Source organism: Mucilaginibacter phyllosphaerae (genome assembly GCF_004378255.1).
GTDB classification, from domain to species: domain Bacteria; phylum Bacteroidota; class Bacteroidia; order Sphingobacteriales; family Sphingobacteriaceae; genus Mucilaginibacter; species Mucilaginibacter phyllosphaerae.
Window position 1 is genome coordinate 1 of the sequence record NZ_SNQG01000001.1, and the last position, 57,671, is coordinate 57,671.

Here is a 57,671-nt window from a genome sequence, read left to right on the forward strand (position 1 = left end):
GTAAAAAAAAATATTCTCTTACATTATCCCAACTGAACTCGTCTTTAATGCTTAACTCCCGGTTAGTCTAAACCTCCCGCTGTTACGCTGCATAATTTATTCTCTATCTCTTTTAAGAACTGTTGCGGTCGTCTGTCTCAGACTCCCTATATGTTTTCGCATCTCGCAATGCTTAACTCTTCAATCTTCTAAACCAAAAATCGCTCCTGGTTCTGCTAACGTTTTTTTCTAAACCGCTTCCGGCTTTTTCTCCCTCGTTTTGGGATTGCAAAGGTAGAAACCTTTTTTGTTTTTGCAAACTTTATTTCTAAATAATTTAAAGCCTCTTTTCAATCTCAACTACCACTCCCACCTTTCGGCTTTTGCGGGCTGCAAAGGTAGAAATAATAAGCACTCTGTCAAATAAAAAAGTTGATTTATTATCACTTTGAGCACGATTTTGCTTTTTTCACACCACTGCTTTTTTACCGTTGGGATTATAAGTATATGATAATCAAACAATCACTATAAATATTAAATGAACAACAAATTTTATAAAAGCTGCATACAAACAACAGTATGTGCCGGCAATGGCGTTTATAATAACTTAATTTTATATTCGCAGAAAAATTTAAATTCATATCATGGCAAAAGCATCTGAAATTAAAGTAGGAAACATTTTAAGATACAATGGGGAATTAGTTACGGTTACTGAGGTATTGCACCGCACGCCCGGAAAAGGCGGGGCTTTCTATTTAGATAAGTTTCGTAATATTAAAACAGGTAAGATTGTGGAGGCACGTTTGGCAACAGATGAGCAGGTTGAAATTTGCCGTGTGGAAACAAACGATTTTCAGTACTTATATGAAGAGGGCGATTTTATGGTAATTATGGATAATACCACCTTTGATCAGCATAATATACCTAAATCGTTATTTGGCCCTGCCGTAAAGTTTTTAAAAGAGGGCATGAATGTGATCGTATCTTTTGAGAGCGAAGAACCCATAATGGCACAGGCACCTAATTTTGTTGATTTAGAGGTTACCTATACCGAGCCTGCCGTTAAAGGCGATACCTCATCTGGTGCGCTAAAAAATGCGACCACAGAAAATGGCGTAGAAATAAAGGTGCCTTTATTTGTGAACCAGGGCGACAGGATTAAAGTGGATACACGTACCGGCGAATATATAGAGCGTAGTAAATAGTAGTTATACTATATATAGTATGTAAAAGTTCATCGGCAATGCTGGTGAACTTTTTTGCTTTTTGGTGATGATGGCTATGGTATTAGCTTCTCTCTGGCCTTTAAAAGCAAGGCCGCTTACTTTGGGTTTGTTGATGCCGGTAATTGCATCATTATAGATATAGTTATAGTTATAATGGCTTGCATTACGGTAAATAGGTAACAAATATTCTACCCAGGTAAAATTAATGGTGAGGTTTTATCATGCAACACCTCGGCAAGCAAGGTTCTGTCAACCTCCTGGCAATATATGCCTATGTTGTCTTTATCATCACCCTGTCCTTCTCCGTGTCCATGAAAAATTTGCGCCGTCTGTACCGCCCTTACCACCCTGCCTAAATACGGGTTAGGCCATAGGCATCACCATAGTAAAACCTGGCATCGTGCTTTATGTTGCACCAGTCCCCTAAAATCTTCTTTTGTTATCCCTTTCATACTAACTGTTGTTATTATTCTCATCTAAATCTTCGCCTTTGTGCAAATTGCGGTTAACATGGCGTACGTGTATGGCATCGGCAATTTCATCCGTACCATCCTTAGTATATTTAGCAGCTATTTCATTTTCAGTTTCAGGGTCTGTAACTGCAAAGGCATCTTTTAATTGATGGGTTTCTCTTCCGTTACCTGTTGGTTTACCTTTCGGCGGTATGTATCCGCCATTCTTATCTTTTCCCATAATTTTTATATTTATTAAATAGTTAAAACTGTTTGTCGATTCTTTCGGGCCGCAATGGCTTTAATTTTCTTATCTTAAAAAAAAATAATGTTATTGTATTTTACGTGCCCGCTTGCGGTGTAATCAATCCGTCTTTTACCATTTGCTGGTAGATGGATTTAATATACCCCTTTAAAAAGTCATTGATATTTGCCGGATCGTAAGTTTCGGACTGTGCCGCCCAAATTAGTTCTTCCGTACGGGCATCGTAAAGATTGGTTTCCAGATAATAGATCTGCCGGTTATCGTAATAACCTGGTGCAGATAAATAGGGGTTCCAGTTACTGTAATAATTCCAAAAACGGTTATAATAGCTAAAACGCAGTCCGGGGTTCCAATAACCTCCGCCTGGTACAAACCGGCTTTCGGTTTCTTGTTTTAACAGTGCTATAGTTAATATGCCATCTGCACCCGTAGCTTGTATCTTACTTACCACATATTCTCTTTTTTGGCCGGTTTGTGTGCTGAAGTTAGGCGGAAAAACGTCCATGCTTTTCTCTACTGCAAGGCCTTTTTGCTCCAAATGCTGCTCAAGGCCGGTTTCAACCGCTTGCTTTACAGGTATGTTGGATGACATGGCTGTAATAAAAATGTTTTTATAGCAATTGGCAGTTGCATTTGCTTTACGCCATGAATTGGTTACTTTGGTATTTACGCTACAAGCGCAAAAACTTATAATTAGCGCAACCATGAGCCATGATCTTGAAGTTTTCATATCCTTAATTACTTTACTTAGCCGTAACAGCAAAGGCTAACAGCTATCATTTCTATTCTCAAACTCAATTAACACTATCAGCAAAAATATTTTTAACCGTACAGGTGCTGCCATAACACCTGTACGGTTAAATTTAAGACTGCCGGTCGTTGCCCTGCGTCTTCACAATTTTGTTATATATACCTAATAATAAAAACGGTGCTGCCCACTGCCCTACAAAAAGCGCAGTATGCTTTTTATGGAGGCATTTTAATGTAAGTGAAACCCCCATTGATGCAAGCGACGCCCATAAAAACATATCTGACGGGATCTTTGATGTTTGATTTTCTATCGCTTTAGTTACTTTTCCTTCTTGATTGTTCATGATATAATTATTTAATTTGTTGATACATTATGTTAGCCTACACTGTAGTGATTTTATTAATCGTTAACATTTGTTTGCAATTCCTGAGCATCTTGCAGGTGCTCCTTTAGTGTTGGCAATTTTATTGACGCAAATGCACGCAGATCACCATCGGGTACGCCATTTTTACCGGCGGCCTGCTCAAACAGGGCAACGGTTTTTTGATGCGATGTAACCATCATTGCCGCAAACTGTTTATCAAATCCCTGCCCCGACAGCACTTTTAACGCATCATACATTTCCTGATGTTCCGGCAGCATGGCAGTGGGTATAGTCCAATTTTTATTGGCTGCAAGTGTTTGCATTTCTATAGCAGTTTGCCCATGATCATTAACCATATGTTGCCCAAAGACTTTAACACCGGCATTTATACCCTGGTTGATAGCAAGCTGCCCGGCTGCGATCTCGAACATATTGCTACTTGATGCCGTTGTTACAAAATCCTGGTTGCCCAACTGATAATTGTTATGATCATCATCTTTGTCGCAAGCGTTTAATCCCAATAAAAGCATGCTGCCTAAAAGCATGGCGAATACAAAATTTAACTTTTTCATAGTTGTTTATATTTATTAAAATGTTGCTAATCATAGCCCTGGTTTTGCGTTAACCGGCGCCCGCTCAGGTCGATCTGCTGCTGGGGGATAGGAAAGAGCGAGCGTGCAGCATTCCACCTCTTACCATGGATTCGGAATGCTGCCTCCGCCCGCCCCGGCCTTAGCCCATCTTGCCTTACCAGGTCAAAAAAACGGGTCGCAACTACATAAAGCGGGCCTGCCCATGCCAATACCGAACCAACTCCGCGAATAAGAACCTGTGGCTGTGCATTTGGCTGGCCTGATCCAATGCTTTGAACACACGGCGCGCGCCCCTGCAATGCCTGGGTTGGAGTTTGCACAGGCTGCCGCGCAATATCTTCGCCCCCCACCCGGGAAACCGCGCCTGTAACATCCCGCCGCTGCATGCCATAACCAACAACAACTACCTGTTGCAGTTGCGTGGCCGTACCTTGTAAGCTAACATTAAGTGTAATTTGATTATTAACCGGTACCTCCTGCTGTGTGTAACCAATATAAGAGAACACCAAAGTACCGTTTGGAGCAACGTTGATCGTATAGTCGCCATTTACCCCTGTTCGCGCCCGTGTACCGGTACCCTTTACTAAAACACTAACACCAACAAGTTTTTCACCGGTTTTGGCATCTGTTACAACACCAGTTACACGCAAATTTTGACTAAATGCAGTAATTGAATAAAAAAGCAAGCTTAAGCACCCGCCTATAAAGCAAGTAAACCATTTCCTCATAACCAATAAATATTTATTATTAAAAGATGGGCTAATACTAAAAGCGGATGGTCAAATACAGTTGCCTACAGAGACGCAACTATCTATACAATATTCCAAATCAGAAAATTGTTTAATTTAAAATTAAATTTCTGAAAAACACAGAATGATATTTTTAATGTCTAAATTAACTCTAAATTAACAATGGGCTGAAATTAATAGCCAACGATTGTGATACATGATTACGTTTTACACAACTTATAAAGACATTAGCAAACCAGGAGATTAGTTGATTTGAACTGTCATCAGCAGGAAGAAAGTGGAAGTTATAATTTCATTCTTCCTGGTAAAAAAATATTAAAAAATAAAAAAGGGGCAAAAGATCTTGAAAATCTCTTGCCCCTTTAAGGGTAAATGATGGGGCTCGAACCCACGACCCTCGGTACCACAAACCGATGCTCTAACCAACTGAGCTACATCTACCGTGTTGGAGGTTGCAAAAATAGAAATCTAAACGCAATTTGCAAAGCATTTTTTAAAATTACACTCTGCTTACCTGTTTCACAGGGCCTTAAATTAAATTTGTAATTATGGCAGAGCAATTAGTGGAATTGAATGTTACCGGGATGCATTGCAATAATTGCGCAATGAGCATTCATAAATTACTGGAAAAGAAAGGATTGCATGATGTACTGGTTAGTTTTGCTTCCGAAGAGGTAAAATTTAGTACAGCCGACCAATCTATACTGCCGCAGATCATCAAAGATATAGAGGGACTGGGATTTAAAGTTGTTGATGAAGAAAACGTGCAGCCTACTCCTTTTTATAATAAGGTAGAAAACAAATTCATCTTCTGCTCTATTTTTACCGCCCCGCTGCTGCTGCACATGTTTTTGCCATGGAATTGGCTTCATAACTCTGTTTTCCAGCTTATTTTATGCCTGCCGGTGTTTTTGGTTGGATGCCTGCATTTTGGTAAAAGCGCCTACAGCTCATTAAAAAACGGTGTGCCTAATATGGATGTGCTGATATTTATCGGCTCTGCTTCGGCTTTTATTTATAGTCTGGTGGGTACTATCCAAAACCTGGGCGAACACTACCTGTTCTATGAAACCAGCGCAACCATCATCACCTTGGTATTATTAGGTAACGTATTCGAAAAACGATCTGTTAACCAAACAACGTCTGCCGTAAAAGATCTGATGAAGTTTCAGCAGGTAAAAGCCATACGGGTTATAAAAAACGGTACAGAAGTAATAAATGCAAAGGATGTATTATCCGGCGATGTGTTACTAATTAACGAGGGCGACCAGATACCGGTTGATGGCGAAGTGATATCCGGCGATGCCCTGGTTAACGAAGCTATGATTACCGGTGAAAGTATGCCGGTTGCTAAAACAAAGTATGGCAGCGTTATTGGCGGTACTATATTGCAGCAGGGTAACCTGCGCATTATGGCTACCAAGGTAGGCTCCAACAGCACGCTATCGCAAATTATCGATCTGATGAAGAAAGCGCAGGCGGCTAAACCACCTGTACAAAAGCTGGGCGATAAGGTGGCATCGATATTTGTACCTGTAGTGATACTGATAGCCCTGGCAACTTTTGTAATTACCTATTTAATTACCGATGCCGGCCTGCAGCGCTCTATGATGAACGCCATTGCCGTATTGGTGATCTCCTGCCCTTGCGCCATGGGCCTGGCTACGCCTACTGCAGTAATGGTGGGTTTAGGCCGCGCTGCTAAAAATGGTATTTTGATAAAGGGCGGCGATACTATTGAAGCGGTTGCCAATACCAAATATGTTTTGTTTGATAAAACGGGTACACTTACCACAGGCAAATTCAGCATTAAAGCAATTAAGCCCGAAGACGGCTTTACTACAGAACAGATCCGTGGCGTGATAACCGCTATTGAAGAACGCTCTAACCACCCCATAGCCAGATCACTGGTTGCCGAGTTACATGCCTTGCCGCAGCAAAAAGTGATCTTACGTAATGCACAGGAAGAAAAGGGGTTAGGTATGCGCGCAGAAGATGTAGATGGGCACCGATACTTTTTAGGTACCGCAAAGCATAAAACCAACGATAGTTTTAACCTGTCGCTTTATCGTAACCAGGTACGCATGGCACAAATAGCTGTTGACGATACGATTAAGGCCGACGCTGCCGGCCTGATAGCACAACTAAAAAAGGATGGCATCATCCCGGTTTTGGTAAGCGGCGATAAAAAATCGCGCTGTACTGTAGTGGCCGATGCTTTAGGGATAGACGAAATACATGCCGAAATGCTGCCCGACGATAAACTGAAGGTAGTTGATATGTATCGCAAAAAAGGTAAAACCATTATGATTGGCGATGGTATTAATGATGCCCCGGCCCTAACCCAGGCAGACGTTGGTGTATCTATGAATGATGCCAGCCAGATAGCGATTCAATCGGCTAAGGTGATACTGTTAAATACCGACCTGCAATCGGTAGTAAAATTCTTACAGATAAGCAGGCATACTTTACTTACCATTAAGCAAAACCTGTTTTGGGCATTTGCCTATAATATAATTGCTATCCCGGTGGCGGCGCTTGGCTTTTTAAACCCGATGGTGGGCGCCTTGGCTATGGCTTTTTCTGATCTGATTGTGATTGGTAATTCGTTACGGTTGAAGGTAAAAAAAGTTAATAGTTGAGTGTTTATAGATCATAATTTATACCCGTTAAATAAGTTTTTATACTTTTGAGGCTGGAAGAGAACGGTTCTTACTATCAATATGAACCATCAACTACAAGCTAATTCATGATAGAAATATATACAGACGGTGCATCAAGCGGTAACCCGGGGCCGGGCGGTTACGGGGTGATATTACGGTCTGGGCAGCACTATAAGGAATTGTCTCAGGGATTCCGCAAAACCACTAATAACCGCATGGAATTGCTTGCCGTTATTACCGGGCTGGAGGCTATTAAATTACCCAATCAACAAGTTACGATATTTTCCGACTCTAAATACGTGATCGATGCGATTGAGAAGCGTTGGGTAAATGGCTGGGTTGCCAAAGGCTTTGCCGGCAAAAAAAACAAAGATCTTTGGATGCGGTACTTAAATATTGCCAAAATGCACCAGGTTAAATTTGTATGGGTACGCGGCCACAATGGTCATCCCGAAAATGAACGCTGCGACCAGCTGGCTGTTGCCGCCGGTAAACAAAAAGATCTTTTAATAGATTCTGTTTTTGAGGTAGAAGCTGCTAAAGCGAGTGCTTAGGAGTCGATAGACTATAGTCCATGGTCGATAGCAAAATTACTATGAACTATCGACCATGAATTCATTCATCACTGCAAACACACTTCGCCTTCAAAATTCTTTTTAGTGAGCTGTGGCGAAAAGCAGGTCATCATTTCTTCGGCTTTTTTAACCATGTTTTTTGAGCCGATAAATATTGCCGTGCGTTGATGCAGTTCGGTTACTTCCAGTTCCAGTATCCGGTTATAGCCATTACTGGCCATGCCCCCGGCTTGTTCTATTATAAACGCCATTGGGTTACACTCATACACCAAACGCAGCTTACCGTTAGGCGCGGCAGCAGTTAAAGGGTAAATAAATATACCGCCTTTTATCATGTTTCGATGCAAATCAGCTACCATAGAGCCAATGTAACGGGAAGTATAAGGCCTTTGGGTTTTAGTATCCTCTACCTGGCAATATTTAATATATTTTTTTACCCCATCCGGAAAGTGCGAATAATAGCCTTCGTTTATGGAATAAATAACCCCATCATCAGGGATGCGCAGATCCGGGTGCGACAGGCAAAATTCCCCTATAGAAGGATCGAGCGTAAAGCCATTAACACCTTTGCCTGTGGTATAAACCAGCATGGTTGATGAGCCGTATATTACATAACCCGCGGCTACCTGTTCTATACCGCGTTGTAAAACATCATTTAAATCGGCTTTGCCCTGGGCAGAGATGCGGCGATAGATAGAGAAGATGGTACCTATCCCTACATTTACATCAATGTTTGATGAACCATCCAATGGGTCGATAGCTACAACGTACTTAGCGTCTTTAGAGATCTCAGATTCGATGTGGATGCATTCATCATTTTCTTCGGATGCTACCATGCAGCACTCACCGCCACATTTAAGGGCAGAGATGAATTGCTCATTAGCGTAGACATCCAGTTTCTTTTGTCCTTCGCCCTGTATGTTCATGGTACCGGCATCGCCCAGGATATCGGCAAGCCCGGCTTTGTTCACCTCCCGGTTTACAATTTTGGCGGCAATACCTATGTCCCGCAACAGGCGCGACAACTCGCCTTTAGCATAAGGGAAGTCGGCTTGTTTTTCAATAATAAATTGACCTAAAGTTTTAACTGCTTTCATTAGCTTAGTGTATTTTTTACATATTATTTATGCAATTCAATAACGTCTAAGGTATGAATTTTTTCATCAGTTACAGAAAATCTGATTAATGTTTGCACCTTGTGCCAGCCCTGTTTACCAGCCGCACCGGGGTTTAAATGCAAACAATTTATCTTTTTATCATAAATTACTTTGAGGATGTGCGAGTGGCCGCTAATAAATAAGCCAGGTGGCTTAGTGTATATTTCACGCCTCACATCCGGCGCATATCTATCCGGGTATCCACCGATATGCGTCATCCACACATCTACCTTTTCGCACATAAAACGAAGGTGTTCCGGATATACCTCACGGATGTTCTTTCCATCAATATTACCATAAACCCCTCTAAGCGGTTTAAAGGCGGCCAGTTTATCGGCCAGTTCTATATTTCCAAAATCGCCGGCATGCCATATCTCGTCGCAGTTCTCGAAATGTTTAAATACGGCATCATCCAGGTAACCGTGAGTGTCTGATATCAGGCCGATGCGGGTCATATGATTTTAGAATTTGGATTTACGATTTTGGATTAGAATATCGTCAAAAAGTCTTTAAGTGCCGCACGATATGCTGCTGAATAAACTTTTGGCGCATCATATATCACAAAGCTTTTTTGTGCTATTTGTTTCTGGTCTTTGCCGATAATTATGATCTCCCGGTGCGGTACAGAATTAACGAATGATTTAATAGAGAATACCTTATGCAGATATAGCTGATGCTTCGGTAAAAAATCTTTTATAACAGCGGCTGTAACTATAGGCACTATTAACTGGCAGGTACCCACATCATTTAGTCCATTAAAAATACAGCCGAGTAACCTTTCAAAAAAAGCCCCATCCGTATGCCGGGCCAGGTTCTTTTTATTGTTTGATGAGATTAGCGAATCCAGAAAGAATGGCGGATTGGAAACGATCAGGTCATACTTATTACCCTTATGCTTGTCAAAAAAATCTTCAAAAGCATTAAAGTGCATAGTTAACCTGCTATGATACTGCGCGTTACTGAAATTTTGCCCGGCCATTTCAGCAGCATCCCGGTCAATCTCTACAGCGTCTATTCGGGCATTAGCAAAACGCTGTGCCAGCATTAATGCAATAACACCTGTGCCGGTACCAATATCAATAATGCTTTTAGGGTTGTCGGCTTCAATCAGGGCACCAAGCAGTACACCATCGGTATTTACCTTCATGGCGCAACCTGTTTGATCTACATCAAACTGTTTAAATTTAAAGATATCCACCCAAAACGTTATTTAAACAACCCGTATTTAAGGATGCAGTAAATGGCACGTACGCCATCCTTCCACCCTATTTTTTTACCATCTTCATAAGTACGGCCATAGTAAGAAATGCCTACTTCATATATACGTATGCGTGGCGTGCGCGACATTTTAATGGTCACCTCCGGTTCAAAACCAAAACGTTGTTCTTCCAGCTTAATGTTTTGCAACAATTTGGTATTGAATAGCTTATAACAGGTTTCCATATCCGTAAGGTTAAGGTTGCTAACCATGTTTGATAAAAAAGTAAGCCAGCGGTTACCTATTGTATGCCAAAAAAACAAGATACGGTGTGGGTTGCTCCCCATAAATCTCGATCCATAAACAACATCGGCAAAACCGTTGCAAACAGGTTTTAACAGGTCGTTATATTCGGCAGGATCGTATTCCAGGTCGGCATCTTGTATAATGGTGTATTCACCGGTTGCCTGGGCAATACCCGTGTGCAATGCGGCTCCCTTGCCTTTGTTATACTGATGTTTAAAGTATCTGATATCCAGTTCGGTATTTTCGGCTTTATAGCCGGCAACAGCCTGTTCGGTATTATCTTTCGAGCAATCGTCCACAATAATAATTTCCTTTTGGATGTTATCAATCAGCTCAACAGCTTTTATCTTGTTCAGAATGAGGTGAATGGTGCCACCCTCGTTATAAGCAGGGATAATTATTGATAATTTACTTATTTTCATCATGGATTATAAAATGCCGTATTAATGTTATCGCGTATAAAGCAAAATTTTAAAAAGCCAAAAGTAATGATATTAACGGCTATTTTGCTTGCTTTATGCTGCTGGTTTGCACTTTGTTTACCTAAGCCATTGTTTAGCAGCCCTACTTCTTTTGTTATTGATGATGATGCCGGGCAGCTGCTTGGCGCATCCATCGCTGCCGACGGCCAGTGGCGATTTCCTTACAATGCCGGTGTACCCATAAAATTCGCCAGCTGCATCATAGCCTTTGAGGATAAGCGCTTTAATAGCCACTGGGGGTTTGATCCGCTGGCATTTGGGCGGGCCATTAAACAAAATATCAAATCAAAAAGGGTAACCAGCGGAGGCAGTACCTTAACCATGCAGGTGATCCGCCTGAGCACCCGCCATAACCGCACTATCTGGAATAAACTTGGCGAGATCTTTATGGCCATGCGGCTGGAAATCACCTATAGCAAAAAAGAAATTATGGCCCTGTACGCCAGCAATGCCCCTTTTGGCAGTAACGTAATCGGGTTGGATGCTGCATCCTGGCGGTACTTTGGCCGTGGACCCAACAAGCTTTCCTGGGGTGAAATGGCGGCGCTCGCCGTGCTGCCCAATGCGCCGTCACTGGTGCATCCGGGTAAAAACAGGTTGATCCTGCTCAAGAAACGGAATAGCCTGATTGATAAACTTTACAGGCAGGGTATCATCGACAGCACTACAGCCGCACTTGCCAGGCTGGAGCCCGTGCCCGAAAAACCTATGCCCCTACCCCAGATGGCACCCCATTTATTACAACGTTTTAAAGCAGATTTTAACGACCGAAAACAGCCCTTCAATCGCCTTAAAACGACCTTAAAAAGTACATTACAAGCACAAGTTAGCAACCTGTTGGAAAAACACCACCAGGTACTGAAAGCCAACGACATTAACAACATTGCCGCCTTGGTGCTTGATGTGGAAACCGGCGCAACGCTGGCTTATGTAGGCAACATCAGCCACCGCGAAGACCCCGAAATGGAAAGCGATGTGGATGTGGTAGGTGCGCCGCGCAGCCCGGGCAGTACGCTGAAACCGTTACTTTATGCCAGCATGCTGCACGATGGTTTGATACTACCCAACAGCCTGATCCCGGATGTACCTACGCAGATTGCGGGCTACCATCCCGAAAATTTCGACCTTGGGTATGATGGCGCGGTACCGGCATCAAACGCCTTATCCAGATCATTAAATATACCTGCCGTTAAGATGCTGCAGCAGTATAAGTACGAGCGCTTTTACGATAAGCTGAAAAAGACAGGCATCAGCACGCTCAAACAACCGGCCGACCATTACGGCCTGTCGCTGATACTGGGCGGTGGCGAAAATACCCTTTGGGAGCTTACCGGCGCCTATGCCGATATGGCCAGGGTGCTCAATCATTACAATAAAACAAACGGATGGTATGACCCTGCCGATTACCACGACCCGGTGTACACCACATCGCCGAAGGCAAAACCCGCTTTGGAGAAAAACGGACTGTTAGACGCCGGATCTATATTTTACACCCTGCAGGCTATGGAAGAGGTGATGCGCCCCGGCGAAGAAATGCTTTGGCAGCAATTCAGTTCTACCCAGCGCATTGCCTGGAAAACAGGTACCAGCTTTGGCTTTAGGGATGGATGGGCCATCGGCATCACCCCAAAATATGTTGTTGGCGTATGGGTGGGCAATACCGATGGCGAAGGCCGGCCGGGCTTAACGGGCATCCATACGGCGGCACCTGTGCTGTTTGATATCTTTAGGATGCTGCCGGCCGCGCGGGAATGGTTTGACCTGCCCACCGGCGAACTGGTAAAGATAAATGTATGCAAAGAAAGCGGTTACCGGGCAGGCCAGTACTGCGAACATCCCGTTGAACAACTGTTACCCAAAAGCGGACTGAGAGCCCCTGTTTGCCCCTGGCATAAGCTGGTACACCTATCTGCCGACCAAAAATTCCAGGTAACCGGCAATTGTATCTCGCCGGATAACATGGTTAATAAAAGCTGGTTTGTACTGCCCCCGTCTATGGAGTATTATTATAAAACCAAAAACTACCAGTACCATACCCTACCCCCGTTCGGCCCCGGCTGCGAACAGGCCGAAGCCAACCCGATGGAACTGATCTACCCTAAAGACGGCGCAAAGGTTTATGTGCCCCTGGAAGCCAATGGCAAACGCGGACGCTTAATTTGCAATGCCGCGCACCGGCAAAGCGGCATTAAAATATACTGGCACCTGGATGATAAGTATGTAGGCGAAAGCAGCGCCTTCCACCAGATGGCGCTTAACCCTTTGCCAGGCAAACATAAGCTTACCCTGGTAGATGCCAGCGGCAACACTCTGCAAATCAATTTTGAGGTGCTGGATAAGGATAAATAAAAGCTCATCCTGGTTGAATCTGTAGCACCGGATAAAAATTATCTTTTATCCCTCTTTCCGCCGAAGGCGAAGAGAGGGTCGCGCACAGAGTGCCGCGGGGTGAGTAAGATCGCCGCCTGCAGAATCACCCGCTTGGTTAGTTAACTCACCCCGACGACGCTGCGCTGGTCGCCCCTCTCTGCGCAAGCGCAAAGAGGGTGTGGAATTATTTTATCCCTCTTTCCGCCGAAGGCGAAGAGAGGGTGGTCAAACGTAGCAATGACCGGGTGAGTAAGATCGCCGCCTGCAGAATCACCCGCTTGGTTAGTAACTCACCCCGACTGCGCTGCGCTGGTCAACCCTCTCTGCGCAAGCGCAAAGAGGGTGTGGAATTATTTTATCCCTCTTTCCGCCGAAGGCGAAGAGAGGGTGGTCGAGCTTAGTAATGACGGGTGAGTAAGATCGCCGCGGGTAATCGTCCGCTTGGTTAGTAACTCACCCCGACTGCGCTGCGCTGGTCAACCCTCTCTGCGCAAGCGCAAAGAGGGTGTGAAATTATTTTATCCCTCTTTCCGCCGAAGGCGAAGAGAGGGTGGTCGAGCTTAGTAATGACGGGTGAGTAAGATCGCCGCGGGTAATCGTCCGCTTTGTGAGTCTACTCACCCCGACTACGCTGCGCTGGTCGACCCTCTCTGCTCAAGCGCAAAGAGGGTGGGGAATTATCTTTTATCCCTCTTTCCGCCGAAGACGAAGAGAAGGTCGCGCACGGAGTGCCGCGGGGTGAGTAAATAGCCGCCGGGCAAGATCACCCGCTTTATGAGTCTACTCACCCCGACGACGCTGCGCTGGTCGACCCTCTCTGCGCAAGCGCAAAGAGGGTGTGGAATTATTTTATCCCTCTTTCCGCCGAAGGCGAAGAGAGGGTGGTCGAGCGTAGCAATGACCGGGTGAGTAAGATCGCCGCCACCTACAAACCCCTCCCTGCCATTACACAAACCAACACGCCCCTCCCCAGGTAGGGAATTTTAGTGGCATTTTAAATTTACATCAAACTTGTCCCAAATTCCCGTTAACTTAGTGGTATGCTTGAACAATACGACCTGGGCAACCTGATGGTGCTGGACATTGAAACCGTACCGCAATACAGCAGTTACGACGATATGCCCGATAACCTGCAGGAACTTTGGGCGCATAAATCGCAATACCAGCGTAAGGACGAAACACCGAAGGAATTTTATGAGCGCGCAGGCATCTGGGCCGAGTTTGGCAAGATCGTTTGCATTTCAGTTGGCATTTTTTTAAACGGTAAACGCGCGGGTTTGCGCATAAAATCGTTCGCCGGGCACCAGGAAAAAGAATTGCTCGAAGATTTTAGCAAGATGTTGAGCAGCCAGCCTTTAAGCATTATACTTTGCGCCCATAACGGCAAGGAGTTTGACCTGCCCTACATTTGCCGCCGGATGCTGCTGAACAGCGTACCATTCCCGCCGCACTTACAGATCCACGGTAAAAAGCCCTGGGAGATCCCTCACCTGGACACGATGGAGCTATGGAAATTCGGCGATTATAAAAACTACACGTCGTTGAGCCTGCTTACCGCTATCTTCAATATCCCAACCTCCAAAGATGATATCGACGGCAGCCAGGTTGGCCATGTGTACTGGGTAGAGAACGACCTGCCGCGCATCTGCACCTATTGCCAAAAAGATGTGATTGCCACCGCGCAGCTCATCCGCCGTTACCGCGGCGAGGCCTTGATCGAAGAAGAATGTATCACGATAGTATAAATCATCACATAAAAAAAATGAAACACAAAGGTATATCCATGCGCCCGTTTATAGGCGCCAAAGATTTTGAGGTATCGCGCAGTTTTTACCGCGACCTGGGCTTTGAAGAAGCCGTTTTATCGCATAATATGTCGGTTTTCAGGAGCGGAAATTTAAGCTTTTACCTACAGGATGCTTACGTTAAAGACTGGATAGACAACACCATGATTTTTATGGAAGTAGACAGCGTAGAGCGCTTTTGGGCCGAACTGTTAGCCTTAAACCTTACCGATAAGTATCAGGGAGCAAAGCTTACCCCTATCAAAAAATTAGACTGGGGTATGGAGTGTTTTGTGCACGATCCATCCGGAATATTATGGCACTTTGGGGAGTTTTATAAATAGTAAAGAGTTTTCGCTACAAGGGTTTCACATTTTGGACGATGCAATGCTTTGTATGGCGTAGTATCGCTTACGGAATATACTGCTATAACTAAAGCGAATGGTTACTTTACTCAAAGTATTAAATAATTATTAGTTTTTTTACAATTATGTCATGTTGTTTCTGACATATAATTATTATCTTCAACGAAACATTTACCTATCACAATGAACAACCCCTTCCTCAAAAGCAATAAAAATGCTTTTAAATTCTGTATTGCTTTTCTAATTGCTTTTGTATCTGTACTTTACAGCTGCCGAAAGGACCATGTTAACCAAACAGCCAACCCGCAGGCCTTAACTACTATCGATGCCCATATCCCGCAGCTGAAAGAGCTATATGCCAACGGGGTAAAAGCCCATAGTAAAGCCACCCAAAGTACCGGTAAATGGTATAATGACCTGATCAATTCAATTGAGGTTGACTGGGACAGCTACACGCTGCAAAAAAGAAACGACAGCAGTATTGTGGCCGAATTTGAGATGAAGAATGATAGCGGGCTTTACACTTTAAAACAGCTCGACGGAAAATACCGTAACAAAACAACGGTAGTATTTATAGAAAAAAAAGATGGCAGCCGTTTAAGCTTTTTTGCCAAAGTGATAGAAGACCTGAGTATCCCCGGCAGTGGGACGGTGCTGGATGAGCTGCATTACAGGAACATACCGGGCTTATTTAACGGGATGATATTTTACTACACGCTGGACAGGCAGTTTGTGAACGGAGAGCGCTATGTGAACGGTGTGCGAACAGGCAGCGTATCATTTAACGAAGCAACAGGCGGCGTGCGGATAAACAGCATCAAAACCAATAGTGCAGCTGCACCATGCACCATTACCGATTTTTACAGTTACAACTGCCAGCAACTGCCGAGCGGCGAACTGATAGACTGCAGATATAAGTACATTGGTACGATAACCACGTGTGATGATGGTGATGGAGGGGGTTATGGCTATGGTGGCGACGGCAGCGGCGGCGGTGTACCGGCAGACCCGAAACCCTGTATCCCGGCAAAACCAAATACGGTTGACATGACGGAAGTGGTAAAGAACGGTAAACTGGTGATACAAAGCATGCCGGCACCCGGCACCGGAGGCGGCACCACGCCCACACCTACGCCTGTGCCTTGCCCTACGACACCGCCACCGCCTGTATTGGAAGAAATTGTTCCAGGCACAGGGCAAGTCAATGGAGCGAAAGACCCCGACTTTCCATCAAATTGTGCTTCATGGGCATATATGCAGGTTAGTAACGGAAATTATCAGGTGTGTGGAGTAAATGATTTAAGATTTGATTATATTACAGAATTTCAAAATTCTCAAGGAAAATTAGAGATTGATTATTTTAGAGCCATTTACAGCAAAACAATTTATTTTGAGTTTCCTAAAAAAAGAGTAGATGGAACGATTATTACATCATCAGAGGCGGCAAGGCTTACTGCTTTAGCTAAAGATAATGCAGAAGAAATTTTAGAAAGTCAAGTTGAATCATCACCACCGCCTCAATCAAACACCGAAACTCAAATCATGTTAAATAGATATTTAAATATATTAAGAAATCAGATACAATCATATGGAGGACGTATTACAACGAATAACAATTATGGAACTACATCAGTCCGAACTTACACAAAAGGAATAGGGGGCTGTTAAGATGCATGATTTACCTTTATTTTTAAGATTTGTTGAAAGTAATGAAATAATAAAAAAAATCATTACAAATAGAGATTTTTCTAACATTAATTTTAAAAATTTAGATTTTATAAAAGAGTGGGATAATCAGTATGTGTTTAAAAATTTTCTTGTTGGTGAAGTTAAGTTTACTTCAATAAGAATTATAATAACTCCAGATAATATCGCTGTCTCTATGTTAAGTACCGATATTAAATATTTTGATGAACCTCTGACGTATTTTGATCGTGAGGGAATATTTTACGAAAAAGAACCTTATTTAATTAATGGACACGAACTTAGAGAATTCAGAAGAAAGATTGGCTCTTTTACGCTATTTAATATGACAGCAAAACTATCCCTTTTAAAATCAGCCCTATATGGTTGTATTATAAAAATAGGGTTTTACAATTAAATTATATAAAGCTTGCTTATGAAGAATTCTAAAGTTGTGATGGCAACTATTGTGTTATGCTTTATTATAAATATAGTATCAATCAATAAAAACCATAATTTATATAACGTTGGATTTCCTAATGTTTTTTATCAAAAAACAATTACTACCGGTGATTTGGGGTTAGGAGAAACGCACCATTTTTTTATTTTAAGCTTTATTTACAACATATTAATTTATTTAATTACCGTGTTTATTGTTGCAGCAATTATTAACTGTTTAAAGCCGGAACCTGACAATTAAAATTAACATCTCGAATCATTATTTGCGTCTTCGCTTATTGCAGCAAAGTTTAAGCCAGATCAATCTATAATTACTAAGTTAAATAGTGTGGTAGTGAAAACTACGTCCTCACTTGGAACAGGCGCGCCTGGTTTTACATCTGCAGATATAGCGCGTGTGCAAAAAATTAATGATGCTTACTGTAGTGTTGTTAATATGGATTATTTCCCGGTAACAGTAAGCCAACTACCAGTAGTAAACGGACAGCGTTTAACTCCTCCCCAATTTTTACAATATATCCGTTTAAATATTAATAATTTTATCAATGATATTAAGCATTTATACCTTATAATTATAACGGTGTAGATGAACGTTCCAAATGGGCTTCAAACGACCTTAAAGGCGCATTAGTGGCAATTGATTTAGCAGGGGCCTGATAATGCTACAGTTATAACATCATACTCGGCTGCAGACAGATGGACATTTACAACGGTTTATGACCCTTCATACGCAGGCGAACATCCTGTCATCGGTAACCGTAATTTCGGTTACATTACAAATACGAATGGTTCTTATACATTTTATACCCGTGGCGTGGATAGGTTAACAAGTTGGGATGGGGTTGTAGCACAAAGTATGACCGGAACCTTTTAACAAAGCAGATGAATTATAGGCGAGTTTTCAAAATGGTATAACCAACTTTGTGAAAAATAATGGAGGAAATGCTAAGGTTGATAAAGCTGAAATAAATAGACCTAACTGGGATTTGGTTAAACAAGCTTTAGAGGGTAAGAAACCATTAAGTACATTATCTAAGGATTACCCTAATTAATAACTAATTATTTAAGATGAAAAAAAGAGTTATTGTTAATATAATTGTAGTATTTATAATTCCCGCAATTGCTTTAATCCATCAATTTATAACGATTGAAATTTTAAATGATCATTCAAGATTTCCAGAAGGGTGGTTAGAATTTGTAAAAGAGGAGGCTCTTACTACATTTTTAGGAATACCTTTATTTTTGTTGACACTAAATACACTTTACAATATAATTATTTTAAAGATTGGTATATTCAAGCTAAGTTATTTAAAAAAAGCTTTGATTTTTCTTTCAATTCCAGTTATATTAATATGCTTATTAGGTACATTTTCTAATGTTTGGATATATCCGTATTGGAAAAACATATATTATATAGCCTGTTTTGCACCATATACCTTTTTAGTTGCGGGAATAATACATTGGTTTGTAGATAGAAAAGAAATTAAGCTAAACTTAAGACATTGATTTTTCCCACAAACTGAGCTAAGTTTATAATTTCGCCTAAACCAGGCAAGTATGCTGCTTGCCTAAGCTGAATGCTTACACATTTAGGATAAAAGTTAGGCTTCACTAACCTTGACCAGTAGAGGACAGTTTTAAAAACGGCTTGCTTTGTATTTTTTTACAGTTACTTTATAAGCACCGCTATTATTACTTTGAGCATTATCATTAATTTGGAAAATTAATGATCCGTCTTTATCTGCTTCAAAACTAAAGTTATCCCCGCATTCTGTCCATTCATCCTCTTCACTTAATTTGTACATCAACGCAGCATGCCTGTAAGCGGGTACAATATTATAATCCTCAAGAGAAAAACTACCAACGCCCGATTCCTTCCCATTTGGGCCCGAATGCCCTACAACCGGCCCTACACTGATTGAACCTGTAGCGGTAATGTTTATCTTATCACCCTTTATTACAGGTATATCACTATTTAAAAAACTATTAACATATACTACTTCTTCCAAGTCTGGCTTTTCGTTTCTCCCTATCTGTATCTGGCTGCCATAATTACCCTGAATTACAACATTGTCATTACCCTGTACACTCGTTTGATTGCGGTATATTTCTAATTGCTTTGTTAAACTATCATTGTGCTTTATTTGCAATAATAAAGTATCCTGAAGCACGTCCATTTGACGTTTATTGATAGTGATTAATTCTTGGGTTTTCCTGTCGGCATTGTACTCATTAAAAAAGAATAACACAAACGTTGTAATAAATCCTATTAATGCAATTGCAGGTTCTGTTTTATCATCACTTTTTTTATACCATCTGATACTTAAAAATATACAGGCGATACTGGAAATTATAAAGATCAGCCAATCTACGGGGATGCTCATAAACATTGGATAAGGTGAGAGCAATGTAATCAATTGATTACATAAACGTAGTTTTTTTATAGCAATGAGTATTCCCTGGTAAACCCTGCTTTGTATTACTTTACACGAGCACGAATCTCTACCCTCTATACTCCCCTATCGCCTTCTCTACCAGATGCATAAACCGGGCAATATCTTTTTTGGGGACGTATTCCACATCGTATAATATAGGCCCGCCTGTGGCTTTAATAACCAGGTACTTTTTTTTGTATTTTACATAAAGCGCCAGGCCTATGGGTATGGCTAACCAGGCAAATAGCCGGGGTTCGCCTTTGGCCGCAAAGCTGATCAAAATGCCGATAAGCGGGATCAGCAATATCAGGTGGTTCATCCGTTCCTGAAACTCAATAGAATGGATCTGGTTAAGCCGAACGGCCACTACCCTGCCGGGCGAAAACACTTTTAACCGCATCGATGTGAGCACGATTTGGCCGGCATCCATAGATGCGATCATTTTTTCGCCGGGTAACAGCTCTATCATATTGGTATGCTTAATAAATCAGATCAGCCTTTGTGGGCATGGCCAATTAAATAGCCGGTGATTAAGGCTACAACAATAAGCACCCACCAAATTACTTGCCGGGTTTGCAATTGCTTTACCACCTTCTGCAGGTTTTTAAGTTCCGACTCATTGGCCAGCTTTTGATTTTGCAGTTTCATATTCTGCTGTTGCAACTTGGCGAGCGTACCGCCAACTTCAACCGGTTTATTTTGCTCGGTATGGTAACGTTTGGTAAAACCTCCCTGCTTTAAAAACTTTTCGCCTTTGGGTTTCAAGATCAGCTTTTCCGGCAGTTCGTAGTCGCCATGCTTGCCCGATGTTGCGATCAGCCCTTCCCTTGCCAGCGCCTGCACCATGGCAAAGGCGGTTGCTTCGTCCTGGTCAAATAGCTCCATCAGTTGCCTGCGGGTTAAACTATCCGGAATGCCGAAAGCTTCTAAAACAGCATCCAGCATTTCGCATTCATATTCGTTCAGATCGGTCATTATGCAAATTTAAACAACATCAAATATAGCAGAATGTTATGGATAGCTATTTTTGTATAAATATAAATCACTCGCCATTTGCTAATAAGTGCCTCAAATACAATTGCGGGTTATCTAAAAATGATTTGGTGAGCGTAAAATGTTCGGTTTCCTGATAAGTGGTTTCGTGTACGCCATCTTCATCAAACTGATATATGGCTGCACCGGGGTAGCAAATAAGCATGGGCGAGTGGGTGGCGATGAGGAATTGCGCACGCCCGTTCTGAACCAGGTTATGTATAACAGTAAGGAAGGCCAGGATCCTTGATGGTGATAAGGCGGCCTCCGGCTCGTCAAGAATATAGATGCCGGTATCAAACTGATTATTAAACAATGCTAAAAACGATTCGCCGTGAGATTGCTGATGCAGGGAACGGCCGCCATAGGCTTTTAAAATACGCGAATCATCTGTGGCCAGTTCATCGATATAGGAAGCAAAATTAAAAAAACTCTCCGCCCGCATAAAAAAACCGTCGGTTACCTTGCGGAGACCATGCCAGGTTGATATACGGTGCCAGATCTGACTGATAACCGTTAAACCTATGCCCCGTGTTATGATTATGGTTGCGGTTACCTCCCCTGATATTAAATCCGCATTTTTCTGCAATCCCCTCTAACAAGGTTGATTTGCCCGACCCATTCTCGCCCATAAAAAAGGTAACATTACTTTTTAGCGCGAGTTGCAGCCCCCGGTTAAGGCTGGGGATGTGCTGCAGATAACCGCCATCCTGTAATGCCGGTAACGATATGCTGGATAAAGATGGCATGTGTTGGGATTATTGATCTAAACAAATTTAGGATTATGATAAAACAAAAAAAGGCCGTAAAAAAAAGCCGCTAACTTGTTTAGTTAACGGCTTTAAACTTAGTGCGGAAGAAGGGACTCGAACCCCCACGCCTCGCGGCGCCAGATCCTAAGTCTGGTGCGGCTACCAATTACGCCACTTCCGCGTTTGGTTTTTTAAGAGAGTGCAAAGATAGTTTTTAATCCATCATTTAAAAACAGAATTTTACTTTTTTCTTTATCTGCCTCATTACTTTAGTGTTAATTTTTTGATAAGCTGATGGAAATACGCCGGCGAATGCAGTAAGCGGTTGCCGTACCAGGAAAACAACTCGCCATTTACCAATATTATTTCACTATCGGGCAGGGCATTTTTAAATTCATCTATATGCTTTTGCCCAAATGGGTAAGGTTCTGAAGATAGTAACACCACGCCGGGTTTTAACAGCTTTAATTCATCCATGGTAACCTCGGGGTAACGCGCATCACTTATTACATTTTTAAACCCGCAAAGCTGCAGCATGCTATCTATAAAAGTACCTTTACCGGCAGCCATATACGGTTTTCGCCAGATAAAATAGGCCACATTTATGGGCTGCACAAAAGGTTGCAGCGTTTTAAATTGTGTGCCGATACTGCCATACAGCTTTGCAGCTGCCGCCCCCCTGCCGGTTATTTCGCCCACTTTTGTGATCATTGTTAAAGCTGCCGGCAGGTTATGAATGTCGCTTACCCAAACGGGGTAATGTTTCATCAGTTCTTCTATCTGGCTTTGCTGGTTCTCTTCTTTGTTGGCGATGATCAGATCGGGATGCAGATGGTGTATGGCCTGCATATCTAATTGCTTGGTACCGCCAATTTTGGCAATATGTTTAACCTTTTTAGCCGGGTGGATGCAGAATTTGGTAATACCGGCGATATGTGCATCCAGGCCCAGGGTAAACAAAAGTTCGGTTTGCGAGGGCACAACAGATATGATGCGCCGGGGCGGTTGCGGCAAATCAACCGCGTTGTTCATCTGATCGTAAAAAACCGGCATATTTTGTTTGGCCTTGTTGTTGTTGTGCTAAGGTAAATTAAATTTCGGCCATCAAAAATCACTACTTTTACCACAATGAATTATTTTGAATTTTACGATATCCCCGAATCCTTTAAGCCGGATGCTGCATACATCAAAAAACAGTTTTATGCTTTAAGCAAGCAATATCACCCGGATTTTCATGCTACCGCCGATGATGAAAAGCAGCAGGAGATCTTAGAATTATCTACCCTGAATAACAAGGCCTACCAAACCCTAAACGACCCCAACCGGCTGCTGGAATATGTTTTAAAACTGCACGGATTGGTAAGCGAAGGCGCAAAACCACAACTGCCGGCAGATTTTTTAATGGAGATGATGGACCTGAACGAGCGCCTGATGGAAATTGAAAATGCCGGCCAGCTTGGCGAGATAAGCGCGGAAGTGGCTGCCATTGAAGGGGATATGGCCGAAGAACTAAACAACCTGACGAAAGATTACACCACACTGAACGATACCGCTAAAGCAAGCAGGCTTAACGATGTTGCAAATATTTATTACAGGCAAAAATATCTGTTGCGAATTAAAGAGAGTTTAGATACATTTGCAGCCCGCTTATAAGCAAAACGACTTTTGCTTGGCATGCCCAGCTGGCGGAATTGGTAGACGCGCTGGTCTCAAACACCTGTGGGAAACCGTGCCGGTTCGACTCCGGCGCTGGGTACAAAGCCCCGATAGTACTATCGGGGCTTTGCTGTTTTACAAGGACATCATCTTACCAAAACCGCCAAATAATAAGGCCATTAGCGCCGCTAACTGTATTTGTCCCGTTTTTGTCCACCCCCTACAGGGGCTAATTATGTTACCTTTACGCAAAAAATAAGGGCGAAATATTCATAAACGATATACTATCCTATTTAAAAGAAAATATTTTCTTTTAAATTAATAATATTCTTATATTCAATAAAATAATTTCTTTGCACTGCGCAAAAAGCTAAAAACACCCTTTATGTTTATTATTTAATAAGTACTTTTGATACTTGTATATCCAAAGCATAATATCTAATTAAGCGCCTGATATACAAGCCCTGATAATAATTTAATATTGATAACCCTTCTAAAAAATAATGACAATTGCAAATCCCCTTGCATCTGCCCCGAATTACACCCAAACGGGTAATAAAGTTTTATGTTGCAAACAGAAAATAGCAAAAACATCCGGTTTGTATCGGCCTAAATAACTTATTACACACTTTTCGCCAACTAAAAACTCCTAATAAAAAATACGATAGATAATTAATACCCCTGATGATAAAAACTTTACCTTATAACACCCCTGCGATGTTTAAAAGATTTTTTTTAGCTGTACTTTTAATTTTAGGATGTGCTGCATCAAAGGCCCAGCAAACCTACTTAGCCGCCGGTGGCAACGCTGCCGGCACAGGTGGTTCGGCAGCATACGCTGTTGGGCAAAGCGCCTACATGTTTAATAACGGCAGCAACGGCAACGAACAGCAGGGTGTTTTACAGCCATACGCTTTACAGCCTGCCGCCCCCGTATTTGTTTTTGACAAGCTGGGCCTTACCGCCGCTACACAACCTGGGGCAGCCTATTCGCTGCGCTTATTAAGCAGCAGCTATACCGGCCCGCTGTTGCGCTTACGCATCGATACCGTTTTTTATGATGTGTACCCCGATGCTACCGCCAGCCATGCATTCTCTATGTCGTCTCCGGTATCTGCTGCCTATGCCACTTTTGATGCGGCACAAACCGGCGCTACAAGCACCCTGTTAAGCACCTTAGCCATCGGCGGCAAAAGCGCCGGGGTGGCAACCTGGTACGATCAAAGCGCCAACGCGCGCAACGCCGTGCAGGGCAATATTAACGCCTTGCCGCAGATCATCAGAACCGGGTCTATCACCATGGCAAACAATAAACCCGCCATAACCTTTTCGGGCAGCCAGTGGCTTACCGTAACCACAACCGCTTTAAACACCAACCTGAGCGGCTCGGTAGTGTATAATGCCACCGGCAGCAACAATACCGGCGGCGATGGCGGCTCCTGGTACCAGATGCGCGGCATACTGGGCAGCGAGGTAGCAGGTACTGTTAACGATTACGGCTATGGCATTTACAATGGCCGGTTTACGGCAGGTAACGGCCCGACAGATATGTCGGTAGCCGGTATTAATGTGAACGACGGTACTACCCGCCTTGGCAGCTGGACCAGGCAAAGCAGCGACGGCACCGTAAAACTATACAGCAACCAGCATACAGATATGTACGCCGTGTTAAATACGGGCGAACTTACCTCGGTATCTTCTTTAGCCATTGGCGCAACCACTACCGGCGGCGACGGCGGCTTTTACGGGTCCCTGAGCGAAATGGTATTATCGCCCCTGGTTTATAACGATACCGAACGCCAGGCGATAGAAAGCAGCCAGACAACCTATTATCAAATTATCACCCAGCCTACCATATCTGTTACCAATGATCTGCCTGCTTTAACCGTTACTACCCGTGGTACCGCATCAGCGGCATCCTCTTTTGTTGTAGCAGGTTATCAGCTTACCGGGGGCATCCTGGTTACAGCGCCTGATGGCTTTGAGGTAGGTAAGGATAATACAACTTTTGCACCAGCGGTTACAGTTGGTACCGGTGGCGATATCGCATCTGCCCCTGTTTATATCCGCTTATCCGCTGCGGCGGCAGCCGGTAATAATTTGGGCAATATCATCCTGTCGAGCGCGGGTGCGGCTTCCGTTAAAGTAGCCATTGCCGCCAGCACGGTATTACCGCAGGCCGGCGACGGCCCTACCGCCAATTACGGCACGGCACACACCTTTGCCTTAGATGAACCGAGTACGGTTACCCCTTTAGGCGCCAATGTAGGTGCATTGGGGTATAATGCACCGGTTGCTATCGGTAAAAGCATTGGCAGCGGTTTTGTAAAGGCCGTAGTAGATAGCGCCGGCAACACCTACCTCATCAGCAGTTCAAAAACTACCATACAGGTAATACCGGCCAGCGGCGCAGCCGCCTATGATATAGGCGGGCCATTCAACAGCCCTGTAGGTATGGCCCTGGATAAGGCAGGTAACCTGTATGTTGCCGAAAGAACCGCCTTGTATAAAGTGGTACCGGCTACGGGTACTACTACGCCGGTGACTGATATCACTTTAGCATCTGCAACAAGTATTGCGGCTGATGATTATGGCAACCTGTATATTGTAAACAGGCGCCGGATCTATAAATACGAAATCGGCACCGGTAATTTTAATGAAATTGACACCAGGATAGCTGGTGTAGTTAACATTGCCGTAAAAGGTAATACGGTTTATTATTCCGTACTAATTTCCTCTCAACAGGCCATATTCCAAATGAGCCTGGATGGCAGCAACCGGAGTATAGTAACCCAGCCTGATGGCTTTGCAGTAGATGGCGACCTTACCGGCCATGCTTACGGCGGTGGCCTTACTAATATTTCGCGCTACGGCGGTGATGATGGCCTGATCTTGAATGTAGGTGCCGCTTATAATTTAAGTACGGACCTTAAAGGCAACATCTATTATGCCGCCACGCAAGATTCGCTGGTTAAAAAGCTAACCCCATCCGGCGGCTACTTTATCGATAAGCCCCTGCCTTTGGGTTTAAGCTTAAACGGATCTACGGGCATCATCAGCGGTACCCCGCAAGCCGTTTCGCCTGCTGCCGCCTACACCATTACCGCTTACAGCGGCACCCAAAGTGTGGTAAGTACCGTTACGCTGGCAACCGTGGTTAACAACCGCGACCTGAGCGCCCTGACGGTAAGCGGCACCACCATCGGCGACTCGTTTAATGCAGATACCACCGGTTATAATGCCGTAACAGCAGCCAGCCTCGATGTGGTCACCATTACACCAACAGCTGCTGCGGCGGGCTCCACTATAACCTGCAACGGCATTACAGTAGCATCCGGCAGCGCCATAAATGTACCGGTAGTAACTGGGGCCAACACCATCTATGTGGTGGTGACGTCCGTGTTCGGCACAACCAAAACTTATACCCTTAACATTAAAAGAGGTGTACGGGTATCGCTCGATTACGGCCCGGAACAAACCTTTACAGTAAATAAAGCTATTACCGCGATTACCCCTGCGGCAGCCAACGTGCTGCCATGGGGTTACGATAACCCGCGCAAAAAGCTCAGGTCAGATTTTATGACCGGGAATTATTTGGCAGCATTGACAGATAGCGCAGGGACAACCTATGTTGTGTGGCAGAATTTACACCCTGATGATTTAAGCAGAAATTATATTACGGCGGTGCCGGCAGACGGCGGGGCAACGTATAATGTCGGCGGCCCCTTCAATTATATTTCTGCTGCGGTGATGGATAAGGATGGTAACCTGTATGTTGCCATAGTAGGAGGCGAAATTTATAAGGTTGTGCCATCTACCAATACCAAAACGCTCCTCCCTTTCTCAATTACTACTGCCCCCCAGATAAGTTCACTTGCTTTAGATGATAATGGCCGCCTTTATATAGGCGATGTACACAACGGGCTGTATATACTTGACCTAAGTACCGGTGTTACTAAAAAAGTGGACAATGTTAATACAACATTTAGCATTGCCATATTTGAAAATTATCTTTTTTACAATGATTTTGGTGTGATGTACAGGTCAGATCTGGATGGTGTAACAAATAAAATCATAACGGGCTATCCCGGGAGTCAGTTCCTGGTCTCTTTCTTCGATCCTGCCGGTTATTATTACGGGGGGAAACGAGTTGTTCAAAAGCTGGGTAAAGGGAAAGACGCGCTAAATAATGTTCAGGCTCAGCCTATTAAAGGTTTCATCCGGCCCAAGGATACTTTTGGATCACCTTCAACAAATATTAATTATGATGGTACAACCCTGATAGATTACAGCGCCACCATTGATGGAAAGGGCAAGATTTTATCCGGTTTAGCAATCGGAATATTACTTGACATTCCGTCCGGAGGTTATTATATCGATAAAAGGCTGCCCCGCGGTATGGATTTTGATGAGTATACAGGTGTTATCAGCGGTACGCCAACCAGGAGTTCCCCAAAAACAGACTACCGTATCACCGCCTATAACGAGCAGGAGAACGCAGTAAGCACCTTTACGCTTGGCGTAGAGAACAACCTGGAGCTTAGTAACCTGGTTACCGATGCAGGCAGCCTAACCCCAACCTTTAATGCCGATAGCACCAGTTATTCGATAACGGTTAACAGCAGCACCACATCGGCTAATATTACCGCAAGCCTTAGCGATACCACCAACCGTTTAACGGTAAATGGCGTTGCCGCAACATCAGGCGCAGCCACAAGCATCGCCCTGAATATAGGGAGTAACACCATCCCGGTAGTGGTAACGGCATCGGATAGCACCACTAAAACTTATACGGTAAACATCTACCGTGCAACTAATAAATTAGCCGGCCTTACCGTTAGCGCAGGCTCGCTTAACCCGGTTTTTAACCCAGATACGCTTAACTACAACGTAACGGTACCTGCTTTGGCAACAACCGTAGCCGTTACACCGGCGGCAACGGACGCGGCATCAACCATCACGTATAACGGCAACCCGGTTACGCACGGCTCGGCAGTAACTATACCGCTTACCGGTAATGCTACCAGCGCTGTATTTCTGGTTACCTCGCCAAATGCCGACCCGGTAACTTATACCATAGCATTCAACAGGTCAACCTCGCCCGTTGTTAATTATGGCACGGCACACACCTTTGCGTTGGATGAACCCATTACCCCGGTTACCCCTTCGGGCGCCAATGTTGGTGCGTTGGGTTATAATGCACCGGTTGCTATCGGTAAAAGCATTGGCAGCGGTTTTGTAAAGGCCGTAGTAGATAGCGCCGGCAACACCTACCTCATCAGCAGTTCAAAAACTACCATACAGGTAATACCGGCCAGCGGCGCAGCCGCCTATGATATAGGCGGGCCATTCAACAGCCCTGTAGGTATGGCCCTGGATAAGGCAGGTAACCTGTATGTTGCCGAAAGAACCGCCTTGTATAAAGTGGTACCGGCTACGGGTACTACTACGCCGGTGACTGATATCACTTTAGCATCTGCAACAAGTATTGCGGCTGATGATTATGGCAACCTGTATATTGTAAACAGGCGCCGGATCTATAAATACGAAATCGGCACCGGTAATTTTAATGAAATTGACACCAGGATAGCTGGTGTAGTTAACATTGCCGTAAAAGGTAATACGGTTTATTATTCCGTACTAATTTCCTCTCAACAGGCCATATTCCAAATGAGCCTGGATGGCAGCAACCGGAGTATAGTAACCCAGCCTGATGGCTTTGCAGTAGATGGCGACCTTACCGGCCATGCTTACGGCGGTGGCCTTACTAATATTTCGCGCTACGGCGGTGATGATGGCCTGATCTTGAATGTAGGTGCCGCTTATAATTTAAGTACGGACCTTAAAGGCAACATCTATTATGCCGCCACGCAAGATTCGCTGGTTAAAAAGCTAACCCCATCCGGCGGCTACTTTATCGATAAGCCCCTGCCTTTGGGTTTAAGCTTAAACGGATCTACGGGCATCATCAGCGGTACCCCGCAAGCCGTATCGCCTGCTGCCGCCTACACCATTACCGCTTACAGCGGTACCCAAAGTGTGGTAAGTACCGTTACGCTGGCAACCGTGGTTAACAACCGCGACCTGAGCGCACTGACGGTAAGCGGCACCACCATCGGCGACTCGTTTGATGCTAACAACATCACTTATAATGCCGTAACAGCAGCCAATCTCGATTCGCTCACCATTACACCAACAGCTGCTGCGGCGGGCTCTACAATAACCTGCAACGGCATTACAGTAACATCCGGCAGTGCCATACAAGTACCGGTAATAACCGGGGCCAACACCATCGCGGTAGTGGTAACGTCCGAGTTCGGCACGGCCAAAACTTATACCCTTAACATTAAAAGAGGTGTACGGGTGTCGCTCGATTACGGCCCGGAACAAACCTTTACAGTAAATAAAGCCATTACCGCGATTACCCCTGCGGCTGCCAACGTGTTGCCATGGGGTTACCATAACCCGCGCAAAAAAGTCAGGTCAGATTTTCTGACCGGAAATTATTTGACGGCATTGACAGATAGCGCAGGGACGACCTATGTTGTGTGGCAAAATTTACACCCTGATGATTTAGGCATGAATTATATTACGGTGGTACCGGCCGATGGAGGGGCGACCTATAGAATCGGCGGCCCCTTCCATTACATCTCTGCTGCCATTATGGATAAAGAAGGTAACCTGTATATTGCCATAGAAGGAGGCGAAGTTTACAAGATAATACCATCTACCAATACCGTAACGCCCCTCCCTTTTTCCATTACTAACCCCCGATTAGCTGCGCTCGCTTTAGATGATAATAATCGCCTTTATATAGGAGATGCACATAACGGGCTGTTTATACTTGACCAAACTACCGGTATTACTACAAAAGTTGATAGTACTAAATCAACAAATACCATTGCCATATATGACAATTATATTTTTTATAATGATTTTGGCGAGATGTACAGGTCAGAACTGAATGGTAATAACAAAATTGATATTAAAAATCAAAGTAGTCAGCAACTTATCTCTTTCTTTGATCCCGCCGGTTATTATTATGGGGAAAAAATATTTGTTCGGAGACTGGGCAAAAAACAATATGCATTAGATCCTAATCATGATCAGATTATTAAAGGTATAATCATTGTTGAGGATACTTTTAATTTGACTTTGGGAAGTACTTTTTATGATGGAACAGCCAGGATAGATAACAGTGCCAGTATCGATGGGAAGGGCAGGTTTTTAGGGGGGCTGGCAGGAGGATTTATATTTCTTGACGTTCCGTCCGGAGGTTACTTTATCGATAAAAGGCTGCCCCCGGGGATGGATTTTGATGAGGACACAGGCATTATCAGCGGTACCCCAACCAAGAGCTGGCCAAAAACAAATTACCATATTACCGCCTACAATGAGCGGGAGAACGCAGTAAGCACCTTTACGCTTGGCGTAAAGAACAACCTGGAGCTTAGTAACCTGGTTACCGATGCAGGCAGCCTAACCCCAACCTTTAATGCCGATAGCACCAGTTATTCGATAACGGTTAACAGCAGCAGCACATCAGCTAATATTACCGCCACCCTTAGCGATACCACCAACCGTTTAGCGGTAAATGGCGTTGCCGCAACATCAGGCGCAGCCACAAGTGTTGCCCTGAACGCAGGGGATAACAACATCCCGGTTGTGGTAATGACACCGGATAGCACCACTAAAACCTACGTGGTAAATATCCACCGCATCTCTAACGATTACAAACTGCATAACCTAACGGCAAGCACAGGTGTGCTTAGTCCGGCTTTTGATGCAGATGTAACCGGCTATACGGTAGATCTTCCGAATGGCACCAATTCTGCAAAACTAACGCCAACAGCCGATGCTTTTGCTACCATTAAGGTAAATAATGTGATTACCCGTACCGGCTTTGCATCACAAAACTTAGCCCTTAACCCCGGCGACAACAATGTAGAGGTAGATGTAACCGCCGAAGATGGAACGTCCAGGCAGATCTACACCGTTAACCTGCGTGTGGCAACCTCTTCTTCTGTATCCTTGGGCGGCATTACTTTAAGTGCGGGCACGTTAAACCCGGCATTTAGTCCGCTGAGTACCGGGTACCGCGTAACCGTACCCATCGGCACAGCAGCTATCAGCGTACTGCCAGTGCTTACAGACGCCAGATCATCAGCTACCGTAAACGGCACTGCTGCAACAAGCGCGGTAAGCGTACCGTTAAGCAACGGCCTAAACCTTATAACTGTTAATGTTTTGGCGGATGACGGTACCACCACAAATACCTACACCATTACGGTTAACAGGCTGGTACCTGCGCCTGCTGCTACAGCAGTTGCCGCACAGGTTTATACCAAAGGCATCGCCATAGCACCTTTAAGTGCCGGGTTAAGCAATGTAGGCACTCCGGGGTATTTTGCCCTGGCAGATACGCTTACCAAAGCATTACCAACCCCAACCGGTATAGCCATTAACAAAGCCGGCGATTTATTTGTGGCCGATGTAACTGCAGGTTCGGTATATAAACTGCCTGTTGGCGGCGGTGCGCCGGCTGTTATCCTTAACGGCTTAAACAACCCGCTTGGCGTAGCTACCGATGCGGGCGGCAACGTATATGCAATTGGTTTAGGCAGCACGGGTATCAACAAGGTAACCCCTGCCGGTGTAATTACCACTATAGGCAATAGCCTGGTGTATCCTACGGCTTTAGCTGTTGATACCGCAGGAAATATCTTTGTGATAGAAACCATAAACCATGCCCTTAAAAAAGTAACACCTGCAGGTGTTACCACCACTTTAACCAACAATCTTACTTACCCCTACGGCTTAACCCTTAACCCGGCCGGCGACATTTACGTAGCCGATAACAATGCCGGCACTATTGTAAAGTTTGATGCTGCAGGCGGTAATAAAACCGAACTGATAACCGGCCTTACCAACCCTACCGATGTAAAGTTAGATGCACAGGGTAACATTTATGTAAACCAGGGCGGCAGTAACCTGCTAACCAGGTTTGATAAAAATGGCGCTAACCCGGTTAACCTATCCACCGGTTACGAGGGGCTGTTTGGCGTAGCCGTTGGCACCGATGGCAAACTTTACACTACCGATAATGCAAAACAAGCGGTAGAAAAACTCACCCCATCCGGCGGGTATTACTTAAGCGACCCATTGCCGAATGGCTTATTGTTTGATGCCGCAACCGGTATCATCAGCGGTACGCCAACCACTTTGGCCGCAGCTAAAGATTATACCATAACCGCTTATAACAGCGGCGGCGGTACTGCGCAAACAATTAACATTGCGGTATTGCCTAATGTATCATTAGCTAACCTCACTATCAGCGAAGGCACCTTTACCCCTGCCTTTGACAGCACAGTGGGCGCCTACACCGCCACGGTTGCCAATACCACTACCTCAGTCACCTTAACGCCAACCCTTAGCGATGCAAGCGCAACAGTAAAGGTTAAGGGCACTTTAGTATCAAATAGTTCAGCTTCTGCACCTTTATCTTTGGCCATAGGCGATAACATTATACCGGTTGAAGTGACGGGAGCAGATGGCAGCACCACTAAAACCTACACGGTTACGGTGAATCGCCCTGGCGCTACCGTTGCCGACCTGGCCCTGATCAGCATCGACCCGGCCTCGTCGCTAATAGTAGCATCTAAAACCAAAACACAGATAGGGTACACCACTTCAGTTAGCCCGCTGGCAGCAACAGTAAGCGTTACAGCGACGCTTAAAGATCCTAATTCAACCATGACGATTAACGGTGTAGCCGCTACCAGCGGCCTTGCATCGGCCCCCGTAGCACTTAACAATAGCGGTGTTACATTTATCACAACAGTAGTTACAGCCCAGGATGGGGTAACCACCAAAACTTACATTATAGCAGTAAGCAGAACGGGTTCTAACATCTCTGATCTGTCACTTGTGCGCCTTAGCCCTGCTTCGGTATTAACTGTTCAAAGTGATACCAAAGCTTTGGCAGAATATAGCACATCTGTTAGTTTTGCAACCGAAGAAGTAAGCATCATCCCAACATCTAAAGACCCTAATGCAACTATTAAGGTAAATGGCATTACTGTAGCAAATGGTGCAACATCACCGGCAATACGCCTTAATGCAGGTGCTACTTTAATTACAACTGTGGTTACTGCCGAAGATGGCACTACTGCACGTACTTATAAAATAACGGTAAATCGTACAGGTGCCAGTGTGGCCGATCTTGCAATTTTGAGCATGGATCCAGGTTCAAACCTTATCCCGGATATCAAAAGCAAAACCTTAATAACTTATGGTACATCTGTTGGCACTAACGTAACAACGGTACGTTTTACCCCTACCCTGAAAGATCCCAACGCAACCATTACCGTGAACGGAGTACCGGCGGTTAGCGGCGTGCTTTCGGCTCCGGTGGCTCTGAATACTTCCGGCCCTACCCTGGTCAATATCGTCGTAACCGCTCAGGATGGTACCACCACTAAAACCTATGCCGTTACTGTTAACCGTACCGGCGGGAACCTGGCCGATCTTTCACAGATCAGCACCGACCCGGCTTATCCGCTTACCGTGGTCAGCAACAGCAAAACCCTTACAGAATATAGCATAGCTGTAGGCATGAGCTTAAACAGCATTAAAGTGCTGCCTACAGCCCGCGATGCCAACGCATCCATCACCGTTAACGGTGTGCCGGTAGCCAGCGGAGCGGCTTCTGCCCCGGTTGCCTTGAACGGGGTGAGCACCGTTATTACCACTGTAGTGACCTCCGGCGACGGACTGAACAGCAAAACCTATACCCTTACCGTGAACAGGACCGGCGCATCCGTTGCCGACCTGGCCCTGCTTAGTTTGAACCCGGCAACCGTACTGGCCGTACAAAACAATACCAAAACGCTGGTAGAGTATAGCGCTTCAGTCAGCTTAAGCACGGCAAGCCTGCGGGTTGTGCCTACCGCCAAAGACCCTAACGCCACCATCAGGGTGAACGGCATCGTGGTGGCCAGTGGTACCGCTTCAGCTGCCATTACGCTTAACCCCGTAACTACCGTGATCAATACCATTGTAACGGCTGAAGACGGTGTGACAACCAGGACCTACCGGGTGACCGTAACCCGCGTGCCGGCCGCCAATGCCGACCTGGCTAAGGTGAGCCTCAGCGCCGGTACCGCCCTGCAGCTGCAAACCAACACGCCTGAACTGGTCACTTATACCACCGCTGTAAATGCGGCTACGGCCAGCCTTACCGTTAAGCCAACGCTTAAAGATGCCAACGCCACTATGACACTGAACGGCCTGGCACTGGCAAACGCTGCGGTATCCGCACCGATAGCCCTGAACACCGGTAACAATACCATCAGCATCGTAGTGACCGCAGAGGATGGCAGCACCACCAAAACTTACAACATCATCGTTAACAGGCCGGGCAATAACCTCGCTGTAGGCAGATCGGATGCCAAAATGTTCGCTGCCAAAAGCACCAATAGCTTTGCACCGGATGAGGATGCCATCGTAGTGCACCAGGGGGTGTCGCCAAACGGCGACGGCTTTAACGATATCCTGGTGATCGAGGGTATCTCTTCCTTCACCGGTAACAAGCTTTCCATCATGAATACCAACGGTACACTCGTTTTTGAAATGAAGGATTACGGTAAGGATGGCAGCCATGTATTCGACGGGCATACGCAGAACGGTACGCTTCTGAAACCGGGTACGTATTATTACCTGCTCGAATATCAGAACGGACAAATCGCTAAACGCAGATCCGGTTATATCGTACTTAAATTCTAAATAACATTAATAAAACGAAAGAAGCCCGGTGCAATGCAACGGGCTTCTTTCGTTTTACAGCGGTTAAAGCTGCCATGTCAAAACCACTTCTCTACTATTAAACCATAGGTAAACAGCAGGTTTTCGCTATTAGTGCGGTTTACGCGATTGTAATTTAAAGATGTTGTTAAACTAAGCCATTTTTGAATCTTAAAAGAAAGGTTGGTTGTAGTACGGATAATATAATCGCTTTTGCGCTCAAAAGAATTCTGGATAAAGTTTGAACCATCAATAACTACCCTGTCCTTAATACTGAATCTAAATTGCAGCCTGAATGAATTGCGGTAAGTTTGGTAAACATCGGGCATGTTGTTGGGTAAGGTGAGGTTACTGGCATCAAATAAAACACCATTGCTGATATTAAGGTAAGTATTGGGGCTATCAAAAAAATTATATGCTACACCCACCCCGGCCAGTAACTGGTTATTGATTTTGAGCGAATAGCTGGTATTGTAATTGGCCAGCCCCCAGTAAAAAAAATGCGGAAAGGTTTTGTACAGATTAAAATCCAACGCGGTAGAAAAATCATTATTGCTGAGGTTGCCGTTCTGCTTGCCGTAGATCCAGTTATTGTTAAAGTTGAGCGAGATATCCTTTTTTTTAATATTGAATTTAAAAGCATTGTTTAACAGATAAGCCGTACCATCATTGGTTTTGTTGATAGAACCCGACGATAAGTAAGCCGTATGATAATGCGTGGTATCGTTAAACTGCGCTAAGGCACTTTTGCTACAAACCAAGCAAATAATCAGCAAGATATTTTTAAAAAGTATGTTTTTTGGCATAAGCGACCAGATCTACAGGCTGACGGACAATCACAGCCACCGGATAGTTCTTGTTGTTAATTTAAAATTTAACATACCAACCAATAAATTGGTTTTATTCTATTGATCAACCCATCAACCCCTATACCTAAAAAAGCCCTGCCACGTTGTCTGCGGCAGGGCTTCCTTGTAGAGTTATGATGTTATTTTTTCTTCCATTGCTGTTGCAGCAGTTTCATAAAATAACCGCCAACCACACTGCGCGCCTGGAAACCTACCTGCTTGCCGTTAGTGGTTTCGTGCCAGTCGCTGATGGGTACGCGCGACGGCGTTTCAGTGGCATACTTATATACAGGGTCGGTTAAGGCTTTAAAATCTGCGGCGTTATCGGCCAGCGTTGCAGTCCATATGATCCAGTCGGATTTTGTGTATGTTCTACGGCTATCCAGCGGCAAGCCATACTCTTTTTGTTTGCCAAGATAATATTTAACCTCTGATTGATAAACTTGCCGGGGGAACATATCCAGATCCAGTAATTTGTCCCAGATCAGGTTATATTTCTGGCTCCAGGTATCGGGCTTCTCAAAAACCAACGAATAATGGTCGCCGGCATTTGCCATTTGCATCCAGCGGGCAACATAATCTTTACCAATGGCCCGATACTTTAAATAAGTGGCTTTGTCGCCCAGCATATTGGCCAGCATAGCATAGGCCGCTATACCATTAATGGCTTTTACCGATAAATTAGCATTCCGCGCCAGGTGGCCGGCAAAATCATCGGTACAAAGCTGGTTGGCAGGGTCTAAACCCTCTTTAACCAAAAAGCCAACCCAGGTAGTTAAGGTTGCCCAGTGCTTTTTAGCATACGCTGCATTACCCTCGGCTTTGGCAATGGCAGCCGTAAGTAATATCATATTGCCAGATTCTTCTACCGGCATATCCTCACCATAGGTTTGGCCGTTGGCTAAGGGATAAGTGCCCAGATCATGCGCGGCAAAGGGCTTTTTAAACCTCCCGCTTTCGCTGTAATAAAAAATACCGTTCAGCATTCCCTTAAGCAGGTTGGGGTTATAAGCCAAAAACAATGGCGCCGACGGATAAGTAACATCAACGGTATTGATTGAGCCATTACTAAAATTTTCTTTAGAGAGGAACAGGATCTCGCCATTCGGGCTTCTTTGCAAGCTATGGGCAGCAATGGCCTGCCTGTAAGCAATTGCGCAAAGCCTGGCATACTCTAAACCACCTGCGGCAGATGCCTTTACATTCATGGCATTATCAAACGCAATACATTTTTTGATGATACTTTTATAATCGGCGGCCGCCTGCTTTAGTTCACCTTCGATGGATTTATTGCCGTCTTTGTTCCACCATGGGCGCAGATCTTTACCAAAATATTGTACAGAGTAGATCTCATTATAGCCAACCTCTATAAATTTTTCTACCGGAACTGTACCAACTTTACCAAACGGTATAACCGTATTCAGGCACACCGAAGTTCCGCTTGTTACAGCCGTTGCCTTTTGGCCGGACACAAAGGAACTTAAAGCCTGGCTATCGTTACTGATATATTGCGACGCCTTTGCTGTAACGGGGGCCGCAACATACATATATCCCCAGTCTATCCGCAGGTCATCTCCCTTTTTCTGCAGAATGGGCTGCGCCTGCGTACCGGCCTTAAGCACATTTAACGCACCTGTATTGTATTTTTTGGTAATTATGGTTTGAGATGACCTGTTACGGGCAACATCTGCCGATGCACCAAAGTAAACAGACACCTGGTGCATTTTATCATCATTTGCCTTTACGCGGTAGGTAACATAGGTAACCGGGCGCGATAGCAAACTCAGGTTATCCATCAGCAATGGCGAGGTAAAAGTTACTTGCAGATCAGCCTTGCCTGCAGTAAAATTATAAATGGTTTGGGTGGCATTAATCAGCACCGATGTTTGCCGTGCCTCTTTTAAACCCTTTGTTTCGGCAGGTTTAAGCTTATCATCCAAACCGGCATCCAGCCAGGCACCACCGCCGGTGTTTACACAGTGCATGGCCAATACATTTTCACCGTCTTTTAGCTTTTCTTTCAGATCGCCTTTTATATCCGCAGGCAACAGATCGCCGTTGGCACCGGGGCTTACGTTTATCTTTGCGCCATTCAAATAAACCTCTGCATCATCATCATGGTGCAGCTTAAGTATCAGCTTGTTTAACGGTGTTGATCTTTTGTAGATGAAAGTACGGCGCACCCAAATGTCTCGTGTTTTCCAGATGGTTTTGGCTTGTGTAACATCATCACTGAAGGGTGCCGCGCCGGTTTTCCAGTCAGTGTCATTAAAACCGGGGTCTTCCCATCCCTCGGCGGGCTTTGTTTGGGTAAATTTACAAGTGTAGGGTTTGGTTTCACCGTCGGCTAAAATAGTGCTGTAGGGTACCGGCATTTGCCCCATAAAACGATAGCTTTCGCCATCTACCTTTATTAAACCCAGTAAAGATTGGTTTTTGCCTGTCCAATGCCGTGTTGTACTCTCGTTCAGTTTATCCGAAAACGACCAGACACTAAAATACGGATCATGTGTTATCAGCGGGTAAGCCGGGGCTTGGGTTGCCTGTGCATAAGCCAGATTGCCGGTAAATAAGCCCGCCAGCAGGCAGGCAACTTTTAAAGGGCTTTTCATAATGGGCAGGATTATTTTATTAGCTGCTTACGCCTGTTTTAAACAGACGCAAGCAGGTGTGGTTTTTGCGTATAGGTTTCCCAAAGCAATTCGCCAAACAGGGTATTGGCCCAGGCAAACCATTTACGGGTAAATTTAGTAGCATCATTTTTATGGAACGACTCATGCATAAAACCGGTGCTGCCATGCGTTTTGCGCAGGGTTTCTATACATTCTTTGATCTCGGCATCATCGTTACTGGTTATGGCACGGATGATGATACTGATAGGCCAGATCATATCCTTACCTACATGCGGCCCTCCTATCCCCTCGCCTGCAGTACCTTTAAAAAAGAACGGGTTGTTTAACGACCACAGCATTTTACGGGTGTTGATATATACCGGGTCGGTGTTTTTAACGGCATCCAGATATGGCATACCTAATAAACTTGGTACGTTGGCATCATCCATTAAATTATAACTGCCAAAGCCGTTAACTTCATACGCATATACCTTACCATATTCGGGATGGTTTATTACCGCATGTTTTTGTAAAGCTGCGTCTACCTCGTTTGCCAGGGCAAGCAATTCGGCTGATAAGGCATCATCTTTTGCTATAGCCTTCGCCATTTCTGATGCTTGCTTCAGGCTGGTAACTGCAAAAAAGTTTGATGGGATAAGGAAAGAATAAATGGTAGCATCATCGCTGGGGCGGAAGGATGAGCAAATTAAGCCTACCGGTTTTACGGGGTAGCCAAAGCCGTTCATCGGCACGCTATCGGTAGCAAAGGCCGTTTTACGCTGGAATGAATACGGGCCGTCGTTTTCCTTACGCTGCTGCTCTTTAAAGGTTTTCAGCACGCTTTGTATGGCCATCTTCCAACGGGCATCAAATGGCGATGCATCCCCGGTAAGCTTCCAATACTTATACGCCAGCCGGATAGGGTAACAAAGCGAATCTATTTCCCACTTGCGTTCGTGCAGGCCGGGTTTCATATCGGTCAGATCGTCTTTCCACTCACCTACTTTATTCGCATCGTCATAAAAGGCGTTGGCATAAGGGTCGCGCAAAATGCAGGTTACCTGGCGGTTTATTACACCTGCAACCAGCTTTTTAAGTTCGGCATCTTTGTTTATAAAGGCAATGTATGGCCAAACCTGGGCGCTGCTATCGCGCAGCCACATGGCGTCGATATCGCCGGTTATTACATAGGTATCGGGCTTGCCATCTGTTAATTTGTAAGTAACCGTAGTATCCAGTGTGTTAGGGAAACAGTTTTCGAACAGCCAGCCCAATTCCGGGTTTTTAACTTTAGCCTTAAACTCGGTTATTGCTTTTTCTATCGATGCATTTTTAAATCTCCGGGCCGATACAGGCACCCTTACAACCGGAAAAGCCGGTTTAGCTGCCACAGAAAACTTGCTCATAAGTACACCGGCACCTAATAAAGTGGTACTGCCGATAAATTGCCTTCTCTTCATTATATTAAACAGGTAAGTAAAATTAGTAGTGCATAATACTAAGTTTATTTTGAATATAAAACTGCCTGCCTATATTTTACGATAAAAGGATTGGCCGGCTTTATCAATAAATTAAATACAAGGCACATAATTAATCTAAAAAACCTGATATTACAGTCGCTTATCACCCAATTGATATTATATACCTTTTACGCATGAACAGAAGCAGCTTTTTAAAAAATGGCGCGTTAGCCGCAGGATCTATCTTAGCAGGAAATGCTGTGCTGGCAAGCACCACCACAAGCTATAACCCGGATACAGCCATTGCAGCCGGCAAACCTTTTAACTTAAACTACGCCCCGCACCATGGTATGTTTAAAAATGCTGCAGGGGCTGACTTTCTCAGTCAGATTCAATTTATGTACGATCAGGGTTTCCGGAGCATTGAAGATAACGGCATGAGCAGCCGCCCACCTGCCGAACAGGAAAAAATTGGTAACCTGCTGCATAAACTGGGGATGACAATGGGTGTTTTTGTGCTGGACAAAGGCGGTAACGGCGCCAATACCTTAGCCGCAGGCAAGCAGGAAAACATTGATGTATTTTTAAAGGGCTGCCGGCAAGCCGTTGAGGTATCTAAACGTTGCGGTGGCAAACTGGCTACCGTAGTACCCGGAGATTTTGCCCGCAACCTGCCATTGGATATCCAAAACGCCCATGTAATAACAGCTCTGCGCAAAGGTGCAGAAATTTTAGAGCCGCATGGTATTGTAATGGTATTAGAGCCCCTGAGTGACACACCCGATCTTTACCTGCGTACATCGGCGCAAACATACCTTATTTGCAAGGGTGTAAACAGCCCGTCGTGCAAGATCTTGTACGATATGTACCACATGCAGAAAAACGAGGGAAACATGATCAACAACATTAAATTAACCTGGGATGAGATAGCCTATTTCCAGATAGGTGATAACCCCGGCCGCAACGAGCCTACCACCGGCGAAGTTAACTATAAAAACATTTTTAAGTTTTTGTATGAGCAGGGCTATAAAGGTGTATTAGGCATGGAGCACGGTAACTCGCGCCCAGGCAAAGAAGGCGAAATGAGGGTAATTGCTGCTTACCGGGAAAGCGATAGTTTTTTATAAGCGTTATTTTTGTATCGGCTCATAAGCATAAACTACCTGGTAGGGCATGTTTTTTAGCTTCGCGGATATTTGCCCTATGGCCAGATTCTCAGTTTGCGGGGTTGGCTCGCATACAGAATAGGCCTTGCCTTTATACACAATTGCATCGCCAAGGGGTTTACTAAATTCAACAGCCATGGTAATATGGGTTGGATATAACAGCGCTATCATGGGCAGGTTGTAAATCTCTTTTACCAGATAAAAAAATAACGCCGCACGGTCATCGCAGTCGCTGTAATTTGATGCCAGGGTTTCGCCCGGTGATAAGCGTTTCTCTTTGCCAAAATTATCATTATCGTTTTCGTACAGAAAGGCATAACGGGTAAAACGCATCAGGTAGTCTACCCCTTTATGTTCGTCCATTCCCTTCATGTTTTTTTTAAGTAAAGGTATCAGCGAGCCATAGGTTTCTTTACTTAACGGTATATTAAAATAGGTTTCAAAGCTTACGCCCGGGTAATTGTTAAATGCTTTCTGCTGGTCGGTATTCAGCTTTACTTTAAAGTGATATTTTTTGCGGTCGTATTCAAACGACACCTGTTTTTCTATATCATGCTCGGGTTTAAAATCAGGCATCATCGTTACCTTGTATGAAAATGCTTTGGTAGCCGGTGCCACCGGGATATTTACAGGTATTGGCGGGTCGTTATTCAGATCGGCCCGGGCATAATCATGATAATTAAGACATACGAATTGCTTGCCATCTACCAAAAAATAAGGGATATCGCTAATATCTTCATTATTATAAATGTAAAAGATGAGTTTTTGGTGAGAAAGGGCCAGCCTGGCGTCATAGCCGGATTTATTCAACATAAACCACTTGTAAAAGGTATATCTGCCGTAATTTTTTTCTTTAGGGCTAATCTGCTGCGCCACCCTGCGGATCAGCTGATAATACAACCAATCGTTTAGCTGATACTTTTGCTTGTAGGCTAAAAGCGAATCGATAACAGGCTGATAGTTTGCCTTACTGATATTTTGATAGCCCAAGTTTAGGTTTTTAGCGCTAATTTCCTGCGGAATGTTTATGGATACAGATTCATCAACCTGAACCGTAAACGGATCTTTATAAAAATCTACACGCACCTGCTGCACCTGCCCTTTTACCACAGTAAAAAGCACTGTAAAACACAGTGAAAGCAAAAAGCAGTAAAGCACACGCATGGCTTAACAATTTGGTTATGTTAAATGTACAAATTATTAACATTTAATTAACACAAATAAAAATTTTATTGTAATAACCTGGATGGTGCTACACCATATTTATTTTTAAAAGCAAATGAAAAATGCGACAGGTCCTCAAAACCCAAATTCAGGTATATATCAGAAGCCGACTTACCTTTTTCTTTGATGAGGTAGTAGGCTTCCTGCAAACGGCGCTGCTGAAGCCACCGGGATGGTGTTATATTAAATATTTTTTCAAAATCGCGCTTAAAAGTAGCCAGGCTTCTGCCGGATAGGTAAGCAAACCTTTTTAGCTGCACATTAAAGTGAAAGTTTTTTTCCATAAAGCCTTCCAGATCTATCTTCCCCGGTTCGCTAAAATCAAACAATACATCTTTCATTTCAGGCTTGCTTTGCAGCAGTATCCATATTGCTTCGCGCAGCTTAAGATCCTGTAACTGCGTATCGATCTCTATACCCTCCTGCTGGTAAGGTGTTAATGATTCCATAAAACTTTTGTACAATGGCTGGGTAGCTAAAGCAACAATGCTATCGCCGTTAAAATGCCCCATTGCCTTAACCCCGTACGCTATACTAAAGTTACGCAGTGTTTGCTGATCCAGATAAACAGATACCGACTTAAATTCGCCGTTTGGCGGCGGTTGCTTATTAAACTTTACTAAATTATTTCGCCTTACAAGCCTGAAATCGCCCGGATTAAATGTATATTCCTTTACGCCATCATTCATTGTTAATATCCCGGCAATCTGATAACTAAATGTATGCTCGGGTACAAACTGCTCCCCCTCCCTATTGCGGGCAGAATAGCAGGAATAGGCTATTTTAGGTTTATCATGATGGATTAACTTGGCTGACATAATTTTTTTGAAACAGGCTGATTAAGCGGCTTAACAAAGTTACAGATCAATAACTGCCCGTTGCACGCTTAATCAACCATTGTTATAATTATTTTTTCAAATTTAAATAGCGTTTACCATATTCTGTTTCCAGAAAATTCTCAGCATCATCGGCATCTGTAGAAAGGCTTGTTGCCTGCCATTTCTCCAATTCCCTAAGTTTGGCTTCTTCTGAATGTTTTACAATGGCAAAAGCTTCGCTGCCAAGCAACAGGTGTAACGGTGGTTCGGCATTGTTTACTAAATTGATCATCACCGCGGCAGCCTTGGCAGGGTCGCCTACGGGTTTAAAGCTATTGTTTTTAAATGCGGCAACACGTTCGTCAACAGTGGTTTCATAACCTGCCACATGCGGGGCGTAGGTCATCGATCCTCCGGACCAATCGGTGCGAAAACCACCCGGCTCCACACAAATTATTTTAATACCCAGGGGCGCAACCTCAACAGCCAATCCTTCGCTAAAACCGCTCAGGCCGAATTTTGCAGCCTGGTAAATACTTACGCCGCCACTACCAACCCTGCCACCCATCGAGCTGATCTGCAAAACATGCCCCGACCGCTGCTTACGCATATAGGGCAATACCGCGCGGGTTATTTCAATTGGTGCGTATAAATTAGTTTCCAGCTGGCTGCGCACCTGCTCATCAGTATAACCTTCTACGGCGCCTGTTATACCAAAGCCGGCATTGTTTACCAGCACATCTATCCGGCCAAAATGCGCAACGGTATCAGCAATGGCTTTATGTACCCCAGGGTAATTGGTAACATCTAAATTTAATGGGTAAACCTGCCCCGGATATTTTTCTTCCAGATCTTTAAAACTATCCGTTTTACGGGCTGTGGCAGCTACTTTATCGCCCTGGGCAAGTACTGCCTCTGTAAGGCTGCGCCCCAATCCGCGGGATGCACCTGTTATGAACCAAATTTTTGTCATTGTCTTAAATTGTTATTTGTTTAAGACAAAGGTATAGCCGACGGAAAACTTTGGCTTTGCTGAAAAGCTCAAATTACTTTGTTTAAAAGATCTTTTACAGGTACTGCATGTTATGACTGACCGGGTAATTTAAGATCATTGATATCATCCAGCAAAAAACAACTGGTAAAATTAGTCATGCCTGTTTTTGGGTAATAATTAACAGCAGCCGGGGCAGCAAGTAATATAAGCTTTGCCTTTGGCGATTGTAACTTAGTTTCGGCGATCAAACGCACGCCAATGCCCATTTTTTGATAAGCTTCATCCACAGCCAGATCTGACAGATAGGTACAAAAAGCAAAATCTGTTAAGGCCCGCGATATGCCTACCAGCTTACCGTTTATACGGGCGGTAATAATAAGATTGGCATTTTGCAGCATATCCTGAATGCGTTCGGCGTCATCAACAGGGCGGCGCAAGGCCAATGTGCTGCGCTTTAGTACATCAATAAATTCGTCGGCATTAAGTGTTAGTTCGCGCTGATAAACAATTTCTGAAGCAGGCATTTCAATAAATTTAATGTTTTACAAATCTTAAATATCAGTCGCCGTAGCATCGGGCGATAATTTGATAAATATATAAATTAGATTGGATGTAAAACAAAAAACCCGGCTTATGGGCCGGGCTCAGTATATGTAAATTGCTATTGCGGTTTAAAAACCATTACAAAGCCGCCTTTAGGCATCATTTTTACTGCAACCTTATTACCCTTTTCCTCTATCACATCCCGATGGACAATTTGCCTGGGGGAGTTGCCATCGGTATAAATAGTACTACGGTACATATCATTGCTATATAAAAAGGGCAGGTTTACCATAAAGCTTTTGGCCTTATTTTCGCCATTAATACCGGCTATGTACCAATTTTTACCTTTGCGCCTTGCTATGATTACATCTTTACCCGGTTCACCCTGTATAAGTTTGGTATCATCCCATGTATTTGGCACACCGCTTAAAAAGGCTTTCACACTGTTATCCTGTTTAAGGTATGACGAATCGCTATCTGCAAAATGCATCATGCCCGATTCAAATACCACGCTTAAAGCCAGCTCATGCGTATTGGTGGTAGTATGCGGGTGGTCCTTGTAGTCAGAAAAAGTTACCGGTGTATAGTCCATAGAACCGGCCACATTGCGGGTAAATACAAAAACGGTGTTATACTGCGCTGCATCCATAGCAAACTCTGTAGAGCCGTAATTTTCTGCACCACGCACTGCTTCCATAGATAGCAGGTTAGGATAAGTGCGGGCCCATCCGCGCGGCAAGGTGCAACCGTGAAAGATAACCATGATCTGTTCTTTGGCTGCATCCTTTAAAATATCCTGGCACAGCTGCATAACATTTTGCTTATCGCTGTCAAAAAAATCAACCTTAATAGCCTTAACTCCCCAGGTATGTAGTTTCTTCAACTCTGCCTTACGCGCATTTGGGTTAAACATCAAATCGCGGGGCTGCTCGGTAACGTTATTATAGGGCCCGCCCGAATTATACCAAAAAGTAAGTTTTACATTTTTTTGTCTGGCATATTTTACCAGATCGAATATGGTGCGGCCTGTTGTTGGAATATTCCAGTTGGCATCCACTAAAGAATATTCCCATTTCATTTTTGCAGCAAGGTCTACAAAACGTTTCATGGTGGTTATATTACGGCTGCTTGCATGGTCGCTCCACCAGCTCCATGATGACCGGCCCGGTTCAACCCACGATACATCGCCTATTACATTTGGCTGCGCCAGGTGGCTCACCATAGCCGATTGTACTATTACCCCCGGATTTTTACCTGCAATAATTAAACGCCAGGCCGTTGCAAACGGCGTTTTTGCTGTAGGATAAACACTTCCCTTCCCTAAACTTTCGGCTGCCATCGGGAATGCCAGTTTATAGACACCATTATCGCAGTTTTGCTGCAAATGCATAGCTGCATTATCGCCGTTAGTATTGCTCTCTGATATAAAAAGCCAATGATCTTTGGTATGGAACAAGGCCGGGAAAGCCCAACCTAAGCTATCCGTTGCGGCTGTGCCCGCAGGTATGCCGTTTTTGTAGATATTTTCATAAGCGGGATCTTTATCATAAGGCATTATCCAGGCGGCCGCTTCCGGAATGGCAAATTCTGTATACTCTTTAATTATGGTATAGGTTTTTGCCGAATCGGGAAAACGGTAACGAAAGGCCACACCATCGTTAAAAGCGCGCATTTCAACCGTGATGTTACTTTTATTGCTGTTGGCAAAAGTAACGCTTGCCTGGTTGGCAGTTGCATGGTAAATATGATATTTACCGGTAGGCAGGGTGTAAATCTCATTGATCTTACGTTTTTGCTCGTTCACAAACCTCAGGCCACCGGCAAACTTCTCGGTAGTACTCTCTACCCCTAATTTAGACCGGCGTACAATTTCGGCGCCGGCATCCTGCACATTGTAACTCAGGCTGCCGTTTTTCAGTTGCAGATTAATTTGCAGGGAGTTATCGGGCGAGTACACCTTCCATTCTTTTACGGGTGCCTGGGCATTTACCTGCGCTAAAAAAACAATGCTTAGAATAAAGACTACACTAAGTTTTTTTAAATTTTCAATCATTAATTTACAGATACGAAGTTTGAACAATAAATAATTAATCAGCGTTTACGCACATTACTTGTGTAAGTTACATATGGCCTGCTATTATTACAAATAGATAGCTTATTAGTTACATAATGGCGGGTTTTATCTTTTTACCTGCTAAATTTAGCAAGGACGGCTGACTTACTTTTTTATCCCTGCACCTGAAAAAGCTGGATGAGGTTACCACAGGTATCATTAAATACGGCCTGTATAACCGGGCCGGATGCTTGAGGGGCCGATTTAAAAGCTACCCCCAACCCCGTAAGTTTGTCATATTCTGCCTGTATATCATCAACATTAAATGCTGCGGCAGGGATGTTTTGCTCAAACAATGCTGCCTGGTAAGTTTTGGCAATAGGGTTATTGTTAGGTTCCAGCAGTAGTTCTACACCGTTTGGTGCATCCGGCGATACAACAGTTATAAATTTAAACTCGCCCATATCCAGGTTCATTTTGGTTTGGAAACCTAAAATATCGGTGTAAAACTTATGCGCCGTTTCAGGGTCGTGCACAAAAACACTGGTTAGTTTTATTTTTAGCATGGTATATAATTTATGTAAATTATGGTGCAATTACAATAGTGCCATTATTGGCTTTACGCTTTAAGATCAATGCAGATATCAAAGATACAACAAGCCCCACCGGCAATATCTCCATGTAAGTTAAAAGCACTACACCTAAAAACGAATTGTACATACTTTGCATAGATCTGATCTGTTTGATCTTGTCGGCAACCTCCGCTGCACCGGCACCGCTGGCTTGTGCCTTTTGAATAACGTGCAGGGTATATTTATCCATAAAATCGGGAATGAAGGCATAATAATCAACCAGCCAGGCCGCTACATACATGGTTGATGCTACAAGCGATATGTACACACCTATTTTAAAAGCTTTACCAAAGCTAATAAAACCGTTGCCTTGTTTATCCCTATAGCTTTTTATACCTACAAATATAAGCGAAAAGGCCAATATCATAGATGCATAGCCCAACAGCATGTTCCCCTCAAAATTACCGCTGCTGTAGCACCCTGCTATCGATACCAGCATACTTGCCGATACGATACAGCCGGCAATCAATCCAAATACAATTACAATTTTTTTCATCGTGCAGTTATTTATGTTTAGGTTTCAAATTTGAGTTAACAGGCTCATATTCGGCTCATACTTTAGGGTGATTTTTAATGAATGCGCTGTTGTTGACAAGTTTTACGCTGTTGTTAAGGTATCAGATTAAGGTTTTTTGCTTTATCAACCGCCTGTGTACGACGTTGCACTTCCAGCTTTTCAAATATTTTTGAAGAGTGGGTTTTGATGGTATTGAGCGATACAAACAAGCGGTCGGCAATATTTTGGTTGCTTAAACCCTGTGCCATTAATTGTAATACTTCCAGTTCGCGTTTACTTATACCCAGGCGGGCAAGCTGCACTTCGTCCAAAATAAAGTCAGTGCTTTTTACAGGTACCTGTTTTTCTATAACAACAGTTTTAGGATTAGTTAATTTAACCGCCAGCCAGATCCCCAAAAGCGTAAATAATATTGCTAAAGCGCCGGCGTAAATTTCAAAAGCATAATCGGTAATTATAAACCGCCACTCCAGCCATTTCATCAGTAACAACAAAACAGCCAGCGAAAAGCCATAAATTAAAACAGACCTGTATCGTGCCAGTAAAACCAAAATTATTTACGCTTAAATTGTAATAATAAAATAAGGTAATTTGCAGCGTAAATTCAAAAAAAGAGTTTAAATTTTATATACCTAAACTTTTTTTGATAAGGTGCTTAAAGGCAGGTACACACCAGTAAATACAATAACCAGGGCTATCAGGTCCATCAGGGTAACACCATCGTTAGCCGTAAAATGGAAAATAGTGAACATTTCGAAATAAGGCGGGGCGGGCATAATAATCATGGCCATACCAAGGGTTATCATCACAACACCAATCAATACCAGCAGATACTTTTTTATTTTTTCAAAATCAATTTGTTTTTGCGGTGCTTTTTTATGCAACTGGTGCCCTGTAAGTAACAATTCCAAATCATTGGGCACAGCAGGGTTATTTTTATTGCTATGGCCAGCAGGTATTACTTCGTCAAAAGCTTTATTTATTTTTTGTTGTATGTTTTTAGCATCGCCGGCATCAACCGGTTCATTCTGTAATAAAACAATCAACTCTTCGGCCTTTAGCTTCCACAACCCCGCCTCGCTATTAACTTGTTTACCCTTCAAAGTATTAAATGATTAGATAATGCTTAACTTTTGCTAATATTATGCCTTTAAAATATCCTTTAAATATACTACATGAAAAGAGTATCTGTTGTTACAATTAATTTTAACCAGGACAAAATTACAGAGGAACTTTTAGTATCAATTGCCCAAACAAATACTTATGATAACCTGGAGGTGATTGTTGTAGATAACGGCAGCACGGTAAATCCCATCCCGCTTTGGACAGATAAATATCCCGATGTTAAATTCATCCGGTCGGAAAACAACCTGGGTTTTTCTGGCGGTAACAATATAGGCATTGCACAGGCTACCGGCGACTATTATTTTTTAGTGAATAACGATACAGAGTTTAGCCCGGGGCTGGTACAAAAACTGGTAGATATTTTGGATACGCACCCACAGGTAGGCATTATATCGCCTAAGCTGGTTTATGATTTTAACAGGAGCATCATACAATATGTAGGCTTTACCCAAATTGATTATTATACTTGCCGTAACCAGGCAGTAGGTAAAAACGAGAAAGATACCGGCCAGTATGATAACTTGCTTGGCCAAACCGGCTACTGCCATGGCGGCGCTATGATGGTAAAGAAAGAAACCTGCGAAAAAGCCGGATTAATGGCCGACAACTTTTTTATTTATTACGAAGAGGTTGACTGGGGCGAACGCATCAATAAAGCAGGCTACCAGGCCTGGGTACGCGGCGATGCCGTTATATACCACAAGGAATCGATGACGGTGGGTAAAAACAGCCCGTTTAAAGAGTATTTTATGAACCGTAACCGCATCCTGTTCATCCGCCATAATGCGCCAGCTTTTAAGGCTTTTGTATTTTATATTTATTTTATGCTGATGGTGGTACCGCGAAACGTTATAAAATATATTAAAGAAAAAAGATATAATTTTATCAGCGTTCTCTTTCGCGCTATCTGGTGGAACATCACACATCGCAAAACCAGTACTAAATTAGGTTACACCATAAATAAAGTTTCATGATAACGGCCCTTTGGATAAGCCTTTTTTTTGTTGCCTACACTTTTGTAGGTTATGGTTTTTTGCTGTACTTTATTATAAAAATAAAACGCGCATTTAAGGGCAAGCCCGTTATCCCCGTTGTTGATGATACGGACCTGCCTACCTGCACCCTGGTTGTTGCAGCCTACAACGAAGAACATTTTATAGCGCAGAAAATAGCCAATAGTTTAGAGCTGAATTACCCCGCAAGCAAACTTAAATTTGTTTTTGTAACCGATGGATCAGTTGATAAAACGGCTGATATAATAGCGCTGCACCCGCAAATACAACTACTGCATCGCCCGGAGCGTGCCGGTAAAATTGCTGCCGTGCACCGTGCAATGGAATACGTAGATACTGAGGTAGTGGTATTTACCGATGCCAATACCTTTTTAAACGCCGATGCAATTACACGCATTTGCCGCCATTACAGCGATAAAACTGTTGGCGCCGTAGCCGGTGAAAAACGCGTACAGATTGATGCAAATGCCGATGCCAGTGCCGCAGGCGAAGGTTTTTACTGGAAATATGAGTCGGCATTGAAGAAATGGGACTCGGAATTATATTCGGTAGTAGGTGCCGCGGGCGAATTGTTTAGCGTACGCCGCAGCCTGTACCAGGATGTACCTGCCGATACCGTGCTGGATGACTTTATGATATCTATGCTGATTGCCAACCAGGGTTACCGCATTATTTATGAGCCCGAGGCCTATGCGCTGGAAACCGCATCAGAAAACGTATGTGAAGAGTTGAAACGGAAGATCCGTATTGCTGCGGGCGGCATTCAATCCATCCTGCGTTTAAAGGGTTTGCTGCTGCCGTTTAAGTTCCCGGTGTTATCTTTTCAATACATCAGCCACCGCGTATTAAGGTGGACGGTTACCCCTTTCTTTTTAATACTGGCATTCATCACTAATTTTGCCGTGGCCTTTGCAGAAAAGGGTGTATTTTATGAATTACTTTTTGCAGCCCAGGTGCTGTTTTACTTGCTAGCAATATTAGGCTTTATGATGGAGAAACGGCATATACGCATAAAGGCCTTATTTATCCCCTATTATTTTTGTGTAATGAATTATGCCGTTTTAGCGGGTATCATCCGGTATTTTACCAAAAAACAAAGCTCGGTTTGGGAAAAAGCGCAACGTAAAATGTAACTGAGCTACTTCCCTATTGCGTATTTTATCCCGCCAAGCAAATGCTTTAAATAAAGCGGATCTGCATACGATGCATCCGTATGCCCAAGCTCGGTATAGAATGCACGGCCGCCATCGTAATTGTGGTACCAGGCCATCGGGTGATTGTCGCCGTTTTCGCCGCCGGTGTAGCTTTTTTCATCAATTTTTATCAGTACGTGCAAGTCGTCGCTTATCCATTTGTAATTATACCACTCATCAAAACGGCGCCAGGTAGCCGGCAAATGTTTGGTTGCAATAAAACTACGGTCAACAACTTGCAGATCAGCATCCTGCTGTTTAGGATGGCTTTTAAAGTAAGCGCCAACCAATTTGCCATACCAGGGCCAGTCGTACTCGGTATCGGTAGCAGCATGTACCCCAACAAACCCGTGTCCTGCCTGTATATATTTTTCAAAGGCAGTTTGCTGCTCGTTGTTCAGCACATCGCCGGTAGTGCTTAAAAAAATAACCGCAGCATACTGTTTTAAATTATCTGCCGTAAATTTATCTGCATTGGTGGTGGTATCCACATCAAAGTTATTTTGTGTGCCCAGCTTTATAATGGCTGGTGCGCCTACTGCAATAGATTGGTGATGGAACCCTGCTGTTTTACAAAAAACAAGCACTTTGGGTTTGGGTTTAGCAAAACTTACAAGCCCTAAAAAACAGCCAAGTAAAATGATGGCCAGTATATTTTTGATTTTCATAATGTATGAATCAGCATTTTTAGCATTAAAGAATTTGCAGAATTATTAACTTAACATAAGTATTTTCACCTTTCACCTTTCACCTTTCACCTTTCACCTTTCACCTTTCACCTTTCACCTTTCACCTTTCACCTTAAATATTCCCCTTCTTCAGTTCATCTGCTGCAAAGTTTGCGGCACGGGCAGTTAAAGCCATATAGGTAAGCGACGGGTTTTGGCAGGCAGACGACGTCATGCAGGCGCCATCGGTCACGAATACATTTTTAGCATCCCAAACCTGGTTATTGCCATTCAACACCGATGTTTTTGGATCGCGGCCCATACGCGCCGTGCCCATCTCATGGATGCCATCGCCAATGTTGTGGCCGCTGTCATGCGTTTCTACATTTTTAACACCGGCGGCTTCCAGCATTGCTTTAGCTTCTTTTACAATATCTATACGCATTTTACGCTCATTATCCTTAATCTCGGCATCCATAGAAAGTACCGGCAAGCCCCATTTATCTTTAACGGTTTTATCAAGGGTTATCTTATTTTCATGGTAAGGCAATAACTCACCAAAGCCACCGATGCCTATGCGCCAGCCACCCGGTTCTGATAAGGCATCTTTATACTCTCCGCCTAAATTTAATTCGGCAATATCACGGCTCCATCCGTTGCGGCTTGCCCCGCCCTGGTAACCAAAGCCGCGCAGGTAATCGCGTTTATCATTGCCAATATTAGCAAAACGTACTACATAAGTACCGTTTGCACGGCGGCCATAATAGTATTTATCCTCATAACCTTCCACATCACCGCTGGCGCCAAGGTTGTAATGATGGTCCATAATGTTGTGGCCCAGTTCGCCGCTGCTACTGCCCAAGCCACCTTCCCATATGTCTGTAGCCGAATTCATTAACACCCATGCACTGTTTAATGCTGAAGCATTTACAAAAACCACTTTAGCATAAAACTCATAGGTTTGGTTAGTAACAGCATCCAATACCTCTACCCCTTTGGCTTTTTGAGTATCTTTATCATATAATATTTTGGTAACGATAGATTGCGGCCTAACGGTAAGGTTGCCTGTGCGCAATGCAGCCGGCAAAGTAGATGATTGCGTACTAAAATAGCCGCCGAACGGGCAACCCTCCCAGCACCTATTTCTGAACTGGCAGGCCGTACGATAAGGGATAGGCTGGGTTAAATTAGCTACCCGGCCAATTATCATATGCCTGCCAAATTGCTTTTTAATACTTGCGGCTACATCTTTCTCTACCCAGTTCAGATCCATCGGTGGTAAAAAATGGCCATCGGGCAGGTTGGGTATCCCTTCGATAGAGCCGCTGATACCTGCAAATTTTTCGGCATGCTCATACCAGGGGGCAATATCTTTATATCGGATAGGCCAGTCAATCGCCCAGCCGTCTTTTGCATTTGCTTCAAAGTCAAGGTCGCTCCAGCGGTAGCTTTGGCGCCCCCACAAAATAGAGCGGCCGCCCAAACGGTAAGATCGCCACCAGTTAAATGGCTTTACCTCGGTATATGGCGCGTCCTTTTCATTTGTCCAGGCATCCATTACAGCCTCCTGCGCGCCCCAGTTGCGCGAAATTACCGGGCGCTGCTTGCGCTGCTCCTGTGTTACATTACCGCGATGCTCAAAATCCCATGGGTTATAGTTGGCTGTTTTGTAATCTTTTATATGTTCGTAGTTAGCGCCGCGTTCCAGCATAATGGTTTTCAGGCCGCGTTCGGTAAGCTCTTTGGCAGCCCAGCCGCCGCTAATGCCAGATCCAACCACTATTGCATCGTAAGTATTGTTGGCCGTAGCCTTGCCATTTAAATTTGGTGCGTTTACTAACATTTTTTTACAGGATTTTATCCGGCAACCGGGCCGGTTTTTTTAATTGGTTTAACAATACTATTAATTAATGGTCAATAAATCAATTGTAATTTAAACAATTTATACATCTTTAAAATTTACGTGTCAATAGTTTACATTTGTTTATGCTTTGTATTAGCCGGCTTTTTATTTATCCCATAAAATCTTTAGGTGGCATTGAATTAAATACAGCCCTGTTAACCGACCGAGGTTTGCAGCACGACCGCCGCTGGATGCTGATAGACGAAAACAACCGTTTCCTGTCGCAGCGCGAACATGCCCAACTGGCTTTATTTAAAATAGATCTATTAAGCAATGCGCTTAAAGTTACCTACACTGCGGATGGTACATCTGTTCAAATTCCATTTATTCCTTTAAACCGGGCGCTAATCAATGTAACAATATGGGATGATATCTGTGCAGGCCAACTGGTAAGCAAGGCGGTTGACAACTGGTTTACAGAGAAACTAAGCAGTCCTACCCGCCTGGTTTATATGCCCGATGAAACCCACCGCGCAACCGACCCGCGTTATACTGCTCCCGGCAACCTTGCTTCTTTTGCAGACGGATACCCCGCGTTGCTAATCGGCCAGGCATCGCTGGATGCTCTGAACATGCGTTTGGCAGAGCCTTTACCGATGAACCGTTTCAGGCCCAATATTGTGTTTGAAGGCGGCGAACCGTACAGCGAGGACCTGATGAACCGCATCAGCATCAACGGTTTGGAGATGTATGGCGTAAAGCTTTGCGCCCGCTGCGTAATGACCACCATAGACCAACAAACCATCCAAAAAGGGAAAGAACCGCTAAAAACATTGGCCGGTTATCGCCGCAAAGGCGCAAAGATCATGTTTGGGCAAAACCTGATATTGGGTGGTACGGGTACAATTAATATAGGCGATGAATTGAACGTAGTATCCAAACATACCGATGAACGTTTTATGATAGAGGCTATGTGATGAACAGGTATTTAGCCCATATTACTTTGCTGGTGCACGATTACGATGAAGCGATTAAATTTTATACCGATAAGCTCGACTTTGAACTAATTGAAGATACGGCTTTAAGCGATAATAAACGATGGGTTTTAGTGGCGCCTAAAGGTTTAAAAAGCTGCCATTTATTACTTGCTAAAGCTGCAAATGCCGAACAGGAATGCTGCATAAGTAACCAAACCGGCGGCAGGGTATTCCTTTTTTTACACACCGATAATTTTGAAAGAGATTACGAACAACTCCTTAACAAAAATGTAGAATTTGTAAAAAAGCCTAAAGAAGAAGCATACGGTACTGTAGCTGTTTTTAAAGACTTATACGGTAATCTATGGGACTTGATAGGCCCTGCCTTAACTACTTTGGCAGTTTAACCTTATATACCCTGTACGGGTACTCCACTTTGTTTAAACCATTATTGTATTTAGGCAATCGGTTCATTTGTGAAGCGCTCAGATACAGGTAACCATCATTACCAATCCCGAAAGAATCGGGCCAGATGAGGCGGCTGTTTTTAACCAGCGTCTTCACTTTTCTGTCGGGCGTAACATATTGTATGGCATGCTCCGGCGAATTGCTCAGATAAACGTTGCCTTTGTTGTCGGTTATCATTCCGTGGCAGATGCCGGTTTCGGCAACCATTTCCACTTTACTGCTCAGGTCGGCATTATTTAAAGTAGTATTTGCCAGGTATTCGGTGGCTATACGGTAAAGTTTTGTTTGATTAATGGCACGAAAATAAAACCATTTGGCATCACTGGTTAAGGCAATACCATTTACATTGGATGCGAATGGTTTACCAGTATTATCCACAACATCCTTACCATCCAGATATAGTTTTAACCCGGGCTCAACAACAGTAGATTTATCATCTTGCAGTACTATTCTGCTTTTACCGGTTTGCAGATCCAGCACTACAATAGCATGCAGGCCGGGATCCGACAGGTAGGCCAACTGGCGGCCGTTATCAATTACCACATCATTTAATGCACTTTTATTTTTAGGCAGGTCATCAAAGGTGTAAATGCGCTGCACCTTGTTATCATTAAGGCTTATCTTTAACAGCTTAAATTGCCCTTCTTCCTTTTTGCTATCCCCTATTACCGCAGCTCCGCCGCCGGGGGCAGAGTCCAGCACCCACAGATTATCTTGAAAATCGGCAAACAAGTCCTGCACATTTACAAAATGGGTTCCGGCCTGGGTAGTATCGATCTTGTTCCAGTCGGCATCAGGGAATGGCATACGCCTGCCATTCACTACTTCCGTCAACCCATATAAATAGGGTTCCGTGTGCGGGAAAGAAACAAACAAACGGTTTGTTTTGGGCGCAACCGTAACGCCGATTGGCTGGTTTTGCCCAAATGATGCAACCTCTACAAGCTTTTGAGCCATTGTAATGTGTGCTAATTCGGTAAAAAGTATTGTAATTAAGACTTTTTTCATATTCGCTTATTATTATTTTTGAGACACAATGAAAAAATACATTTTAAATTTCATCTTACTTATTTTGTGTCTTTCTTCTGGTGCTCAAATCAATGACAATAAAATAAGGCTTTCTGTTTTAAAAAAAGGAATCACTAACCATACTTTCATTTTTGGAAAATGGACAAAAGAAGGTAATACTGAAACACATTTAAATTATTTAGGAACAGTAACTACAGCAAAGGGAAAGGCCTACAAATTAATGACTTCAGTTTGGTACTGGGGGTTATCTCATCGTGCAACTTCGGGTATTCTATTATTTTCAATTAAAAATAAACAGATAGGTATTTATCATCTCGGTTCCGTTACTAATATCCCTGATAAACTTATTAACGGGAAATTATTTTTTACCAATGCTGATAACTCGGATTGCGATAATTCTGTAACAACTATAATTGATTTTACACAAGACATTCCTAAACAAATTTTCTTGAAATGCAAAGGAAATTATGGTGACCTCTATTATTTTTCGCAAGAATAGATTAGTAGATTCCATTTGTATCGTTGGAATTAACTCGAAAATATTTCTTACTTAACCCTATTTAACTTAAAATTTACTTGTTAAAATTGCGTTGTTTACTTTTGTCCGCAGCCCGCTATGATTTGGGCGCTTAATTTTACATCTTTACTCAATGTTCAGAGAAATAAAGAACCGGTACCTCAGATACTTTACCATATTTATATATTTTGTTATTATCCTCTTCTGCGCCATCGAATTAAACTTCCTTTGGCTGTTTGGCTATTCGCCGGATATGAAGGACATTAAAGAGCCCACTATGTCGCTATCATCAGAAGTTTATACAGCTGATGGTAAGCTGATAGGCCGTTTTTATAAAGAGAACCGCTCGCCTGTTGAATACAATGCTATATCGCAAAACATCATTCATGCCCTGGTAGCTACCGAAGATGCCCGTTTTTACAAGCATAACGGGGTAGATTTTATTGGTTTTTTTGGCAGCCTGATCTCTACAGCAAAAGGCGACAGGCGCGGCGGCAGTACCATTACGCAGCAGTTGGCTAAAAACCTTTTCAGTACGCGTAAGCGTAAATCGCAGGGGTTAATAAGGCATGTACCTTTGCTGCGTACCGTTGTTTTTAAATGCAAGGAATGGATAACCGCCTATAAAATAGAGCATCAGTACAGTAAGGAGCAGATTCTTACCATGTATTTAAATACCGTACCTTTTGGTAACAATACTTTTGGCATTAAAACGGCCACCTTAAGGTATTTTAATAAAATGCCCAATGCCGTTACCCCGGCAGAAGCGGCTACCCTTGTGGGGATGTTAAAGGCTACATCTACTTATAACCCGCGCACAAACCCCGGCCGTTCTTTAGAACGCCGTAACGTGGTTTTAAGCCAGATGGAAAA

General features: G+C 43.8%; 53 protein-coding genes and 3 tRNA genes (1 of these 56 running past the window's edge). 22 read left to right on the forward strand and 34 right to left on the reverse strand.

Features of this window, described 5'->3' with window-relative positions:
• Positions 1-623 precede the first annotated feature (623 nt).
• Complete coding sequence (gene efp / locus E2R65_RS00005; protein WP_134334429.1) at positions 624-1,184, forward strand: elongation factor P; 561 nt, start codon at positions 624-626, stop codon at positions 1,182-1,184.
• Between the two features lie 3 nt (positions 1,185-1,187).
• Here efp and E2R65_RS00010 read toward each other — a convergent pair whose 3' ends face one another.
• The 8 genes from E2R65_RS00010 to E2R65_RS00040 all read right to left on the reverse strand — a co-directional run bounded on the left by E2R65_RS00010 (position 1,188) and on the right by E2R65_RS00040 (position 4,820).
• The gene (locus E2R65_RS00010; protein WP_134334430.1) at positions 1,188-1,388 is read right to left on the reverse strand and encodes a hypothetical protein; all 201 of its coding nucleotides are present in this window, start codon (positions 1,386-1,388) and stop codon (positions 1,188-1,190) included.
• 5 nt (positions 1,389-1,393) lie between these two features.
• Positions 1,394-1,552: a baeRF7 domain-containing protein gene (locus tag E2R65_RS19970; protein ID WP_158285178.1), complete on the reverse strand. Its 159-nt coding sequence runs from the start codon at positions 1,550-1,552 to the stop codon at positions 1,394-1,396.
• Positions 1,553-1,658: 106 nt separating this feature from the next.
• Entirely contained in the window at positions 1,659-1,898 is a 240-nt protein-coding gene (locus E2R65_RS00015; protein ID WP_134334431.1) for a hypothetical protein, read from the reverse strand.
• Between the two features lie 100 nt (positions 1,899-1,998).
• Positions 1,999-2,652, reverse strand: coding sequence for a hypothetical protein (locus E2R65_RS00020; RefSeq protein WP_134334432.1), 654 nt, complete (start codon positions 2,650-2,652; stop codon positions 1,999-2,001).
• Between the two features lie 133 nt (positions 2,653-2,785).
• Positions 2,786-3,016 carry a hypothetical protein gene (locus E2R65_RS00025; protein WP_134334433.1) on the reverse strand — a complete coding sequence of 77 codons (231 nt, stop codon included), beginning with the start codon at positions 3,014-3,016 and terminating at the stop codon, positions 2,786-2,788.
• A 56-nt stretch (positions 3,017-3,072) separates the two neighbouring features.
• The gene (locus E2R65_RS00030; protein ID WP_134334434.1) at positions 3,073-3,609 is read right to left on the reverse strand and encodes a DUF4142 domain-containing protein; all 537 of its coding nucleotides are present in this window, start codon (positions 3,607-3,609) and stop codon (positions 3,073-3,075) included.
• 26 nt (positions 3,610-3,635) lie between these two features.
• Positions 3,636-4,280 (reverse strand): carboxypeptidase-like regulatory domain-containing protein, encoded by a 645-nt coding sequence (locus tag E2R65_RS00035; protein ID WP_158285179.1) that lies wholly within the window; start codon positions 4,278-4,280, stop codon positions 3,636-3,638.
• 466 nt (positions 4,281-4,746) lie between these two features.
• Positions 4,747-4,820: transfer RNA gene (locus tag E2R65_RS00040), tRNA-His, on the reverse strand.
• Between the two features lie 107 nt (positions 4,821-4,927).
• Here E2R65_RS00040 and E2R65_RS00045 point away from each other — a divergent pair.
• Together E2R65_RS00045 and rnhA are read left to right on the forward strand one after the other, a co-directional pair.
• Entirely contained in the window at positions 4,928-7,021 is a 2,094-nt protein-coding gene (locus E2R65_RS00045) for a heavy metal translocating P-type ATPase (RefSeq protein WP_134334436.1), read from the forward strand.
• 107 nt (positions 7,022-7,128) lie between these two features.
• Positions 7,129-7,596, forward strand: coding sequence for a ribonuclease HI (rnhA, locus tag E2R65_RS00050; protein WP_134334437.1), 468 nt, complete (start codon positions 7,129-7,131; stop codon positions 7,594-7,596).
• A 68-nt stretch (positions 7,597-7,664) separates the two neighbouring features.
• Here the strand turns inward: rnhA and fbp are convergent, their stop codons facing one another.
• From fbp to E2R65_RS00070, 4 genes are read right to left on the reverse strand one after another with little or no spacing between them, the layout of a single operon-like run.
• Positions 7,665-8,714, reverse strand: a complete 1,050-nt coding sequence (fbp, locus tag E2R65_RS00055) for a class 1 fructose-bisphosphatase (RefSeq protein WP_134334438.1) — start codon at positions 8,712-8,714, stop codon at positions 7,665-7,667.
• A gap of 23 nt (positions 8,715-8,737) precedes the next feature.
• A complete protein-coding gene (locus E2R65_RS00060; RefSeq protein WP_134334439.1) occupies positions 8,738-9,229 on the reverse strand; it encodes a metallophosphoesterase family protein in 492 nt (163 codons plus the stop codon).
• Positions 9,230-9,261: 32 nt separating this feature from the next.
• A complete protein-coding gene (locus E2R65_RS00065) occupies positions 9,262-9,972 on the reverse strand; it encodes a tRNA1(Val) (adenine(37)-N6)-methyltransferase (protein WP_134334440.1) in 711 nt (236 codons plus the stop codon).
• A gap of 8 nt (positions 9,973-9,980) precedes the next feature.
• The gene (locus E2R65_RS00070; protein WP_229704714.1) at positions 9,981-10,703 is read right to left on the reverse strand and encodes a glycosyltransferase family 2 protein; all 723 of its coding nucleotides are present in this window, start codon (positions 10,701-10,703) and stop codon (positions 9,981-9,983) included.
• Between the two features lie 63 nt (positions 10,704-10,766).
• Here E2R65_RS00070 and pbpC point away from each other — a divergent pair, with 63 nt between their 5' ends.
• The 9 genes from pbpC (at position 10,767) to E2R65_RS00105 (ending at position 18,927) form a co-directional block, all read left to right on the forward strand.
• On the forward strand, positions 10,767-13,109 hold the full coding sequence (gene pbpC / locus E2R65_RS00075; RefSeq protein ID WP_240043106.1) for a penicillin-binding protein 1C: 2,343 nt from the start codon (positions 10,767-10,769) through the stop codon (positions 13,107-13,109).
• 1,061 nt (positions 13,110-14,170) lie between these two features.
• Positions 14,171-14,875: a 3'-5' exonuclease gene (locus E2R65_RS00080; RefSeq protein WP_134334442.1), complete on the forward strand. Its 705-nt coding sequence runs from the start codon at positions 14,171-14,173 to the stop codon at positions 14,873-14,875.
• A gap of 17 nt (positions 14,876-14,892) precedes the next feature.
• Positions 14,893-15,258 (forward strand): VOC family protein, encoded by a 366-nt coding sequence (locus E2R65_RS00085; protein ID WP_134334443.1) that lies wholly within the window; start codon positions 14,893-14,895, stop codon positions 15,256-15,258.
• A 204-nt stretch (positions 15,259-15,462) separates the two neighbouring features.
• Positions 15,463-16,947, forward strand: coding sequence for a hypothetical protein (locus E2R65_RS00090; protein WP_134334444.1), 1,485 nt, complete (start codon positions 15,463-15,465; stop codon positions 16,945-16,947).
• 1 nt (position 16,948) lies between these two features.
• Positions 16,949-17,380 (forward strand): hypothetical protein, encoded by a 432-nt coding sequence (locus tag E2R65_RS00095; protein WP_134334445.1) that lies wholly within the window; start codon positions 16,949-16,951, stop codon positions 17,378-17,380.
• Between the two features lie 18 nt (positions 17,381-17,398).
• Complete coding sequence (locus E2R65_RS00100; protein WP_134334446.1) at positions 17,399-17,662, forward strand: hypothetical protein; 264 nt, start codon at positions 17,399-17,401, stop codon at positions 17,660-17,662.
• 93 nt (positions 17,663-17,755) lie between these two features.
• Positions 17,756-18,007, forward strand: a complete 252-nt coding sequence (locus E2R65_RS19515) for a hypothetical protein (protein WP_158285180.1) — start codon at positions 17,756-17,758, stop codon at positions 18,005-18,007.
• 337 nt (positions 18,008-18,344) lie between these two features.
• On the forward strand, positions 18,345-18,473 hold the full coding sequence (locus E2R65_RS19885; protein ID WP_260172440.1) for a hypothetical protein: 129 nt from the start codon (positions 18,345-18,347) through the stop codon (positions 18,471-18,473).
• A gap of 16 nt (positions 18,474-18,489) precedes the next feature.
• On the forward strand, positions 18,490-18,927 hold the full coding sequence (locus tag E2R65_RS00105; protein WP_134334447.1) for a hypothetical protein: 438 nt from the start codon (positions 18,490-18,492) through the stop codon (positions 18,925-18,927).
• Between the two features lie 131 nt (positions 18,928-19,058).
• Here E2R65_RS00105 and E2R65_RS00110 read toward each other — a convergent pair whose 3' ends face one another.
• The 7 genes from E2R65_RS00110 to E2R65_RS00135 all read right to left on the reverse strand — a co-directional run bounded on the left by E2R65_RS00110 (position 19,059) and on the right by E2R65_RS00135 (position 22,693).
• Complete coding sequence (locus E2R65_RS00110; protein WP_134334448.1) at positions 19,059-19,805, reverse strand: NfeD family protein; 747 nt, start codon at positions 19,803-19,805, stop codon at positions 19,059-19,061.
• Between the two features lie 118 nt (positions 19,806-19,923).
• On the reverse strand, positions 19,924-20,325 hold the full coding sequence (locus tag E2R65_RS00115; protein WP_134334449.1) for a hypothetical protein: 402 nt from the start codon (positions 20,323-20,325) through the stop codon (positions 19,924-19,926).
• Between the two features lie 23 nt (positions 20,326-20,348).
• Positions 20,349-20,831, reverse strand: coding sequence for an IclR family transcriptional regulator (locus tag E2R65_RS00120; protein WP_134334450.1), 483 nt, complete (start codon positions 20,829-20,831; stop codon positions 20,349-20,351).
• Positions 20,832-20,898: 67 nt separating this feature from the next.
• Entirely contained in the window at positions 20,899-21,333 is a 435-nt protein-coding gene (locus E2R65_RS19780; protein ID WP_229704717.1) for an AAA family ATPase, read from the reverse strand.
• A complete protein-coding gene (locus E2R65_RS19785; RefSeq protein ID WP_229704716.1) occupies positions 21,311-21,637 on the reverse strand; it encodes an AAA family ATPase in 327 nt (108 codons plus the stop codon). The genes E2R65_RS19780 and E2R65_RS19785 overlap by 23 nt, the downstream gene beginning before the upstream one ends.
• A 102-nt stretch (positions 21,638-21,739) precedes the next feature.
• A tRNA-Leu gene (locus tag E2R65_RS00130) sits at positions 21,740-21,821 on the reverse strand.
• Between the two features lie 83 nt (positions 21,822-21,904).
• Positions 21,905-22,693, reverse strand: coding sequence for a helical backbone metal receptor (locus E2R65_RS00135; protein WP_134334451.1), 789 nt, complete (start codon positions 22,691-22,693; stop codon positions 21,905-21,907).
• Positions 22,694-22,768: 75 nt separating this feature from the next.
• On the opposite strand from E2R65_RS00135, the gene hscB reads away from it, so the two are divergent.
• From hscB to E2R65_RS00150, 3 genes are all read left to right on the forward strand, one after another.
• Positions 22,769-23,293: a Fe-S protein assembly co-chaperone HscB gene (hscB, locus tag E2R65_RS00140; RefSeq protein WP_134334452.1), complete on the forward strand. Its 525-nt coding sequence runs from the start codon at positions 22,769-22,771 to the stop codon at positions 23,291-23,293.
• Positions 23,294-23,316: 23 nt separating this feature from the next.
• Positions 23,317-23,396: transfer RNA gene (locus E2R65_RS00145), tRNA-Leu, on the forward strand.
• A 617-nt stretch (positions 23,397-24,013) separates the two neighbouring features.
• Positions 24,014-35,080 carry a cadherin-like beta sandwich domain-containing protein gene (locus E2R65_RS00150; protein WP_158285181.1) on the forward strand — a complete coding sequence of 3,689 codons (11,067 nt, stop codon included), beginning with the start codon at positions 24,014-24,016 and terminating at the stop codon, positions 35,078-35,080.
• A gap of 77 nt (positions 35,081-35,157) precedes the next feature.
• Here the strand turns inward: E2R65_RS00150 and E2R65_RS00155 are convergent, their stop codons facing one another.
• The 3 genes from E2R65_RS00155 to E2R65_RS00165 all read right to left on the reverse strand — a co-directional run bounded on the left by E2R65_RS00155 (position 35,158) and on the right by E2R65_RS00165 (position 40,018).
• Positions 35,158-35,874, reverse strand: coding sequence for a DUF481 domain-containing protein (locus E2R65_RS00155; RefSeq protein ID WP_229704581.1), 717 nt, complete (start codon positions 35,872-35,874; stop codon positions 35,158-35,160).
• Positions 35,875-36,086: 212 nt separating this feature from the next.
• The gene (locus tag E2R65_RS00160; protein ID WP_134334455.1) at positions 36,087-38,558 is read right to left on the reverse strand and encodes a glutaminase family protein; all 2,472 of its coding nucleotides are present in this window, start codon (positions 38,556-38,558) and stop codon (positions 36,087-36,089) included.
• Positions 38,559-38,596: 38 nt separating this feature from the next.
• Positions 38,597-40,018, reverse strand: coding sequence for a glycoside hydrolase family 125 protein (locus E2R65_RS00165; protein WP_134334456.1), 1,422 nt, complete (start codon positions 40,016-40,018; stop codon positions 38,597-38,599).
• A gap of 194 nt (positions 40,019-40,212) precedes the next feature.
• Here E2R65_RS00165 and E2R65_RS00170 point away from each other — a divergent pair, with 194 nt between their 5' ends.
• The gene (locus E2R65_RS00170) at positions 40,213-41,145 is read left to right on the forward strand and encodes a hydroxypyruvate isomerase family protein (protein WP_134334457.1); all 933 of its coding nucleotides are present in this window, start codon (positions 40,213-40,215) and stop codon (positions 41,143-41,145) included.
• A gap of 3 nt (positions 41,146-41,148) precedes the next feature.
• On the opposite strand, the gene E2R65_RS00175 is transcribed toward E2R65_RS00170, so the two are convergent.
• From E2R65_RS00175 to E2R65_RS00215, 9 genes are all read right to left on the reverse strand, one after another.
• Positions 41,149-42,348 carry a hypothetical protein gene (locus tag E2R65_RS00175; RefSeq protein WP_229704582.1) on the reverse strand — a complete coding sequence of 400 codons (1,200 nt, stop codon included), beginning with the start codon at positions 42,346-42,348 and terminating at the stop codon, positions 41,149-41,151.
• 65 nt (positions 42,349-42,413) lie between these two features.
• Complete coding sequence (locus tag E2R65_RS00180; protein ID WP_134334458.1) at positions 42,414-43,226, reverse strand: helix-turn-helix domain-containing protein; 813 nt, start codon at positions 43,224-43,226, stop codon at positions 42,414-42,416.
• An 88-nt stretch (positions 43,227-43,314) separates the two neighbouring features.
• Complete coding sequence (locus E2R65_RS00185) at positions 43,315-44,199, reverse strand: oxidoreductase (RefSeq protein ID WP_134334459.1); 885 nt, start codon at positions 44,197-44,199, stop codon at positions 43,315-43,317.
• Between the two features lie 110 nt (positions 44,200-44,309).
• Positions 44,310-44,744, reverse strand: coding sequence for a GNAT family N-acetyltransferase (locus tag E2R65_RS00190; RefSeq protein ID WP_134334460.1), 435 nt, complete (start codon positions 44,742-44,744; stop codon positions 44,310-44,312).
• A 137-nt stretch (positions 44,745-44,881) separates the two neighbouring features.
• Positions 44,882-46,816 (reverse strand): glycoside hydrolase family 97 protein, encoded by a 1,935-nt coding sequence (locus E2R65_RS00195; protein WP_134334461.1) that lies wholly within the window; start codon positions 46,814-46,816, stop codon positions 44,882-44,884.
• 173 nt (positions 46,817-46,989) lie between these two features.
• Positions 46,990-47,382 (reverse strand): VOC family protein, encoded by a 393-nt coding sequence (locus tag E2R65_RS00200; protein ID WP_134334462.1) that lies wholly within the window; start codon positions 47,380-47,382, stop codon positions 46,990-46,992.
• Positions 47,383-47,401: 19 nt separating this feature from the next.
• Positions 47,402-47,944: a DUF4199 domain-containing protein gene (locus E2R65_RS00205; RefSeq protein WP_134334463.1), complete on the reverse strand. Its 543-nt coding sequence runs from the start codon at positions 47,942-47,944 to the stop codon at positions 47,402-47,404.
• Between the two features lie 113 nt (positions 47,945-48,057).
• A complete protein-coding gene (locus E2R65_RS19950) occupies positions 48,058-48,516 on the reverse strand; it encodes a response regulator transcription factor (protein ID WP_308472288.1) in 459 nt (152 codons plus the stop codon).
• Between the two features lie 81 nt (positions 48,517-48,597).
• Complete coding sequence (locus tag E2R65_RS00215) at positions 48,598-49,068, reverse strand: hypothetical protein (RefSeq protein ID WP_134334464.1); 471 nt, start codon at positions 49,066-49,068, stop codon at positions 48,598-48,600.
• Positions 49,069-49,140: 72 nt separating this feature from the next.
• Between E2R65_RS00215 and E2R65_RS00220 the strand changes: the two genes are divergently transcribed.
• Together E2R65_RS00220 and E2R65_RS00225 are read left to right on the forward strand one after the other, a co-directional pair.
• Positions 49,141-50,064, forward strand: a complete 924-nt coding sequence (locus E2R65_RS00220; protein ID WP_134334465.1) for a glycosyltransferase family 2 protein — start codon at positions 49,141-49,143, stop codon at positions 50,062-50,064.
• The gene (locus tag E2R65_RS00225) at positions 50,061-51,236 is read left to right on the forward strand and encodes a glycosyltransferase family 2 protein (RefSeq protein ID WP_134334466.1); all 1,176 of its coding nucleotides are present in this window, start codon (positions 50,061-50,063) and stop codon (positions 51,234-51,236) included. Before E2R65_RS00220 ends, E2R65_RS00225 begins: the two co-directional genes overlap by 4 nt.
• A 5-nt stretch (positions 51,237-51,241) precedes the next feature.
• Here the strand turns inward: E2R65_RS00225 and E2R65_RS00230 are convergent, their stop codons facing one another.
• Together E2R65_RS00230 and E2R65_RS00235 are read right to left on the reverse strand one after the other, a co-directional pair.
• The gene (locus tag E2R65_RS00230; protein WP_134334467.1) at positions 51,242-51,964 is read right to left on the reverse strand and encodes a ThuA domain-containing protein; all 723 of its coding nucleotides are present in this window, start codon (positions 51,962-51,964) and stop codon (positions 51,242-51,244) included.
• 133 nt (positions 51,965-52,097) lie between these two features.
• Positions 52,098-53,807: a GMC oxidoreductase gene (locus E2R65_RS00235; RefSeq protein WP_134334468.1), complete on the reverse strand. Its 1,710-nt coding sequence runs from the start codon at positions 53,805-53,807 to the stop codon at positions 52,098-52,100.
• Positions 53,808-53,950: 143 nt separating this feature from the next.
• Here E2R65_RS00235 and E2R65_RS00240 point away from each other — a divergent pair, with 143 nt between their 5' ends.
• Both E2R65_RS00240 and E2R65_RS00245 read left to right on the forward strand, forming a co-directional pair.
• A complete protein-coding gene (locus E2R65_RS00240) occupies positions 53,951-54,784 on the forward strand; it encodes an MOSC domain-containing protein (protein WP_134334469.1) in 834 nt (277 codons plus the stop codon).
• The gene (locus tag E2R65_RS00245; protein WP_134334470.1) at positions 54,784-55,191 is read left to right on the forward strand and encodes a VOC family protein; all 408 of its coding nucleotides are present in this window, start codon (positions 54,784-54,786) and stop codon (positions 55,189-55,191) included. Before E2R65_RS00240 ends, E2R65_RS00245 begins: the two co-directional genes overlap by 1 nt.
• On the opposite strand, the gene E2R65_RS00250 is transcribed toward E2R65_RS00245, so the two are convergent.
• On the reverse strand, positions 55,175-56,260 hold the full coding sequence (locus E2R65_RS00250) for an L-dopachrome tautomerase-related protein (protein ID WP_183500311.1): 1,086 nt from the start codon (positions 56,258-56,260) through the stop codon (positions 55,175-55,177). The two genes, E2R65_RS00245 and E2R65_RS00250, sit on opposite strands and share 17 nt — an antisense overlap.
• A gap of 28 nt (positions 56,261-56,288) precedes the next feature.
• Here E2R65_RS00250 and E2R65_RS00255 point away from each other — a divergent pair, with 28 nt between their 5' ends.
• Complete coding sequence (locus E2R65_RS00255) at positions 56,289-56,780, forward strand: hypothetical protein (protein WP_134334471.1); 492 nt, start codon at positions 56,289-56,291, stop codon at positions 56,778-56,780.
• Between the two features lie 151 nt (positions 56,781-56,931).
• A protein-coding gene (locus E2R65_RS00260; protein WP_134334472.1) for a penicillin-binding protein 1A crosses the window boundary here: on the forward strand, positions 56,932-57,671 show its 5' portion. The gene runs 1,588 nt beyond the window's last position; the window shows 740 of its 2,328 coding nt (coding positions 1-740); it begins with the start codon at positions 56,932-56,934; its stop codon lies off the right edge, out of view.

What these genes read in the sequence shown, in the direction of transcription:
- E2R65_RS00200 (WP_134334462.1), bottom strand. Translation starts at nt 47,382, where the DNA reads ATGCTAAAAATAAAACTAACCAGTGTTTTTGTGCACGACCCTGAAACG.
- E2R65_RS19785 (WP_229704716.1), bottom strand. Translation starts at nt 21,637, where the DNA reads ATGCCATCTTTATCCAGCATATCGTTACCGGCATTACAGGATGGCGGT.
- E2R65_RS00070 (WP_229704714.1), bottom strand. Translation starts at nt 10,703, where the DNA reads ATGATGAAAATAAGTAAATTATCAATAATTATCCCTGCTTATAACGAG.
- E2R65_RS00240 (WP_134334469.1), top strand. Translation starts at nt 53,951, where the DNA reads ATGCTTTGTATTAGCCGGCTTTTTATTTATCCCATAAAATCTTTAGGT.
- E2R65_RS00095 (WP_134334445.1), top strand. Translation starts at nt 16,949, where the DNA reads ATGCATGATTTACCTTTATTTTTAAGATTTGTTGAAAGTAATGAAATA.
- E2R65_RS00115 (WP_134334449.1), bottom strand. Translation starts at nt 20,325, where the DNA reads ATGATAGAGCTGTTACCCGGCGAAAAAATGATCGCATCTATGGATGCC.
- E2R65_RS19780 (WP_229704717.1), bottom strand. Translation starts at nt 21,333, where the DNA reads ATGCGGGCGGAGAGTTTTTTTAATTTTGCTTCCTATATCGATGAACTG.
- E2R65_RS00135 (WP_134334451.1), bottom strand. Translation starts at nt 22,693, where the DNA reads ATGCCGGTTTTTTACGATCAGATGAACAACGCGGTTGATTTGCCGCAA.
- E2R65_RS00230 (WP_134334467.1), bottom strand. Translation starts at nt 51,964, where the DNA reads ATGAAAATCAAAAATATACTGGCCATCATTTTACTTGGCTGTTTTTTA.
- E2R65_RS00060 (WP_134334439.1), bottom strand. Translation starts at nt 9,229, where the DNA reads ATGACCCGCATCGGCCTGATATCAGACACTCACGGTTACCTGGATGAT.
- rnhA (WP_134334437.1), top strand. Translation starts at nt 7,129, where the DNA reads ATGATAGAAATATATACAGACGGTGCATCAAGCGGTAACCCGGGGCCG.
- E2R65_RS00090 (WP_134334444.1), top strand. Translation starts at nt 15,463, where the DNA reads ATGAACAACCCCTTCCTCAAAAGCAATAAAAATGCTTTTAAATTCTGT.
- efp (WP_134334429.1), top strand. Translation starts at nt 624, where the DNA reads ATGGCAAAAGCATCTGAAATTAAAGTAGGAAACATTTTAAGATACAAT.
- E2R65_RS00165 (WP_134334456.1), bottom strand. Translation starts at nt 40,018, where the DNA reads ATGAAGAGAAGGCAATTTATCGGCAGTACCACTTTATTAGGTGCCGGT.
- E2R65_RS00180 (WP_134334458.1), bottom strand. Translation starts at nt 43,226, where the DNA reads ATGTCAGCCAAGTTAATCCATCATGATAAACCTAAAATAGCCTATTCC.
- E2R65_RS00205 (WP_134334463.1), bottom strand. Translation starts at nt 47,944, where the DNA reads ATGAAAAAAATTGTAATTGTATTTGGATTGATTGCCGGCTGTATCGTA.
- E2R65_RS00220 (WP_134334465.1), top strand. Translation starts at nt 49,141, where the DNA reads ATGAAAAGAGTATCTGTTGTTACAATTAATTTTAACCAGGACAAAATT.
- E2R65_RS00030 (WP_134334434.1), bottom strand. Translation starts at nt 3,609, where the DNA reads ATGAAAAAGTTAAATTTTGTATTCGCCATGCTTTTAGGCAGCATGCTT.
- hscB (WP_134334452.1), top strand. Translation starts at nt 22,769, where the DNA reads ATGAATTATTTTGAATTTTACGATATCCCCGAATCCTTTAAGCCGGAT.
- E2R65_RS00225 (WP_134334466.1), top strand. Translation starts at nt 50,061, where the DNA reads ATGATAACGGCCCTTTGGATAAGCCTTTTTTTTGTTGCCTACACTTTT.
- E2R65_RS00120 (WP_134334450.1), bottom strand. Translation starts at nt 20,831, where the DNA reads ATGACCGATCTGAACGAATATGAATGCGAAATGCTGGATGCTGTTTTA.
- E2R65_RS00045 (WP_134334436.1), top strand. Translation starts at nt 4,928, where the DNA reads ATGGCAGAGCAATTAGTGGAATTGAATGTTACCGGGATGCATTGCAAT.
- E2R65_RS00195 (WP_134334461.1), bottom strand. Translation starts at nt 46,816, where the DNA reads ATGATTGAAAATTTAAAAAAACTTAGTGTAGTCTTTATTCTAAGCATT.
- E2R65_RS00235 (WP_134334468.1), bottom strand. Translation starts at nt 53,807, where the DNA reads ATGTTAGTAAACGCACCAAATTTAAATGGCAAGGCTACGGCCAACAAT.
- E2R65_RS00190 (WP_134334460.1), bottom strand. Translation starts at nt 44,744, where the DNA reads ATGCCTGCTTCAGAAATTGTTTATCAGCGCGAACTAACACTTAATGCC.
- E2R65_RS00080 (WP_134334442.1), top strand. Translation starts at nt 14,171, where the DNA reads ATGCTTGAACAATACGACCTGGGCAACCTGATGGTGCTGGACATTGAA.
- E2R65_RS00170 (WP_134334457.1), top strand. Translation starts at nt 40,213, where the DNA reads ATGAACAGAAGCAGCTTTTTAAAAAATGGCGCGTTAGCCGCAGGATCT.
- E2R65_RS00015 (WP_134334431.1), bottom strand. Translation starts at nt 1,898, where the DNA reads ATGGGAAAAGATAAGAATGGCGGATACATACCGCCGAAAGGTAAACCA.
- E2R65_RS00160 (WP_134334455.1), bottom strand. Translation starts at nt 38,558, where the DNA reads ATGAAAAGCCCTTTAAAAGTTGCCTGCCTGCTGGCGGGCTTATTTACC.
- E2R65_RS00185 (WP_134334459.1), bottom strand. Translation starts at nt 44,199, where the DNA reads ATGACAAAAATTTGGTTCATAACAGGTGCATCCCGCGGATTGGGGCGC.
- E2R65_RS00150 (WP_158285181.1), top strand. Translation starts at nt 24,014, where the DNA reads ATGTTTAAAAGATTTTTTTTAGCTGTACTTTTAATTTTAGGATGTGCT.
- E2R65_RS00110 (WP_134334448.1), bottom strand. Translation starts at nt 19,805, where the DNA reads ATGAGCATCCCCGTAGATTGGCTGATCTTTATAATTTCCAGTATCGCC.
- pbpC (WP_240043106.1), top strand. Translation starts at nt 10,767, where the DNA reads ATGATATTAACGGCTATTTTGCTTGCTTTATGCTGCTGGTTTGCACTT.
- E2R65_RS00250 (WP_183500311.1), bottom strand. Translation starts at nt 56,260, where the DNA reads ATGAAAAAAGTCTTAATTACAATACTTTTTACCGAATTAGCACACATT.
- E2R65_RS00020 (WP_134334432.1), bottom strand. Translation starts at nt 2,652, where the DNA reads ATGAAAACTTCAAGATCATGGCTCATGGTTGCGCTAATTATAAGTTTT.
- E2R65_RS00105 (WP_134334447.1), top strand. Translation starts at nt 18,490, where the DNA reads ATGAAAAAAAGAGTTATTGTTAATATAATTGTAGTATTTATAATTCCC.
- E2R65_RS00100 (WP_134334446.1), top strand. Translation starts at nt 17,399, where the DNA reads ATGAAGAATTCTAAAGTTGTGATGGCAACTATTGTGTTATGCTTTATT.
- E2R65_RS00025 (WP_134334433.1), bottom strand. Translation starts at nt 3,016, where the DNA reads ATGAACAATCAAGAAGGAAAAGTAACTAAAGCGATAGAAAATCAAACA.
- fbp (WP_134334438.1), bottom strand. Translation starts at nt 8,714, where the DNA reads ATGAAAGCAGTTAAAACTTTAGGTCAATTTATTATTGAAAAACAAGCC.
- E2R65_RS00085 (WP_134334443.1), top strand. Translation starts at nt 14,893, where the DNA reads ATGAAACACAAAGGTATATCCATGCGCCCGTTTATAGGCGCCAAAGAT.
- E2R65_RS00175 (WP_229704582.1), bottom strand. Translation starts at nt 42,348, where the DNA reads ATGCGTGTGCTTTACTGCTTTTTGCTTTCACTGTGTTTTACAGTGCTT.
- E2R65_RS00255 (WP_134334471.1), top strand. Translation starts at nt 56,289, where the DNA reads ATGAAAAAATACATTTTAAATTTCATCTTACTTATTTTGTGTCTTTCT.
- E2R65_RS00245 (WP_134334470.1), top strand. Translation starts at nt 54,784, where the DNA reads ATGAACAGGTATTTAGCCCATATTACTTTGCTGGTGCACGATTACGAT.